Source organism: Jatrophihabitans sp. (assembly GCF_036388195.1).
Lineage (GTDB): Bacteria > Actinomycetota > Actinomycetes > Mycobacteriales > Jatrophihabitantaceae > Jatrophihabitans_A.
Genome location: NZ_DASVSG010000090.1, coordinates 1 through 56,159 on the forward strand (window position 1 = coordinate 1; position 56,159 = coordinate 56,159).

General features: G+C 71.0%; 56 protein-coding genes and 1 pseudogene (1 of these 57 running past the window's edge). 14 read left to right on the forward strand and 43 right to left on the reverse strand.

The window, feature by feature from the left end; genetic code table 11:
- A partial coding sequence (locus VF612_RS09555; RefSeq protein ID WP_408659623.1) for a condensation domain-containing protein occupies positions 1–1,557 on the forward strand: 1,557 nt, incomplete at its 5' end.
- A gap of 281 nt (positions 1,558–1,838) precedes the next feature.
- Here the strand turns inward: VF612_RS09555 and VF612_RS09560 are convergent.
- The 5 genes from VF612_RS09560 to VF612_RS09580 are packed head-to-tail and all read right to left on the reverse strand — an operon-like array spanning position 1,839 to position 8,856.
- Complete coding sequence (locus VF612_RS09560; RefSeq protein WP_408659624.1) at positions 1,839–3,386, reverse strand: 4-hydroxyphenylacetate 3-hydroxylase family protein; 1,548 nt, start codon at positions 3,384–3,386, stop codon at positions 1,839–1,841.
- A 17-nt stretch (positions 3,387–3,403) separates the two neighbouring features.
- Positions 3,404–4,201 (reverse strand): thioesterase II family protein, encoded by a 798-nt coding sequence (locus VF612_RS09565; RefSeq protein WP_408659625.1) that lies wholly within the window; start codon positions 4,199–4,201, stop codon positions 3,404–3,406.
- 2 nt (positions 4,202–4,203) lie between these two features.
- Entirely contained in the window at positions 4,204–5,115 is a 912-nt protein-coding gene (locus VF612_RS09570) for a PhzF family phenazine biosynthesis protein (RefSeq protein WP_408659626.1), read from the reverse strand.
- A 6-nt stretch (positions 5,116–5,121) separates the two neighbouring features.
- Positions 5,122–5,634 (reverse strand): PhzA/PhzB family protein, encoded by a 513-nt coding sequence (locus VF612_RS09575; RefSeq protein ID WP_408659627.1) that lies wholly within the window; start codon positions 5,632–5,634, stop codon positions 5,122–5,124.
- Between the two features lie 45 nt (positions 5,635–5,679).
- Positions 5,680–8,856, reverse strand: a complete 3,177-nt coding sequence (locus VF612_RS09580) for an AMP-binding protein (protein WP_408659628.1) — start codon at positions 8,854–8,856, stop codon at positions 5,680–5,682.
- A 168-nt stretch (positions 8,857–9,024) separates the two neighbouring features.
- Between VF612_RS09580 and VF612_RS09585 the strand changes: the two genes are divergently transcribed.
- Complete coding sequence (locus tag VF612_RS09585) at positions 9,025–9,465, forward strand: chorismate mutase (protein ID WP_408659629.1); 441 nt, start codon at positions 9,025–9,027, stop codon at positions 9,463–9,465.
- Positions 9,466–9,496: 31 nt separating this feature from the next.
- Here VF612_RS09585 and rlmB read toward each other — a convergent pair whose 3' ends face one another.
- Both rlmB and VF612_RS09595 read right to left on the reverse strand, forming a co-directional pair.
- Complete coding sequence (gene rlmB, locus VF612_RS09590) at positions 9,497–10,462, reverse strand: 23S rRNA (guanosine(2251)-2'-O)-methyltransferase RlmB (protein WP_408659630.1); 966 nt, start codon at positions 10,460–10,462, stop codon at positions 9,497–9,499.
- A gap of 77 nt (positions 10,463–10,539) precedes the next feature.
- Entirely contained in the window at positions 10,540–10,929 is a 390-nt protein-coding gene (locus VF612_RS09595; RefSeq protein ID WP_408659631.1) for a PPOX class F420-dependent oxidoreductase, read from the reverse strand.
- A 105-nt stretch (positions 10,930–11,034) separates the two neighbouring features.
- Between VF612_RS09595 and VF612_RS09600 the strand changes: the two genes are divergently transcribed.
- Complete coding sequence (locus VF612_RS09600; protein WP_408659632.1) at positions 11,035–12,141, forward strand: trans-sulfuration enzyme family protein; 1,107 nt, start codon at positions 11,035–11,037, stop codon at positions 12,139–12,141.
- A gap of 135 nt (positions 12,142–12,276) precedes the next feature.
- On the opposite strand, the gene ispF is transcribed toward VF612_RS09600, so the two are convergent.
- From ispF to VF612_RS09615, 3 genes are read right to left on the reverse strand one after another with little or no spacing between them, the layout of a single operon-like run.
- Entirely contained in the window at positions 12,277–12,747 is a 471-nt protein-coding gene (ispF, locus tag VF612_RS09605) for a 2-C-methyl-D-erythritol 2,4-cyclodiphosphate synthase (RefSeq protein ID WP_408659633.1), read from the reverse strand.
- Complete coding sequence (gene ispD / locus VF612_RS09610) at positions 12,744–13,553, reverse strand: 2-C-methyl-D-erythritol 4-phosphate cytidylyltransferase (RefSeq protein WP_408659634.1); 810 nt, start codon at positions 13,551–13,553, stop codon at positions 12,744–12,746. Before ispD ends, ispF begins: the two co-directional genes overlap by 4 nt.
- A 38-nt stretch (positions 13,554–13,591) precedes the next feature.
- Complete coding sequence (locus VF612_RS09615) at positions 13,592–14,083, reverse strand: CarD family transcriptional regulator (RefSeq protein WP_408659635.1); 492 nt, start codon at positions 14,081–14,083, stop codon at positions 13,592–13,594.
- A 234-nt stretch (positions 14,084–14,317) separates the two neighbouring features.
- Here VF612_RS09615 and VF612_RS09620 point away from each other — a divergent pair, with 234 nt between their 5' ends.
- The 4 genes from VF612_RS09620 to VF612_RS09635 all read left to right on the forward strand — a co-directional run bounded on the left by VF612_RS09620 (position 14,318) and on the right by VF612_RS09635 (position 18,583).
- Positions 14,318–15,043 carry a hypothetical protein gene (locus tag VF612_RS09620; RefSeq protein WP_408659636.1) on the forward strand — a complete coding sequence of 242 codons (726 nt, stop codon included), beginning with the start codon at positions 14,318–14,320 and terminating at the stop codon, positions 15,041–15,043.
- 65 nt (positions 15,044–15,108) lie between these two features.
- Positions 15,109–16,512 (forward strand): DNA repair protein RadA, encoded by a 1,404-nt coding sequence (gene radA, locus VF612_RS09625; protein ID WP_408659637.1) that lies wholly within the window; start codon positions 15,109–15,111, stop codon positions 16,510–16,512.
- A 93-nt stretch (positions 16,513–16,605) separates the two neighbouring features.
- Positions 16,606–17,685: a DNA integrity scanning diadenylate cyclase DisA gene (gene disA, locus VF612_RS09630; protein WP_408659638.1), complete on the forward strand. Its 1,080-nt coding sequence runs from the start codon at positions 16,606–16,608 to the stop codon at positions 17,683–17,685.
- Positions 17,657–18,583: an A/G-specific adenine glycosylase gene (locus VF612_RS09635; protein WP_408659639.1), complete on the forward strand. Its 927-nt coding sequence runs from the start codon at positions 17,657–17,659 to the stop codon at positions 18,581–18,583. The genes disA and VF612_RS09635 overlap by 29 nt, the downstream gene beginning before the upstream one ends.
- A gap of 210 nt (positions 18,584–18,793) precedes the next feature.
- Here VF612_RS09635 and VF612_RS09640 read toward each other — a convergent pair whose 3' ends face one another.
- From VF612_RS09640 to lysS, 3 genes are all read right to left on the reverse strand, one after another.
- Positions 18,794–21,304, reverse strand: coding sequence for an ATP-dependent Clp protease ATP-binding subunit (locus VF612_RS09640; RefSeq protein WP_408659640.1), 2,511 nt, complete (start codon positions 21,302–21,304; stop codon positions 18,794–18,796).
- A gap of 456 nt (positions 21,305–21,760) precedes the next feature.
- A complete protein-coding gene (locus tag VF612_RS09645; protein ID WP_408659641.1) occupies positions 21,761–22,108 on the reverse strand; it encodes a histone-like nucleoid-structuring protein Lsr2 in 348 nt (115 codons plus the stop codon).
- A gap of 159 nt (positions 22,109–22,267) precedes the next feature.
- Entirely contained in the window at positions 22,268–23,770 is a 1,503-nt protein-coding gene (gene lysS, locus VF612_RS09650; RefSeq protein WP_408659642.1) for a lysine--tRNA ligase, read from the reverse strand.
- A 116-nt stretch (positions 23,771–23,886) separates the two neighbouring features.
- Between lysS and VF612_RS09655 the strand changes: the two genes are divergently transcribed.
- On the forward strand, positions 23,887–24,699 hold the full coding sequence (locus VF612_RS09655; RefSeq protein ID WP_408659643.1) for a class I SAM-dependent methyltransferase: 813 nt from the start codon (positions 23,887–23,889) through the stop codon (positions 24,697–24,699).
- A gap of 10 nt (positions 24,700–24,709) precedes the next feature.
- On the opposite strand, the gene VF612_RS09660 is transcribed toward VF612_RS09655, so the two are convergent.
- Genes VF612_RS09660 through VF612_RS09680 form a run of 5 tightly spaced genes read right to left on the reverse strand, consistent with a single transcriptional unit; the run spans position 24,710 to position 29,860 of the window.
- Entirely contained in the window at positions 24,710–25,474 is a 765-nt protein-coding gene (locus VF612_RS09660) for a type III pantothenate kinase (RefSeq protein ID WP_408659644.1), read from the reverse strand.
- The gene (gene nadC / locus VF612_RS09665; RefSeq protein ID WP_408659645.1) at positions 25,474–26,400 is read right to left on the reverse strand and encodes a carboxylating nicotinate-nucleotide diphosphorylase; all 927 of its coding nucleotides are present in this window, start codon (positions 26,398–26,400) and stop codon (positions 25,474–25,476) included. The genes VF612_RS09660 and nadC overlap by 1 nt, the downstream gene beginning before the upstream one ends.
- Positions 26,401–26,410: 10 nt before the next feature.
- Positions 26,411–28,108, reverse strand: coding sequence for an L-aspartate oxidase (locus VF612_RS09670; RefSeq protein ID WP_408659646.1), 1,698 nt, complete (start codon positions 28,106–28,108; stop codon positions 26,411–26,413).
- 13 nt (positions 28,109–28,121) lie between these two features.
- The gene (panC, locus tag VF612_RS09675; RefSeq protein WP_408659647.1) at positions 28,122–28,970 is read right to left on the reverse strand and encodes a pantoate--beta-alanine ligase; all 849 of its coding nucleotides are present in this window, start codon (positions 28,968–28,970) and stop codon (positions 28,122–28,124) included.
- A complete protein-coding gene (locus VF612_RS09680; protein WP_408659648.1) occupies positions 28,967–29,860 on the reverse strand; it encodes a Rossmann-like and DUF2520 domain-containing protein in 894 nt (297 codons plus the stop codon). Before VF612_RS09680 ends, panC begins: the two co-directional genes overlap by 4 nt.
- A gap of 85 nt (positions 29,861–29,945) precedes the next feature.
- Between VF612_RS09680 and VF612_RS09685 the strand changes: the two genes are divergently transcribed.
- Entirely contained in the window at positions 29,946–30,278 is a 333-nt protein-coding gene (locus VF612_RS09685; RefSeq protein WP_408659649.1) for a hypothetical protein, read from the forward strand.
- Here VF612_RS09685 and VF612_RS09690 read toward each other — a convergent pair.
- From VF612_RS09690 to dacB, 11 genes are all read right to left on the reverse strand, one after another.
- A complete protein-coding gene (locus tag VF612_RS09690; protein WP_408659650.1) occupies positions 30,275–31,159 on the reverse strand; it encodes a hypothetical protein in 885 nt (294 codons plus the stop codon). The two genes, VF612_RS09685 and VF612_RS09690, sit on opposite strands and share 4 nt — an antisense overlap.
- 86 nt (positions 31,160–31,245) lie before the next feature.
- Positions 31,246–31,695, reverse strand: a complete 450-nt coding sequence (locus tag VF612_RS09695) for a DUF3180 family protein (protein ID WP_408659651.1) — start codon at positions 31,693–31,695, stop codon at positions 31,246–31,248.
- A gap of 7 nt (positions 31,696–31,702) precedes the next feature.
- Complete coding sequence (folK, locus tag VF612_RS09700; RefSeq protein WP_408659652.1) at positions 31,703–32,200, reverse strand: 2-amino-4-hydroxy-6-hydroxymethyldihydropteridine diphosphokinase; 498 nt, start codon at positions 32,198–32,200, stop codon at positions 31,703–31,705.
- Positions 32,197–32,628, reverse strand: coding sequence for a dihydroneopterin aldolase (gene folB / locus VF612_RS09705; protein WP_408659681.1), 432 nt, complete (start codon positions 32,626–32,628; stop codon positions 32,197–32,199). The genes folK and folB overlap by 4 nt, the downstream gene beginning before the upstream one ends.
- Positions 32,629–32,639: 11 nt before the next feature.
- On the reverse strand, positions 32,640–33,482 hold the full coding sequence (gene folP / locus VF612_RS09710; RefSeq protein ID WP_408659653.1) for a dihydropteroate synthase: 843 nt from the start codon (positions 33,480–33,482) through the stop codon (positions 32,640–32,642).
- Entirely contained in the window at positions 33,479–34,051 is a 573-nt protein-coding gene (gene folE / locus VF612_RS09715) for a GTP cyclohydrolase I FolE (protein WP_408659654.1), read from the reverse strand. Before folE ends, folP begins: the two co-directional genes overlap by 4 nt.
- A 21-nt stretch (positions 34,052–34,072) precedes the next feature.
- Positions 34,073–36,373, reverse strand: a complete 2,301-nt coding sequence (gene ftsH, locus VF612_RS09720; RefSeq protein WP_408659655.1) for an ATP-dependent zinc metalloprotease FtsH — start codon at positions 36,371–36,373, stop codon at positions 34,073–34,075.
- A gap of 342 nt (positions 36,374–36,715) precedes the next feature.
- Entirely contained in the window at positions 36,716–37,255 is a 540-nt protein-coding gene (gene hpt / locus VF612_RS09725; RefSeq protein WP_408659682.1) for a hypoxanthine phosphoribosyltransferase, read from the reverse strand.
- Positions 37,256–37,339: 84 nt separating this feature from the next.
- A complete protein-coding gene (gene tilS / locus VF612_RS09730; RefSeq protein WP_408659656.1) occupies positions 37,340–38,326 on the reverse strand; it encodes a tRNA lysidine(34) synthetase TilS in 987 nt (328 codons plus the stop codon).
- Between the two features lie 2 nt (positions 38,327–38,328).
- Positions 38,329–39,375 (reverse strand): zinc-dependent metalloprotease, encoded by a 1,047-nt coding sequence (locus VF612_RS09735; protein ID WP_408659657.1) that lies wholly within the window; start codon positions 39,373–39,375, stop codon positions 38,329–38,331.
- A 24-nt stretch (positions 39,376–39,399) separates the two neighbouring features.
- Complete coding sequence (gene dacB / locus VF612_RS09740; RefSeq protein WP_408659658.1) at positions 39,400–40,815, reverse strand: D-alanyl-D-alanine carboxypeptidase/D-alanyl-D-alanine endopeptidase; 1,416 nt, start codon at positions 40,813–40,815, stop codon at positions 39,400–39,402.
- 84 nt (positions 40,816–40,899) lie between these two features.
- On the opposite strand from dacB, the gene VF612_RS09745 reads away from it, so the two are divergent.
- On the forward strand, positions 40,900–41,403 hold the full coding sequence (locus VF612_RS09745; protein ID WP_408659659.1) for an inorganic diphosphatase: 504 nt from the start codon (positions 40,900–40,902) through the stop codon (positions 41,401–41,403).
- Positions 41,404–41,546: 143 nt separating this feature from the next.
- On the opposite strand, the gene VF612_RS09750 is transcribed toward VF612_RS09745, so the two are convergent.
- From VF612_RS09750 to VF612_RS09780, 7 genes are all read right to left on the reverse strand, one after another.
- A complete protein-coding gene (locus VF612_RS09750; protein ID WP_408659660.1) occupies positions 41,547–43,379 on the reverse strand; it encodes an MDR family MFS transporter in 1,833 nt (610 codons plus the stop codon).
- Positions 43,372–43,821, reverse strand: a complete 450-nt coding sequence (locus VF612_RS09755) for a MarR family winged helix-turn-helix transcriptional regulator (protein WP_408659661.1) — start codon at positions 43,819–43,821, stop codon at positions 43,372–43,374. Before VF612_RS09755 ends, VF612_RS09750 begins: the two co-directional genes overlap by 8 nt.
- Before the next feature lie 140 nt (positions 43,822–43,961).
- Complete coding sequence (locus VF612_RS09760) at positions 43,962–44,663, reverse strand: demethylmenaquinone methyltransferase (RefSeq protein ID WP_408659662.1); 702 nt, start codon at positions 44,661–44,663, stop codon at positions 43,962–43,964.
- A 69-nt stretch (positions 44,664–44,732) separates the two neighbouring features.
- On the reverse strand, positions 44,733–45,920 hold the full coding sequence (gene mqnC / locus VF612_RS09765) for a cyclic dehypoxanthinyl futalosine synthase (RefSeq protein ID WP_408659663.1): 1,188 nt from the start codon (positions 45,918–45,920) through the stop codon (positions 44,733–44,735).
- A 116-nt stretch (positions 45,921–46,036) separates the two neighbouring features.
- A complete protein-coding gene (locus tag VF612_RS09770; RefSeq protein WP_408659664.1) occupies positions 46,037–46,843 on the reverse strand; it encodes a GNAT family N-acetyltransferase in 807 nt (268 codons plus the stop codon).
- Between the two features lie 45 nt (positions 46,844–46,888).
- On the reverse strand, positions 46,889–47,863 hold the full coding sequence (locus VF612_RS09775; protein ID WP_408659665.1) for an alpha/beta hydrolase: 975 nt from the start codon (positions 47,861–47,863) through the stop codon (positions 46,889–46,891).
- Positions 47,864–48,217: 354 nt separating this feature from the next.
- On the reverse strand, positions 48,218–49,057 hold the full coding sequence (locus tag VF612_RS09780) for a menaquinone biosynthetic enzyme MqnA/MqnD family protein (protein WP_408659683.1): 840 nt from the start codon (positions 49,055–49,057) through the stop codon (positions 48,218–48,220).
- 67 nt (positions 49,058–49,124) lie between these two features.
- On the opposite strand from VF612_RS09780, the gene VF612_RS09785 reads away from it, so the two are divergent.
- Positions 49,125–49,889, forward strand: a complete 765-nt coding sequence (locus tag VF612_RS09785; protein WP_408659666.1) for an inositol monophosphatase family protein — start codon at positions 49,125–49,127, stop codon at positions 49,887–49,889.
- Positions 49,890–49,925: 36 nt separating this feature from the next.
- Here the strand turns inward: VF612_RS09785 and VF612_RS09790 are convergent, their stop codons facing one another.
- Positions 49,926–50,210: a DUF4229 domain-containing protein gene (locus tag VF612_RS09790; protein WP_408659667.1), complete on the reverse strand. Its 285-nt coding sequence runs from the start codon at positions 50,208–50,210 to the stop codon at positions 49,926–49,928.
- A gap of 89 nt (positions 50,211–50,299) precedes the next feature.
- Complete coding sequence (gene mqnE / locus VF612_RS09795; protein ID WP_408659668.1) at positions 50,300–51,445, reverse strand: aminofutalosine synthase MqnE; 1,146 nt, start codon at positions 51,443–51,445, stop codon at positions 50,300–50,302.
- Positions 51,446–51,506: 61 nt separating this feature from the next.
- On the opposite strand from mqnE, the gene VF612_RS09800 reads away from it, so the two are divergent.
- The 3 genes from VF612_RS09800 to VF612_RS09810 are packed head-to-tail and all read left to right on the forward strand — an operon-like array spanning position 51,507 to position 52,822.
- Entirely contained in the window at positions 51,507–52,133 is a 627-nt protein-coding gene (locus VF612_RS09800) for an FMN-binding negative transcriptional regulator (RefSeq protein ID WP_408659669.1), read from the forward strand.
- 21 nt (positions 52,134–52,154) lie between these two features.
- Positions 52,155–52,439: a type II toxin-antitoxin system Phd/YefM family antitoxin gene (locus VF612_RS09805; protein WP_408659670.1), complete on the forward strand. Its 285-nt coding sequence runs from the start codon at positions 52,155–52,157 to the stop codon at positions 52,437–52,439.
- Entirely contained in the window at positions 52,436–52,822 is a 387-nt protein-coding gene (locus tag VF612_RS09810) for a type II toxin-antitoxin system VapC family toxin (RefSeq protein ID WP_408659671.1), read from the forward strand. Before VF612_RS09805 ends, VF612_RS09810 begins: the two co-directional genes overlap by 4 nt.
- A 61-nt stretch (positions 52,823–52,883) precedes the next feature.
- Here the strand turns inward: VF612_RS09810 and VF612_RS09815 are convergent, their stop codons facing one another.
- From VF612_RS09815 to VF612_RS09835, 5 genes and pseudogenes are all read right to left on the reverse strand, one after another.
- Complete coding sequence (locus VF612_RS09815) at positions 52,884–53,684, reverse strand: 4'-phosphopantetheinyl transferase family protein (RefSeq protein WP_408659672.1); 801 nt, start codon at positions 53,682–53,684, stop codon at positions 52,884–52,886.
- Between the two features lie 93 nt (positions 53,685–53,777).
- Positions 53,778–54,242, reverse strand: a complete 465-nt coding sequence (locus VF612_RS09820; RefSeq protein WP_408659673.1) for an Lrp/AsnC family transcriptional regulator — start codon at positions 54,240–54,242, stop codon at positions 53,778–53,780.
- Between the two features lie 135 nt (positions 54,243–54,377).
- Positions 54,378–55,055 (reverse strand): annotated as a pseudogene (locus VF612_RS09825) (UbiX family flavin prenyltransferase); the annotation flags it as partial.
- Positions 55,052–55,954 (reverse strand): menaquinone biosynthesis prenyltransferase MqnP, encoded by a 903-nt coding sequence (gene mqnP, locus VF612_RS09830; RefSeq protein ID WP_408659674.1) that lies wholly within the window; start codon positions 55,952–55,954, stop codon positions 55,052–55,054. The pseudogene VF612_RS09825 and the gene mqnP, both read right to left, overlap by 4 nt.
- A 49-nt stretch (positions 55,955–56,003) precedes the next feature.
- Positions 56,004–56,159, reverse strand: partial view of a menaquinone biosynthesis decarboxylase gene (locus tag VF612_RS09835; protein WP_408659675.1) — the end only. It continues 1,299 nt past the right edge of the window; only the last 156 of its 1,455 coding nucleotides appear in the window; its start codon lies beyond the right edge, outside the window; the stop codon is at positions 56,004–56,006.

The window sequence follows — 56,159 nt, forward strand, 5'->3', positions numbered from 1 at the left end:
CTCATCGAGCGGATGCGGGACGCCCTGGGCATCGCGGTGCCACTGCGGATGCTGTTCCGGCACTCAGGCTTCGCGGACTTCACCGAGGCGGTGCGGGTTTCCTATCCGGAGGTCGAGGATGTCGTCCTCGCCCTGAGCCAGCTGTCCGACGACGACGCCGCCGACTTGCTGCGCTCGCTCCCCGCAGAGCTGGCGGGCGAGCTTGCCGACGAGCCCGCGGCTGAGACCGTGGCCCGGCCCACCGGGCCGCGCCGATTCCCACTCACCAGCTCCCAGCTGCAGATCTGGATGGTCGAGTACCTACGCGGCGCACAGCTCACCTACACGATCCCCATGGAGTTCCACATCACCGGCGCTCTGGAGGTCGAGGCGTTGCGCCGGTCGCTGCAGCGCATCGTGCAGCGCCATGATGCGCTGCGCGTGACGGTCGAGGTGACCGACGCCGGCGAGCCGATGCAGATCGTCCACGACTCGATCCCGTTCGAGGTGGAGTTCACCGACCTCACCGACGCCGGCGACGCCTCCGCCGAACAGGAGATCCGCAGGCGGATCGGGTACCACGAGTTCGTGATCGACCAGGGCCCGCTGCTCGCGGCGCACGTCGTGCGGAAGGGACCGGACCAGCACACCCTCTACATCGTCTTCCACCACATGGTGATGGACGAGCGGTCGATGACCCTGTTCATGTCCGAGCTGAGCGAACTCTACGCCGCGGAGCTGGACGGAACCGCGGGCCCGGACCAGCCGCGCTTGCAGATCGGCGACTACGTCCAGTGGGAGCGTGCGCAGCTGCGCGACGACAGCCTGGAGCGGCTGCGCGCGTTCTGGCGCTCGAAGCTGGATGGCGTGTCGGAGCTGGTGCTGCCTACCGACTCGCCGCGTCCGGACACGCCCACGTTCACCGGCGAGTTCCTGCGCCGGCCGCAGGAACGGGCGCTCTTCGACGACCTTGCCGCGCTCGCGGCCAGCCAGCGCGTCACGCCGTTCATCGCCTTCACCGCGGCAACGGCGCTGCTGCTCGGCCGGCTGTCGGGGCAGGACCGATTCATCATCGGCATGCCCAGCGACAGCCGCGCGATGCCCGGTTCGGAGGTGATGCTCGGCTGCTTCATCAACGTCGTGCCGATCCGCGTCGACTGCTCCGGGACACCGACCTTCGCGCAGTTCGCCCAGCGGCTGCGCGACGAGGTCGTTGCCGCGTACGACCACCGCGCGCTGCCGCTGTCGGCGATCGTCGACGCGGTCGGCGCCGCCCGCCCGGCTAACCGGTTGCCGCTGTTCCAGGTGGCCACCGAGCTGCAGGTCGAGGAGTGGATGCCGCTGCAGCTACGCGGCTGCGAGGTGAGCTTCGGGTTCATCGGCCACGGCACCGCGCGGTATGACCTGGCCTTCCACGCCATGGCCAAGCCCGACTCGTTCGACGTGTGCGTCGAGGTCAGCAACGACGTCTACGAGTTCGAGACCGGCTACCGGTGGCTCGACGAGATCTGCTCGCTGATGCGGCAAGCGATCGCGAATCCGCACCTCGGCGTGGCCGAGTACGAGCTGGGCGCCTGACCGCTGGGACGGGGCCGGCGTCACTCCGGACGCCGGCCCACTAGGGCGGCTCGGGCCATTCGGTTCGCGGTGCCACTCGGTGCCCGCAGGCGCCACACCACGGGCCGCCACCCGGAACGCGGCGCGGGCCACTCCGGACGCCGGCGCCACTAGGGCGGCGCGGGCCACTCAGGATGTCGGCCCACTAGAGCGGCGCGGGCCACCCAGGACAGCGGGCTGCTCCACACGGCTCGGGCCGCCCGCGCGACAGCGGGCGGCCCGAGCTGGCGTTCGTCAGGACGTCAGGACGTCCCGAGCCTGCCGTCCGGGTTCTCGGGCCCGTACGTGGACAGGAACGCGTCGACCATTCCCACCGGCTCGCGGTAGTCGTAGTAGCGCATGGACATCATCCGGGCGACGAACGGCGGGCCGGCGTAGAACATCTCGTACTGCACGTGCCGGCTGCCGAACTCCGAACCGATGACATCCCATGCCAGCTTGAGCAACTGCACCCGATCCTCGGCCGTCGCGCCCTTCGAGCGCGCGTACCGGCGCATGTCGTCCCGGGTCTCCTCGTTGAGCATCTCGTGTCGCGACGAGGGCATCTGGATCGGGCCGCCGCCCACGAGCTCGCGGAAGATCTGGATGACCCGGGGGTAGATCTCCGACTGCAGGCCCATCGCGCCATACAGGAAACGACGGTTGGGCACCATCACGCCGTTGGCGTCGAGGGCGGCCATGCTCTCTGCCGCGACGGTCGACGCCTCCACCAGCGCCGCGAACGACGCGAGCTCACCCAGCTTCTCCACGACCGACGGCGTGGTGTCGCTCTGGTGCGCGGCGCACACCTTGCGAGCGACGCCGAGGACGAACTTCAGCTTGGTGACGAGCCGCACCTGGGCCTGGTGATTGCTGAACGCGTGGGCCGGCGTTGCGTAGAACTGCTCCCGGACGCCGTCGACGTCCTGGCAGACGAAGATATTCTCCCGTGGCACGAACACATCGTCGAAGACCAGGACGGCGTCGGACTCGTCGAACCGCGCCGTCAGCGGGTAGTCGTAGCCGTCGTCGCCCGTACGGCTGGCATAGGGGCGACGGCAGTAGAGGCGCAGGCCGGGCGTGTTCACCGGCAGTATGAAGGAGAGCGCGTGCTTCTCGTCGCCGGGCGCCAGCGGCTGGATGCAGCTGACGAACAGCAGGTCTGCCACCGCTGCGCTGGTGGCGAGCATCTGCGCGCCCCGGACGACGATGCCATCCGGCTCGCTGCGGACGACGGCGACCTGCAACGGCTCGTCGCCCTCGTGCGCATCGGGTACCCGGCTGGTCTGCGGCGGGGTGATCGCGTAGGCGACGAACCTGCTCTCGGATGCGATCTTGCGGTACCACGCCACCACGTTGTCCGAGCCGTCGAACCCGTCGCGGCGAAACACCTGCGCGCCGCCGGCGAAGCCGGCGAACAACCCGGCGACGTGATCCGGGCTGCGCCCGACGAAGCCACCGGTGAGCGCGGACCACTTGCCGATCGCCTCGCGGCGGGCGGCGAAATCCTGCGCCGAGCGCGGGATCATGTACGGCTTCAGCGTGGTCCCGCCGGTCTCCGGGTTGGAGAACTGCATGCCGTTGTCGGGGTCGGCGGCGAAGTCGTACATGGCGGCGACGGTGCGGGCGATACCGCGGAACCGCGGATCCTCGACGATGTTCGGCACCCGGCGGCCGTCCACGATCACCGTCCGGCCGTCCTGCAGGTCGCGCAGGTAGTCCGCGCCGCTGCGCACTCCCGGCGAAGCGGGCAGCGGCTCGTCGCGCTCGAGGACGGCCCTGGATCCTGCCGTCACTGACATGTCATTCATCGTCACTCCTCGGTGTGTCAGGACGTGGTCCGCAGTGCTGGCATGGGCTGGGAGACGCCGGCCGCGCAGCTCTGCACGATCGCCTCGATGAGCGCCTCGGGCCCTTCGAGGAACGTGTAGTGATCCCCCGGCAGGACGATGACCTCTACGTCGTCGGCACATTCGGGCCAGGCGTTCATCAACTCTTTGCGCACCTCGACGTCGTTATCCCAGCCCACGGCGAGGATGCGGCACGAGAGCCGCGCGGGCGCGGGCTTGGAGTACTGCTTGTTCGCGTCCAGGTCGGCCACCAGGATCTCGCGGACGATCTCCACGATCTCCTCATGGATGCTGGTGGATCCTGCCCGTCCGAGCAGCGTGCGGATCTCCTGGTCGAGCTCGTCGGTCGTGAGCCCGAGGAAGCGGCCGTGCGGGCCGCGGTGCGGCACGACCTGGGACGAGGCGATCAGGCAGTCCGCCGGGCGCAATCCGAGCTGCTCGGCCCGCAGCGCCGACTCGTAGGCCGGCAGCGCGCCGCCACAATGTCCGAAGAACGCGTAGGGACGGTCGAGCAATGGCGCGATGCCGGGGATGAGCGCGTCCGCGAGCTCCTCGTAGGTACCGAAGTGCGGCTCTCTGGTCCGGTTCTCCCGGTACGGGAACTGCAGGGGCAGGAACTCGACATCGCCGCGGCGGGTCGGCCAGCGGCTGTACATCGACGCGCCGCACCCGGAGTAGGGAAAGCAGAAGACCCGGGCCCGCGCGTCAGGGTCCGGCTCGGTGAGCAACCACGGGGTGGACGACTTCGCGCGCCCCCGTCCTCCTCCGGCAGTCATGGTCATAGCGTCCTTCCGCTCGTGCCTGCGAGCTCGTCCTCGTATCGCTGGGCTGCCTGATCGGGCAGCCGGAACTCTCCCTGCGCGACCTGCACCCCGGAGCCCCATACCTCGACCCGGTCGATGCGTTCGGCCCCGCCGGTGATGCGTGCCGACATCAGTGACGGCCGTCCCATCTCCACGCCCTGGCGTATCTCAAGCGCCTCGCCGAAGCGGGCCAGCCCGTGCAGCCCGAGATGGATGGCCAGAGGCCCGGCCGCCGACCCGGTCGCGGCGTCCTCGGCGACGCCGTACGCCGGCGAGAACATCCGGTTGCGCCACTGCCTGCCGTCGGCGGCGAAGCAGTGCGCGGCCATGTCGGGCAGCTCGGCGAGCATCCGCTGATCGGGGGAGATGGCAGACAGCCGGTCGAGCGTGGTGCCGACGAGCACGTGCCGTGGGCCGTTGCGGAATGCCAACACCGGGATGATCGGCTCGTCGACGCCCAGCGCGCGGAGCAGGAATTCCTCGTGTTCGTAGGGCTCCCAGGTCGGAACGGGCTGGTCCATGTGCGCCTCGATGGCGCCGCCGGGCGTCGCGATGGTGAACGGCACCAGGCCGCGCTCGGTCTCCAGGAGGAACTCGGTGCGTCCGGTCCTGATGTTGAGGGCGATGGCCGTGCCGAGCAGCGGGTGCCCGGCGAACGGAAGCTCGTTGACGGGGGTGAAGATCCGGATCCGCCAGTCGGCGCCAGGCAACCGGGGCGGCAACACGAACGTCGTCTCGGAGAGGTTGAGTTCGCGGGCAAGCGCTGCCATCAGCTCCGCGGGCAGGCCGTCGGCATCGAGGAAGACCGCGACCGGATTCCCCCCGAGCGGCGTCGCGGTGAACGCATCGACGATCACGTACGGCAGCACGCGATCAGCGCCGTCCATCACCAGTCAGTCCGCTTGATCGAGTTTGTCGTCGGACGGGATGTCGCCCCGGTCGACCTCCGGCACCGGCAGCCCGAGCGCCTGCAACTGCCGGACGGGATTCATGAACTCCCGCTGCTCGACGATCAGCCCGTCCCTCAACCGGAAGAAGTGGATGAAGTGGTTCTCGTACCACCGCTTGCCGTAGCGCGGGAAGATGATGTGGCCGCGACCGTCGCATTCGACCCAGAACCGGTTCGGATCCTGGGTCTCGAAGATCTCGACGTTGTACCACTCCCAGTCCGGCAGGCACTTCAGCGACCAGGCGCCGTGCTTCTCCAGCCGGTCCATCCCCGTCATGATCACCGGCTTGCCGGTGTCGGTCGTGACGAGCCCGGCGCTGCCGTCCTCGGTGAAGAGCCGGTGCCGGCGCAGCCTGCGCTCCCCTGCGATGTCCTCCATGTACTCGACGACGGTGGCGCGGTTGCGGCTGCGCAGCTCGGCCTCGTCCGCGGTGGTCGCCGGGAAGGTGGTCGTCATGTTCGTTCTCCTCGCATCATGCGTGCTATCGGGTAGTGCTCGCCGTCATGCGTCGACCGGCCGGCGTGACCGCCCGGCCAGCACCGGCGGCAGCGGGGTGCGACGCTGGACGTGCTGCTGCGTGATCAGCGCCGCCAGCGCGGCGGGGGTCGATGCCTCGAAGATCTGCCGGATGTTCAGGTCGACGCCGAGCTGCTCGAGGATGCGCACCTGGACCCGTCCGACGTGCAGCGAGCTGCCGCCCATGTCGAGCAGGTCGTCGTCCACGCCGACCTGCACGTCTTCGAGGACCTCGCCCCAGATCCGGGTGAGAGCCACTTCCTCGGGAGTGCTGGGGGCACGGTACGGAGCGCGCGGACGGAATTCCCGCCAGTTCGGCGGCGGCAGCTGCTTGCGGTCGACCTTGTTCAACACGCCGGTCGGCAATTCATCCATCAATACATAGGCGATCGGCACCATGTAGCTCGGCGCGTGCGCCGTCATGTAGTCGCGCAGGACCTCCGGCGCCACCGGGGTCTCGGCCACGATGCACGCGACGAGCTGGTTGTGCCCGGCGGCGTCCGCGACGGGCACCACAGCGGCGCGGCGCACCTCCGGGTGCTCGCTCAGGATCGCCTCGACGAGCGCAGGTTCGACCCGGTACCCCCGCACCTTCACCATGTCGTCGAGCCGGCCGATCAGCTCCACCATGCCATCGGGCCGGATCAGGCCGATGTCGCTGGTCAGGAACAGCCGTGAGCCGGGCGGGCCGAACGGGTTGGGGCGGACCCGGCGGGCGGTCTCGGCCGACTCACCGAGGTAGCCGAGCATCAACTCCGGGGTGTCGACGCACACCTCGCCGACGACACCCGGCGGCAGCAGCTGCAGGTCGTCGTCGACGACGTAGAGGTGCACGCCAGGCAGCGGGCGCCCGACCGGTGGCGGCTGCCGGCGTTCGTCCTCGGTTGCGGTGCGGGCAGTCACGCGCTGGTCCCAGGGGAAGAGCATGCTCGTCACCAGGAAGGCCTCGTTGCTGCCGTAGGCCACCACCGTCTCGAACGGCGGAGCAGCCGACGGCCAGCGTCGTACCTTCTCCCCGCCGATCTCCAGCACTTGCAGGGCGCCGTCCGCCGGCCACTCGACCGCGGTCAGCGGCTCGGCGACCTGGGTGGTGACGAAGGTGTGCGTGAGGCCATTGCTGACATGCCAGTCGCGCAGCCGGGTCGGCGACACGAGCACGTCATCCTCTGCGATGCAGAGCGTCGCGCCCGAGGCCAGCGGCCGCCAGATCAGCGAGATGGAGATCCCCGCCGCCGCGTCGACGAGCCAGGACGTGCGCGACCCGACGCCGATCCGCATGACCGCGGCGACCTCGAGGGAGAGGTGGGCGTGCGCGCGGTGCAGCCCGAACACTGCTCGCGGACGGCCCGTCGAGCCGGAGGTCTGCACGATGTAGGCCAGGTCGTCGAGCCCGACGGGCACGTCGGGGTTCGTGCTCGGCTGCCCGGCGACGGCGTCGGAGTCGACCTCGACACGGACCACGTCGAGATCGGCGAGGGCTTCGGCACGCGAGGACGCGGACAGGGCGATGATCGCACGCGGCGGCGCGGCAGCGGTTGCCGCCTCGATGCGCGACCGCGGCGCCCGCGGGTCGAGCGCCATGGGGATCGCGCCGATCTTGTACGCGGCCAGGTAGCCGACGACCCATTCGACCGAGCGCGACAGGTAAAGGCCGACGACGTCCGCCTTGGCCACGCCACCGGAGCTCAGCGCGTGCGCGACCCGGTTCGCCCATGCGTTGAGCTCGGCGTAGGAGTAGGTCACGCCCCGATCCACCACGGCGGCCGCGTCCGGCTGTCGCGCGGCGATCCGCTCGAACACCTTGGGAAGCGCCTCGGTGACGGGCACCGGGTCGGCGACGCCGTTCCAGCGTTCGAGGAGCAACTGGCGGTCGGAGGCATCGATGATGTCGAGTTCGCTGAGCAGGCTGGTCGGTGAGGCCACGGCTGAGCGCAGCAGTTGCCTGATGCTGCGGGCGACCGTCGACACCGACCAGTCCGGGAGCACCGCCTGGTCGTACCGGAAATCAGCGGTGCACCCGTCGGGGCCGTCATGGACGACCAGGCTCAGGTCGAACTCGGTGGCCGGTTGGTCCGCGGCTTGGCACGTCCAGGTCCCGCCCGCCACCGGGATGGACCGGTCAGCGGACCGGCTGCCGAAGCAGACGCGTCCCAGCCCGGGCGCGCCGGCCAGGTCGTGCTGCAAGCGCCGCGCGAGGTCGGTGAGAGCAACGGCCGGCGCATCGCGCTGCTCGTCCAGCGCGCCCGCGGTCTCGGCGACGAGGCGGGTGAAGTCCAGCTCCTGGGTGGCCGGCAGCACCAGCGGCGCCAGATCGGTCCAGCATCCGGGCTCCCCCGCTGCGGGACGGCGGTCGAGCTCGGCCATCACCAGGGTGGCGTCCTGGCGGGCGAAACGGTTCAGCAACGCCCGGAACGCGGACAGGTAGACGATGTCCGGCGTGGTGCCCAGTTCCTGGGCCAGTGCCCGAACGCGGCCGCTGAGCTCGGTGCCGAAGTCGAGCTGATGGCAGCCGTAGCGGTACTCCGGCTTCGCGGTGCGCGGACGCAGGCCGGGTAGCGGGACGTCCAGCGGCACGTCCCGCAGCCGGGCGTAGAGCTCCTCGGCGCGGGCGCCGTCGTCCGGCTTCAGCGCGACATCGCCTGCCTGGAACGGTTGCATGGGCGCATCCGCGCCGCCGCCCGTCGTGTGGAGCTCATAGCGCTGCGCGAGCAGGTCGACCAGCGCCGCCAGGGACGGCGGGTCGCACACGAGGTGGTGGGTCACGAGCGTCAGGACGCTGCGCCCGGGCATCGTCACGAGCAGCGCGGACAGCAGCGGCCCGGAGGCGAGGTCGAGCGGGGTGGCGAGGTGTTCGTTCTGGACGGCTGCCAGCTCCGTGGCGTCGGCGACGGCGGCCTCGCGTACCACCACCGGACGCGTCTCGGCGACGACTTCTGCCCCCGACAGCAGGAGCCGGCCGGACAGCGGAGGGTGCCACTCCACGATGTCGGCCAGCGCGCGGTCGAGAATGGCCCGGTCGAGCGCGCAGTCACAGTCGATCGTCATCGCCACCTGGTGCGCGACGCGAGCGTGCTCGGGCGCGCACTCGAGAAAGTGCCAGTACCTCGCCTGCAACGGGTTGACCCACCTGTCAGGCCTGTGCTCATGCTTCGCCTGCGTCATCTCGGCACTCCGCCCCTCCGGTCTACGGGGTCTGCAATCTACAGCGCATAGTCTGCAACTGGATGCAGTATCTTATTGCTGAGCCCTTGAAAATTCTGGTAAAGCCTGTCACTGTCGGCATTCCGACACGTCACTGACTACACCATACAACAAATAACACTACATCCAATGGTCTATGGGCTGCAGTTCTGGTATGCACCGTGCCTCACACGACACGATCAGCCAGGACCGAAGGACGTCGCTGAACCGGAGCGATCGCAGCGTCCGCCGGACGAGACCGTCGCTGCCGGATCGACTGCAGAGGAATCGATGAGCATCAACACCCGAGCCGAGACCTCACCCCCGTATGAAGAGCTGGAGCCCGAGGCTGAGGCAGAGACGATCACCAGCCTGCGGGAGCAGATCGACGCCTTTGACGCTGCCATGGCCGAGATGATGGTGGCGCGGAGCCAGCTGTCCCGTCGCATCCAGGCGATGCGCATGAGGGCTGGCGGCCCACGGGTCCTGCTGAGCCGGGAACGGGCCATCCGCGCGCACTATCGCGACGTCATGGGAGCCGACGGAGTGGTGATCGCCGATGCGGTGCTCCGGGTGTGCCGAGGCGAGTGACGGCGTACCCGCCTGGAAACGGGCCGGCAGCTCAGTGGGCGAGCCGGCGCTGCCGGGCGACCTCGGCCATCGTGACCGCGGCAGCCACCGAGGCGTTCAACGACTCGGCCTGGCCGGTCATCGGGATGGACACGGTCACGTCGCAGGTCTCACCGACCAGCCGGGACAGCCCCCGGCCCTCCGACCCCACCACGATCACCAGCGGGTCGACGGCGTTCGGCAGCTCGTCCAGGGTGGTGTCGCCGTCGGCGTCCAGGCCGACGACCTGCAGGCCGGCCTTCTGGCAGTCCCGCAGCGCCCGTACCAGGTTGGTCACCTGGGCCACCGGAATGCGCGCCGCGGTGCCCGCCGAGGTGCGCCAGGCGGTCGCGGTGACCCCTGCCGAGCGCCGGGTCGGCACGATCACGCCCTGCGCGCCGAAGGCGACCGCGGACCGGATGATGGCGCCGAGGTTGCGGGGGTCGGTGACCCCGTCCAGGGCCACCAGCAACGGGGTGGTGGTCGCCGAGCTGACCAGCTCGAGCAGGTCGGGCAGCTCGTCGTAGGAGAACGCCGGCACCTGCAGGGCGATGCCCTGATGCAGGATGCCGCCGGTCCGCCGGTCGATCTCGGCCTTGCTGACCTCGAGGATGGGCAGGCCCCGGTCGGCGGCCAGGTGGATCGCCTCGGTCACCCGCTCGTCGGCATCGAGCCCGATGGCGACGTACAGCGCATTGGCCGGAATCGCCGCCCGCAGCGCCTCGGCGACCGGGTTGCGGCCGACCAGCAGCTCGGGAGCGTCGGAGTTCTTGCCGGCGGTGCCGCGCCTGCGCGGCGTCCCCTCGGACCGGCGCTCGGCGGCTGCGGCCCGGCGGGCCGCCGGATGGCCCTTGCGCTCGGTGGCCTTCGGCGTGGGGCCCTTGCCAGCCAGGCCCCGGGCGCGGTTGCCGCCGGAACCGACGGTGGCGCCCTTCTTGCCCTTGCGCACGGCGCCCTTGCGGGCGGAGTTACCTGCCATCGTTCTTCAGCCTGAGCGTCACCGGTCAATCCTACGGACATCGGGCCGGCGCGATGACCAGCCCGGTCCCGGCTGGGTCAGTACTCCACCACGCGGGTCGGCTGCACCCGTACGACCACCCGGACGTGGTCGGTGCCCTCGTCGCCGGTGTAGCTCTTCCCGGTGTAGGTCTGCGACAGCCGCTCGATCAGCTGCGGGCCGCCCTCGGTGCTCATGCTCACCGTGCCGCGCACCTCGACGTAGCGGTAGGGGTCCTCCCGGTCCAGGATCAGCACGCTGACCCGCGGGTCCTTGAGCCAGTTGGTCTCCTTCTTGCGACCCTGGACGGTGGACAGCAACAGCTCATCGCCCTCGTAGGTGGCCCACAAGACCGACGTCTGCGGCGAGCCGTCGGTGTTGCTGGTCGCCACCACCACGAAGTTGGCGTCATCGAGCAGCTTCTTGGCCAGTTCCGGCAATGCAGTCATGCCTGAAGTCTATGGGTATGCCCAGAGAGGCTTCTCGGCACGGCGGTGGTTCCGGTTGCCCGAGCTCGCTGCCGGCCCGGGCCGCTATGGCGCTAGGTTTGTCCCATGCATCCAGAGCCGCTCCGCAGGGAATCGCTGTTGGTCGCTGCCGGCCGCCCGCCCCGCATCCCGGCCGGGCCGGTCAACCAGCCGATCAGCCTGACCTCGACCTTCCATGCCGGTGGCCAGCGGGTGTACGGCCGCGACGGCAACGACAGCGTCGAGGCGTTCGAAACCGCGCTCGGTGCGGTCGAGGGCGGCCAGGTCACGGCGTTCTCCTCGGGCATGGCTGCCTGCGCCGCGCTGATCGAGGGCTTGCCGGTCGGCTCGGTGGTGGTGCTGCCGACCACCTTCTACAACTTCAACCGGATCCTGCTCGACAAGCAGGTCGAACTCGGCCGGCTGACGCTGCGAACGGTCGACGTCACCGACACCGACGCGGCGCTGGATGCGCTGCCGGGGGCCACCTTGCTCTGGCTGGAGGTGCCGACCAATCCGATGCTGGTGGTGCCGGACCTTCCGGCGCTGGCCGAGGCGGCCCGCCAGCACGGCGTGCTCAGCGTCGTCGATGCCACCCTGGCGACCCCGCTCGGCATCCGGCCGCTGGAGCACGGCGCGGACGTGGTCATGCACTCGGCGACCAAGTGGATCGCCGGTCACAGCGATCTGGTGATGGGGACGCTGGCCACCGCCGACGGAGCCCTGGACGAGCAGCTGAAGGCCCGCCGCACCCTCACCGGCGCGCTGCCCGGAGCGCTGGAGTCCTTCCTCGCGCTGCGCGGCCTGCGGACGCTCTCGGTACGCCTGGAGCGGGCGTGCGCCACTGCCGCCGAGCTCGCCCAGCGGCTGAGCCGGCACCCGTCGGTCCGGGTGGTGCGCTATCTGGGGCTGCCCGACCACCCGCACGCCGACCGGATCGCCAAGCTGATGGACAACCACGGCGGCCTGCTCTCCTTCGAGCCGGACTCGCTGGAGCGCGCCGAGCAGGTGTGTGCCCGGATCCAGCTGATCACCCACGCCACCAGCCTGGGTGGGGTCGAGTCCTTGCTGGAACGGCGCGGCAGCTACCCGGGCGAGAGCCGGCAGCAGACCCCGCCCGAGCTGATCCGGCTGTCGGTGGGGTTGGAGCATGTCGAGGACCTGTGGGACGACCTGGAGCAGGCGCTGGCCTGAGGTTGGGTCAGCCCTGGCAGCGGGCGATCGGTTCGGGATCGGTTCGGGATCGGTTCGGTTCGGTTCGGTTCGGTTGACGATGGGGTCCGGGATCGGCTCGGGTCAGCGGGCGGATCGGGTCAAGATCGGTTGGGGTCAGCGGGCGATCAGGGCGGTGGCCACGGCGGCCAGGCCCTCGCCACGACCGGTGAGCCCCAGACCGTCGGTGGTGGTGGCCGACAGGGTCACCGGGGCGCCGAGAACGTCACTGAGCAACGCCTCGGCGTCCATTCTGCGTGGTCCCAGTTTCGGCCGGTCGCCGATCAACTGGACGGCGACGTTGCCGATCCGCCAGCTTGCCGCATCCAGCCGCCGGACCACCTCGCTGAGCAACTCGATGCCCGACGCCCCCGCCCACTGCGGGTCCGCGGTGCCGAACACCGCCCCGAGATCGCCGAGCCCGGCCGCCGACAGCAACGCGTCGCAGGCGGCATGGCAGACCACATCCCCGTCGGAGTGACCGGCGCAGCCGTCGACGTTGGGCCAGAACAGGCCCGCCAGCCAGCACTCGCGGCCGGCCTCGATCGGATGCACATCGACGCCGATCCCGACCCGGGGCAGCGTCATGCCGGCCGTCCCGACTCGGACAGGACGGCGGGTTCGGGGACGGCCTGGTCGGCGGGGTTCGTGGGGGCGTCCAGATCAGCAGGGTCGGGCGCGGTCCTGCCAGCGGGGTCGGGCACCGGTACCCCGTCCGGCTCTGGCGCGACTCGATGCGCCAGCCACAGGTCGTACGGCGTGGTGATCTTGAGGCAGCTCTCGGCGCCGGGAACCGTCTGCACCGCTACTCCGAGCGCTTCGAGCAGGCCGGCGTCATCGGTCACCTCGGTGAGGGAGCGTTGCTCGGCGGCCCGATGGGCGGCGAGCAGGACCGCTCGGGAGAAGCCCTGCGGGGTTTGGACCGCCCGCAACTCGGTTCGGTCGACGGTGGCGACCACCCGGCCGGCAGGATCCACCCGCTTCACCGTGTCCGTCACCGGCAGCACCGGGATGACCGCCTGATCGCCCTGTCGCAGCCGCGCCACCACGGCGGAGATCACCGGGGCCTCGACCAGCGGACGGGCAGCGTCATGCACCAGCACCAGCTCGACGTCAGGTTCCACCGCAGCCAGGCCGAAGTCGACCGATCGCTGCCGGCTGGCGCCACCGGCCACCACCCTGGCCCGGTGGCCCACCCGGGCGCGGACGGCAGGCACCGCGTCAGCCGGCGCTACCACGACCACAGTGTCGATGTCGGGGTGGCCGGTGAAGGCGTCGAGAGCCCAATCCAGCAAGGGACGGCCGTGCAGGGACACCAGAGCTTTCGGCATGCCGGCACCGAGGCGCTCGCCAGAGCCGGCGGCAACGATCACCGCCGCTACCCTGCCGGCCACCTCGGCTGGCGGAGAATCCGGACTGTCCGAGCCCTGGCTCAGGCGACGGCCTCGGCCAGCACCTCGTCGAGCACCAGCTCGGCCTTGTCCTCGTTGGTGCCCTCAGCCAGCGCCAGCTCGCTCACCAGGATCTGGCGGGCCTTGGCCAGCATTCGCTTCTCGCCTGCGGACAGGCCGCGGTCCTTCTCGCGGCGCCACAGGTCACGCACGACCTCGGCGACCTTGTTGACGTCGCCAGAGGCCAGCTTCTCGCCGTTGGCCTTGTAGCGACGCGACCAGTTCGTCGGCTCCTCGGTGTGTGGGGCGCGCAGCACCTCGAAGACCCGGTCCAGGCCCTCCTGGCCGACCACGTCGCGCACACCCACGATCTCGGCGTTGTCGGCAGGCACACGAACGGTCAGATCACCCTGCTGGACCTTGAGCACGAGGTACATGCGCTCCACGCCCTTGATGATCCGACTCTCGATTGCCTCGATTTTGGCCGCGCCATGGTGCGGATAAACTACGGTCTCGCCGACCTCAAAAGTCATTAAGGCAACCCCCTCCGGTGGAGTCAAGGGTAACACGTGGGGACGACACGCCCAGAGCCTTCCTGGCTCTACCTACCTGCCGAGAGCGCACCGCTCCCGGCAGGCACGACGCGTGAGGCGACCTATCGGTGAGCCCGCTCCCGGCAATCGCTAGGCTGAGCCCGATGTCCCACTCCGGCTCAACAGTCGACCCGGCAGGGGAGGTACGCACCGCACGAGTTGTAGGGAGTCGCCGTGGGAAACCAGACCGCTGACCGCGCGGGCCTGCTTCGCCGGCTGGGCACGACAGTCGCGTCCGGGGCCGCCGGCATCCTGCTGGTGACCGGCTGCGCCGCGGGCCAGCAGGCCCAGACCGTCCAGCAGACGCCCTCGATCGACGGCGTCCAGGCCGAGGCGGGCAACATCGCGATCCGGGCCGCGGGGATCGCCGCTCCCGAATCCGGCGCCAGCTACCCCAAGGGCTCGGACGCGCCGCTGCGGATGGTGATCATCAACCGGGGCGCCGCCCCTGACAAGCTGGTGTCGGTGACCTCCACGGCGGCCGGCGGAGCCACGTTCAGCGCCGGTTCGGGCTCCTCGCCGGGCGCATCCGGAGCCTCCAGCTCGGCCAGCGACACCGCGAGCGCTTCGCCGTCGGCGTCGGCCAGCAGCTCCGCGCCGGCCAGCAGCTCCTCGCCGGCTGCCACACCCAGCGGCTCGGCCACCAGCTCGTCGGGCGCCGCGCAGAACACCCCCATCGAGGTGGGTGGCCGCCAGGCGGTGCAGATCGGGATCGGCTCGGGCGGCCCCACCGTGACGCTCACCGGCCTGACCACCGAGCTGTTCCCGGCCCAGCCGGTGCCGGTCACCTTCACCTTCGCCAGCGGCGCCAGCGCGACGGTCGTGGTGGCCGTCCAGCTCACCAGCGAGGTGCCCAGCGCGCCGACCGTGAGCGAGGCGGTCGGGCACGGCGGCGAGTAACTCCACCTTGCCGGCGCCCGCTCGGCGAGCCATTTCTGTCGGAGGCCGCCGGTAACCTCCGCCGGGTGAGCAACCCACCGGGCGCCATCACCGCCAAGCCACCCAAGCGTGCCGCCACCAGCTACGCGTGCACCGAGTGCGGCACGGTGTCGATCCGCTGGGTCGGGCGGTGTCCGGAGTGCCAGGCCTGGGGCACCATGACCGAAGAGGGCGCCCGGGCAGCCGCGCTGACCCTGCCGGCCCCGGTCACCCCGCGCAACGCCGCCCAGCCGATCAGCCGGCAGGACTCCGCGGTGGCCCGGGCGCTGCCCACCGGCATCGGTGAGCTCGACCGGGTGCTGGGCGGCGGACTGGTGCCGGGCGCGGTGCTGCTGCTGGCAGGCGAGCCGGGCGTCGGCAAGTCCACCCTGCTGCTGGAGGTCGGCCAGAAGTACGCCGCGGTCAGCGGCTCGCCGGCGCTGATCGTGACCGGCGAGGAGTCGACGTCCCAGGTCCGCGCCCGGGCCGAGCGGACGCACACCATGCACTCCCAGCTGTTCCTGGCCGCCGAGAACGACCTGGGCGCGGTGCTGGCCCACCTGGACGAGGTGAAGCCGGGGCTGCTGATCCTGGATTCGGTGCAGACCATCGCGTCCTCGACCGTGGACGGGGTGATGGGCGGCGTCCCGCAGATCCGCGCCGTCACCGCCGCCATCAGCTCGGTCGCCAAGGAGCGCGGCATCGCCACGGTGCTGGTCGGCCACGTCACCAAGGACGGCTCGATCGCCGGCCCGCGGGCGCTGGAGCACCTGGTCGATGTGGTGCTGTACTTCGAAGGGGACCGGCACAGCTCGCTGCGGATGCTGCGCGCGATCAAGAACCGGTACGGCGCCACCGACGAGGTCGGTTGCTTCGAGATGCACGAGGAGGGCATCGACGAGCTGACCGACCCGTCCGGCTTGTTCGTCAGCACCCGTGACATCGCGGTGCCGGGCACCTGCGTCACGGTCACGGTGACCGGTCGCCGGCCGCTGCTGTCCGAGGTGCAGTCGCTGGTGGCCGCCGCCTACGGCAACGGCGGGTCTGCGCGGCGCTCGGTGACCGACCTGGATGCCTCCCGGGTGAACATGCTGCTGGCGGTGCTCGGCCGGCATGCCGGCGTGCAGCTGAGCGAGCGCGACGTCTACGCGGCCAGCGTCGGCGGCATCAAGATCACCGAGCCGTCGGTCGACCTGGCGATCCTGCTCGCCATCGCCTCCGCCGCCAGCGACATCGCGCTGCCCAGCACGCTCTGCGCGATCGGGGAGGTGTCGCTGTCCGGCGACATCCGCCGGGTCAGCAGCGTGCAACGCCGGCTCAGCGAGGCCAGCCGGCTGGGCTTTCGCCGGGCGCTGGTGCCGCACGGCTCGGACTGGTCGCAGCTGGCCGGCATGAAGGTCATCGAGGTGCCCACGGTGGCCAGGGCCTGGGACTTCGTGGCCCAGTTGTGACTGGCTCGTAAGCTGCTGGCAGCTGCCGCCAGCCCCAAACCTCCTAGACTGTCTCCTAAGTTCAAGATCATGTGAAACAGCAGGAGTGCGTACGTGGCCATCAGTGATCGCGACGAGGTGCTGCGATCGGTGCTCGCCTCGCTCGCGCCGGGAACCGCCATCCGGGACGGGCTGGAGCGGATCCTGCGTGGCAACACCGGCGCGCTCATCGTGCTGGGCCATGACAAGGTCGTCGAGTCGCTGTGCACCGGCGGCTTTCCGCTGGACATCGAGTTCGCCGCGACCCGGCTCCGCGAGCTGGCGAAGATGGACGGCGCGGTCGTGCTCAGCACCGACAGCACCCGGATCCTGCGAGCGGCCACCCACCTGATGCCCGATCCGGCCATCCCGACCGAGGAGTCCGGCACCCGGCACCGGACCGCCCAGCGGGTGGCGCAGCAGACCGGCTTCCCGGTGATCTCGGTCTCGCAGTCGATGAAGATCATCAGCCTGTACCTCGGCGCTCGCCGGCACGTGCTGGAGAACTCCACCTCGCTGCTGTCGCGAGCCAACCAGGCGGTCCAGACGCTGGAGCGGTACAAGGCCCGGCTCGACGAGGTGTCCCAGACCCTGGCAGCGCTGGAGATCGAGGACCTGGTCACCGTCCGCGACGCCACCTCGGTGTCCCAGCGGCTGGAGATGGTGAGCCGGATCGCCGACGAGATCTCCGGCTACGGGGCCGAGCTGGGCACCGACGGCCGGCTGCTGTCGCTGCAACTGGAAGAGCTGATGGCCGGCGTGCACAGCGACCGGGAGCTGATCGCCCGGGACTACCTGCCGTCCGGGCGCAAGAACCGGACGGTCGAGCAAGCTCTGGAGGACCTGGCGCAGCTGTCGGCCGCGGAGTTGCTCGACCTCACCAACGTCGCCAAGGCGCTGGGCTACCCGGCCGCGCCCGAGACCCTGGACGCGGTGGTGAGCCCGCGCGGGTACCGGCTGCTGTCCCGGGTGCCGAGGCTGCCGCCTCTGGTGCTGACCCGGATAGTCGAGCACTTCGGCGGCCTGCAGAAGGTGCTGGCAGCGACCGTGGACGAGCTGCAGGACGTCGAGGGTGTCGGCGATGCCCGGGCCCGCTCGATCCGGGAGGCGCTGTCGCGGCTGGCCGATGCCTCGATCATCGAGCGCTACAGCTGAGGACCCTCCCCTGCTGAGCCTGCCTGCCGAGGCCTTCGCCGCCGAGGTGAACGCCTGGTTCACCGAGTGCGCCCGGGACCTGCCATGGCGGCGCCCGGGCACCCCGGCGTGGTCGGTGCTGGTCAGCGAGGTGATGCTGCAGCAGACGCCGGTCGCCAGGGTGCTGCCGGTCTACCGCAGCTGGCTCGAACGCTGGCCGGGCCCGGCAGACCTGGCCGCGGATTCACCCGGCGAGGCCGTCCGGATGTGGGGCAAGCTCGGCTACCCCCGGCGGGCGCTGCGGCTGCACGGCTGCGCATCGGTGATCGTGCAGCGACACGGCGGCCAGGTGCCGGCGGGCCTGGCCGACCTGCTGGCGCTGCCCGGAGTCGGTGAGTACACCGCCCGGGCCGTGCAGGCCTTCGCGTTCGGCAAGCGCGCCGCCGTGGTGGACATCAATGTGCGCCGGGTGCTGGCCCGTGCGGTCGCCGGCCAGGGGCAGCCCGCGGCGCCGTCGACGACGCGTGATCTGGCGGCGATGCAGGCCGTGTTGCCGCAGGAGGATCGTCCGGCCGCGTTGTTCTGCGGCGCGATGATGGAGCTCGGCGCGGTGTTGTGCACCTCGGGCTCGCCGAACTGCTCGCCGTGCCCGGTCCGGGAGCGCTGCGCCTGGCGGCTGGCCGGCTACCCGCCCTACCAGGGGCCCACAGCCCGCCCGCAGCGGTTCGCCGGCACCGACCGGCAGGTGCGCGGGCTGCTGCTGGACGTGCTGCGCGGGTGCGCCGATCCGGTGCCGGCAGCCGCGCTGGACGGCGTGGTGTGGCCCGACGTGGAGCAGCGCCGGCGCGCGCTGGACACCCTCATCGCCGACGGCCTGGTGGACCCGCTGCCGGACGGCCGGTTCGCCCTCCCGTCCTGACGTGCTGGGCGTCCTGACCGTGCTGGGCGTCCTCACCCGCCCAGCCGCCGGACCCGCCCAGCCGCCGACCCACGGCGGAAAGCAGGACCGGTATCGAACGACCGGCCCCGTCCGGGCAGCAAGAATCGCTACCGGTCGGTCGGCACACGCGGAGAGGCCCCGGTCCGACTGGACCGGGGCCTCCCTGCATACGCAGTGCCAGCGAGCGCCTTACTCGACGGTGCCGACCGTCTCGGTGGGCGGGACGTCCGGAACCACCATCTCGGCCTTGGACTCGCCGCGGAAGGTGAACTGCTCCTTGCCGTCGGAGTCGAGCGCGGTGTCGACCACCACGATCTGGCCGCTGCCCAGCTCGCCGAACAGGATCTTCTCGGACAGGCTGTCCTCGATCTCGCGCTGGATCGTCCGACGCAACGGACGGGCGCCCAGCACCGGGTCGTAACCCCGCTTGGCCAGCAGCGCCTTGGCCGACGCGGTCAGCTCCAGCGCCATGTCCTTGTTGCGCAGCTGGGTGTCCACCCGGGCCGCCATCAGGTCGACGATCTCGACGATCTCCTGCTCGGTCAGCTGGTGGAAGACCACGATGTCGTCGATCCGGTTGAGGAACTCAGGCCGGAAGTGCTGCTTGAGCTCGTCGTTGACCTTCTGCTTCATCCGGTCGTAGTTCGACACCGTGTCGTTGGCCCCGGCGAAGCCCAGGCCACCGACGGACTTCGACGCATCCCGGGTGCCGAGGTTGGTGGTCAGGATCAGGACGGTGTTCTTGAAGTCCACGATCCGGCCCTGGCCATCGGTCAACCGGCCGTCCTCGAGCACCTGCAGCAGCGTGTTGAAGACATCCGGGTGAGCCTTCTCGACCTCGTCGAAGAGGACCACCGAGAACGGCTTGCGGCGGACCTTCTCGGTCAGCTGGCCGCCCTCGTCGTAGCCGACGTACCCGGGAGGCGCGCCGACCAGGCGCGACACCGTGTAGCGGTCGTGGAACTCCGACATGTCGAGCTGGATCAGGGCGTCGTCGTCACCGAACAGGAACTCGGCGAGCGTCTTGGCGAGCTCGGTCTTACCGACACCGGACGGGCCGGCGAAGATGAACGAGCCACCGGGACGCTTCGGGTCCTTCAGACCCGCGCGGGTCCGCCGGATCGCCTGCGAGACCGCCTTGATGGCCTGCTGCTGGCCGATGACCCGCCGGTGCAGCTCGTCTTCCATCCGCAGCAGCCGAGCGGTCTCCTCCTCGGTCAGCTTGAACACCGGGATGCCGGTCCAGTTGGCCAGCACCTCGGCGATCTGCTCGTCGTCGACCTCGGCGACCACATCGAGGTCACCGGCCTTCCACTCCCGCTCGCGCTGGGCCTTGTCGTTGAGCAGGTTCTTCTCCTTGTCGCGCAAGGAGGCCGCCTTCTCGAAGTCCTGGGCGTCGATCGCGGACTCCTTGTCGCGCCGGACGTTGGCGATCCGGTCGTCGAACTCGCGCAGGTCCGGCGGCGCCGTCATCCGGCGGATACGCATCCGGGAGCCGGCCTCGTCGATCAGGTCGATGGCCTTGTCCGGCAGGAACCGGTCGGAGATGTAGCGGTCGGCCAGCCCGGCCGCGGCCACCAGCGCGCTGTCGGTGATCGAGACCCGGTGGTGGGCCTCGTAGCGGTCCCGCAGCCCCTTGAGGATCTCGATGGTGTGCGCGACCGACGGCTCGCCGACCTGCACCGGCTGGAACCGCCGCTCCAGGGCGGCGTCCTTCTCCAGGTGCTTGCGGTACTCGTCCAGCGTGGTGGCGCCGATGGTCTGCAGCTCGCCCCGGGCCAGCATCGGCTTGAGGATGGAGGCCGCGTCGATCGCGCCCTCGGCTGCGCCGGCGCCGACCAGGGTGTGGATCTCGTCGATGAACATGATGATGTCGCCGCGGGTGCGGATCTCCTTGAGCACCTTCTTCAGACGCTCCTCGAAGTCACCGCGGTAGCGCGAGCCGGCCACCAGGGAGCCCAGATCGAGGGTGTAGAGCTGCTTGTCCTTCAGCGTCTCGGGCACCTCGCCGCGGACGATGGCCTGTGCCAGGCCCTCGACGACCGCGGTCTTGCCGACGCCGGGCTCACCGATCAGCACCGGGTTGTTCTTGGTGCGCCGGGACAGCACCTGCATCAGCCGCTCGATCTCCTTCTCGCGGCCGATGACCGGATCGAGCTTGCCCTCGCGAGCGCCCTGGGTGAGGTTGCGGCCGAACTGGTCGAGCACCAGGGAGGTCGACGGGGCGCCTTCCTGGGTGGTGCTGCCGGCCGGCTCCTTGGACTGGTAGCCGTTGAGCAGCTGGATGACCTGCTGGCGAACCCGGTTGAGGTCGGCGCCCAGCTTGACCAGGACCTGCGCGGCGACGCCTTCGCCCTCACGGATCAGGCCGAGCAGGATGTGCTCGGTGCCGATGTAGTTGTGGCCGAGCTGCAGGGCCTCGCGGAGCGAGAGCTCCAGGACCTTCTTCGCCCGGGGGGTGAACGGAATGTGTCCGGACGGCGCCTGCTGGCCCTGTCCGATGATCTCTTCGACCTGCTGGCGGACAGCTTCCAGGGAGATGCCGAGCGACTCCATGGCCTTCGCCGCGACGCCCTCGCCCTCGTGGATCAGTCCCAGCAGGATGTGCTCGGTGCCGATGTAGTTGTGGTTGAGCATCCGAGCCTCTTCTTGGGCTAGGACGACCACCCGACGGGCTCGGTCGGTGAACCGTTCAAACATGTCGCTCTTCTCCTTACCGCTCGGCGGGGTCGCTGGCTGAAACCGCCGTGCAGGCCTTCGATCCTAGTCGTCACTGGTGACCAGGGTGGCGCTTCGATCCCCGCGTCTGCTCTCAGCGAACGCTCTCTAAGCGTACGCCGACTTAACAAAACCGCCGGATGAACGGGTAGACAACGTCAGGGTCGCATTCGCGGGGTTGTCATAACAGCGTCGGAGGCAGGTTTATGCCACAAAGCGCAGAAGGGGAGGACGGAGGACGGAGGACGCTGGAGCGGCACAGTTCAGCCGGGGGAGCAGTCATCCGGCGGCAGCATCCGGCCGCACGGATCCAGCCGCGGAAATCGGCCGGGAAGCATCCCCGGCCGCGGAAACCACGACGCCCGCCGAGCCGTGCCGGCTCGGCGGTGCAGTCGCGAAACTCCGCCCGAGAGCGGATCGATCCAGAAAGCGGATCGATCAGTGAGAGGAGTTGTAAGCCTCGAAGATGCTGGCCGGGATACGGCCGCGCTCGGACACCTTGTGACCGTTCTTGCGCGCCCACTCCCGAATGGCCTGCGTTTGTTCGCGGTCGATACGAGCTCCGCTGCGCGCCGGCCGGCCGGGCGTTCCCTGCCTCGCCGCGGTGACGCGGGACGCACGGCGGGCGTGGCCTACAAATGGGGCCAGCACCTCACGCAATTTATCGGCATTCTCGGCAGAGAGATCGATCTCGTACCCAGAACCGTCGAGGCCGAAAGCGACCGTCTCGGTGGCGGTTCCGCCATCTAGGTCATCGACGAGTAGTACCTGGATCTTCTGGGCCATCGGACTTCCAATCTGAGGAGAGACGTTTGAAGGATTAGCTGGGTGCCCTCGACCATTAAAGCACTGGAAGGCCGAGGATGAGATATCGAAACGCCATGGTGTGGACAACATCCGACGATCCGGCGACCCTCGCAGCACTATCGAACGTCTACAGACTGGCTACAGGGGCTTGAGAAGCGGGAATAGGATGGTTTCCCTAATTCCCTTGCCTGTCAGCATAGCGATCAAACGATCCACACCGAGGCCCATTCCGCCACTCGGTGGCATGCCGTATTCGAGCGCCTGCAAGAAGTCCTCGTCCAGTTCCATAGCATCCGGATCCCCGGCGGCGGCAGCCAGTGATTGCTCCACCAGCAGCCGGCGTTGCTCGACGGGGTCTGCCAATTCAGAGTACGCCGGCGCCATCTCCACGCCACCGATGACCAGATCCCATGCTTCGGCAAGCCGGGGATCGGACCGGTGCGGGCGCGCCAGCGGCCGGACCGACCGGGGATAGTCGCAGACGAAGGTCGGTTGAATTAGCGTATGTTCCACCAACTTCTCATATAACTCCAGAACTATCTCCCCGGCATCCCACTCGGGCTTGAGAGCGACATTTCGCCGGGCGGCGAGCTCGGCCAACCGGCACTTGTCGGAGTCCGGGGTAACGGATTCGTCAACCGCGGCGGACACTAGATCATAGATTGAGGCCCACCGCCACTCCGTAACGAGATCGATATCAGCGCCATCGCCGGTCCGGGGCGTTTCGACGCCGACCGCGCTAGCCGCATCCAGAATGATGGCGCGCGTCCAGTGGGCCATCGAGTTGTAATCGCCGTAGGCCTCATAGGCCTCGAGCATGGTGAATTCAGCCGAATGGGTGGAGTCGATGCCTTCGTTCCGGAACGTCTTGCCGATTTCGAAAACACGATCGATTCCGCCCACCAGCACCCGCTTGAGATATAACTCCAGCGCGATTCGCAGCGACATGGGCTGGTCGAATGCATTGAGGTGGGTCTGGAATGGACGGGCTGCAGCCCCGCCGTGGATGGACTGCAGAATCGGCGTCTCCACCTCGACAAATCCGTGCCGGTTGAGCGTGCTCCGGATCGAGGCGAGCACCTCGGCCCGCATCAGAACCATGCGGCGGGCGTCCGGGCGCACGATCAGGTCGACATAGCGTTGCCGGACCCGGGTCTCCTCACTCATCGGCTTGTGCGCCACCGGCAGCGGGCGCAGCGCCTTCGCCGTCATCCGCCAGGCATCGGCCAGCACCGACAGCTCACCCCGGCGCGAGGAGATGACCTCGCCGGTCACGAAGACCTGATCGCCGAGGTCGACATCTGCCTTCCAGGCAGCCAGCGCCTGCTCACCGATCCGGTCGGCCGAGAGCATCACCTGCAGCTCGACGCCGCCCTCGCGCAGGGTCGCGAAGCACAGCTTGCCGGTATTGCGGACGAAGATGACCCGCCCGGTCACCCCGACCTGCTCGCCGGTCTCGGCCCCGGCGGCCAGATCCGGGTACGCCTGCCGGACCTGGGCCAGCGTGTGGGTGCGTGGCACCGTCACCGGAAACGGCGCCCGCTCCGGGTCTGCCATCAACCGGTCGTACTTCGCACGCCGGATCCTGACCTGTTCGGGGAGGTCGTCGTTGGCTTCGGCGGCGGTGCTGGGATCGGTCACCGTTTCACCCTATCTGCGCCCGAAACCGGCTCGGCGCTGCCACCGCGCGGACGTGGTCCAGCCGGGCCGCCACTAACCGGCACCCGCTCCGCAGCGTCGCGGTTAGGGTCGCAGGCATGACCGAACCGCGGCCGGGCCCGGACCCGCAGCCGATGCCCCACCAGCAGGGCAGGCGCCATGACCTGCCCGCCTCGCCGTTCGCCCGGTCCTTCGGGTCGCAGGCCGACCGCTACGACCGGGCCCGGCCGTCCTACCCCGCCGCGGCGCTGGACCTGGCGCTGGCCCGGCCGGCCGGCGCCGGGAAGGCCGGCCGGATCCTCGACATCGGCGCCGGCACCGGCAAGCTGACCGCCACGCTGCTCGGCCGGGGCGCGGAGGTGGTGGCCGTCGAGCCCGATCCGCAGATGCTGGCGGTGCTCGCCGACCGGCTGCCACAGGTCCGGGCACTGGCAGGCTCCGCCGAGCGCATCCCGCTGCCGGACCGCTCGGTCGACGCCATCGTGGCCGGCCAGGCCTTCCACTGGTTCACCCGTCCGGACGCCGACCGCGAGTTCGCCCGGGTGCTGCGCCCGGGCGGCGTGGTGGGCCTGATCTGGAACTTCCCCGACCGCAGCCGGGAATGGGTGTCGAAGCTGTACCAGCTCACCAAGCAGCCCGAGGTGCCCTGGGCGGACAACTTCGATCCCCTGGACCCGGCCCTGTTCGGGCCCGCCGAGCAGGCCACGCTGCCCTTCGAACACCGGCTCGCGGGCCCGGAGGGGCTGCGGGACCTGGTGCACACCTGGAGCTGGGTGATCACCCGCTCCCAGGCCGACCAGGCCGTCATCGATGACCGGCTGCGGATCCTGATCAGCCAGTACGCCGAGTTGCAGGCGCCGGTGGTGGTGCTGCCACAGCACACCACGGTCGTCCGGCAAGCGCTGCGCTGAGCCGTACCGCTCAGGTGTTGCGTTCGAAGATCAGCCGGAGCCCGAGCAGCGTCAGATCCGGCTCGTGCCGGCGGACCGTCTCGGCGTGCTCGACCACCAGCGAGGCCAGCCCGCCGGTGGCGATCACCTCGACCGAGCCGGGCGCCTCGGGCACCAGGGTGGCCGCGATCCGCCGGACCAGGCCGTCCACCTGGCCGGCGAAGCCGTAGAGGATGCCCGACTGCAGCGCCTCGACGGTGTTCTTGCCGATCGGGGACCGGGGCGCGATCAGCTCCACCTTGCGCAGCTGGGCGGCTCGGGCCGCCAGGGCGTCCAGGGAGATCTCGATGCCGGGCGCCAGCGCGCCGCCGAGGAACTCGCCCTTGCCGCTGACCACGTCGAAGTTGGTGGACGTGCCGAAGTCGACCACGATGGCCGGGCCGTTGACCAGGTGGAAGGCCGCCAGGGTGTTGACGATCCGGTCGGCGCCGACCTCCTTGGGGTTGTCGAACAGCAACGCCACCCCGGTCTTGATCCCCGGCTCCACCAGCACGGTGGGCACCCCCGGCCAGTACCGGCTCAGCATCGCCCGCAGCTCCCGCAAGGCCGCCGGCACCGTCGAGCAGCCCGAGATCCCGGTCACCGGGACGTCCTGCAGCAGCCCGGTGAAGGTCAGCATCAGCTCGTCGGCGGTGTTGCGGGCATCGGTCTTCACCCGCCACGAGTGCATCAGCTGGTCGCCCTCGAAGATGCCCAGCACGGTGTTGGTGTTGCCGATGTCGATGGCCAGCAGCATCAGCCGTCAGCCCCTGCGTGCGTCGCGCCGAGGTAGGTCAGGTCCAGCCCGATGTCGAGCACCGGCGCCGAATGGGTCAGCGAGCCGACCGCGAGGTAGTCGACCCCGGTGCCGGCTACCGCGGCCGCGATCTGCAGGCTCAGCCCGCCGGAGGCCTCCAGCTTGACCCGGCCACCGGTCGCGGCCGCCAGCGCCACGCAGCTGCGCAGCTCGGCGAGGTTCATGTTGTCGAGCAGGATCAGCTCCGCCCCTGCCCCGATCGCCTCCTCGCACTGGGCGACCGTGTCGACCTCCACCTCCACCGGGAGCTCCGGAGCGGCGGCGCGGACCAGCTCGAACGCCTTGCTGACCGAGCCCGCGGCGGCGACGTGGTTGTCCTTGATCAGCGCCGCGTCCGACAGCGACATCCGATGGTTGACGCCGCCACCGCAGCGCACCGCGTACTTCTCCAGCGCCCGCAGGCCGGGCAGGGTCTTGCGGGTGTCCCTGACGCTGGCGCCCGAGCCGCGGACGGCGTCGGTCCAGATCCGGGTCAGGGTCGCCACCCCGGACAGGTGGGTGAGCAGGTTCAGCGCCGTCCGCTCGGCGGTGAGCAGGTCCCGGACCGGCCCCGACGCGCTCAACAGCACCTCGCCCGGACGCACGATGGCGCCGTCCGTGGCCATCAGCCGTACCCGCACCCGGCCCTGGCCGACCACCGCGAAGACGTAGCCGGCCACCGCCAGTCCCGCCAGCACCCCGGCCTCCCGGGGCACCGCGTCGACCTGACCCTCCTGGTCCGCTGCGATGGTGGCCGCGGTGGTCACATCCGGGCCGTCGGCCAGGTCCTCGGCCAGCGCCCGGTCCACCACGTCGGCGACCATCGCCGGGCTCAGACCCCCGGCCTGCAGGGCGTCCAGTATCGCGGGATCGATCGAGCCGCTCATGCCGCAGTCCTCATGGATGCAGTCCTCCCGGATGTAGTCCTTCTGCAGGTAGCTGGTGCGATGACGGGATGTAGTCGGTAGAGATGGTGCCGTCCGGTCCGAGCCGCAGATCCAGGTGCCCGCACCAGCGCTGGTCGTCGCGATCGGGATGGTCCTCGCGCCAGTGCGAGCCGCGGGTCTCGGCGCGGCGGCTGGCCGCGGCCACCAGCGCGCTGGCCACCGTGAGCAGGTTGGTGGCCTCCCACGACTCGGTGCGCGGCTCGCTGCTGCGCTGGGCGGCGAGCTTCTGCAGGCCGGCCGCTGCCCGGGCCAGGCCGGCGGCGTCGCGGATCACCCCGGCATCGGCCGACATCTGCTGCTGCAGCGAGCGCCGGATGCCGGCCGCGGCGATGCCCTTGCCGCGGACGTCGATCCCCAGGTCCAGCAGCGGCGAGCCGGCCGGCACGGTGCTCAGCACGTCCGCGGCGATCCGCCGGCCGAAGACCAGCCCCTCCAGCAGCGAGTTGGACGCCAGCCGGTTGGCGCCGTGCACCCCGGTGCAGGCCGCCTCTCCGCAGGCATACAGCCCGGCCACCGAGGTGCGGCCGGACAGGTCGGTGGCGATGCCCCCGGAGGCGTAATGGCAGGCCGGCGCGACCGGGATCAGGTCGCTCACCGGATCCAGCCCGAGCGAGGTCAGGGTCGCCAGGATGGTAGGGAACCGGACCCGCCACTTCTCGGCGCCGAAGTGCCGGGCGTCCAGCCACATGTGCTCGGCGCCGGTCTCGCGCATCCGGCGCAGGATGGCCTTGGCCACCACGTCCCGGGGAGCCAGGTCGGCCAGCTCGTGCTGGCCCTGCATAAACCTGACCCCCTGGCCGTCCAGCAGCACCGCGCCCTCGCCGCGGACCGCCTCGCTGACCAGCGGCTGCTGCCCTGCCGCGCTGCCGCCGAGCCACAGGACGGTCGGGTGGAACTGCACGAACTCCAGGTCGCGTACCACCGCCCCGGCCCGCAACGCCGCGGCCACCCCGTCCCCGGTGGAGACCGGCGGGTTGGTGGTGGCGGCGTAGATCTGGCCGATGCCGCCGGTGGCCAGCACGAAGGCCCGGGCCCGCACCGCGCCGACGCCGTCCAGCTGCCCCTCTCCCATCACGTGCAGGGTGACCGCGCCGACTCCGCCGCCGGTGGTCGGAAGCAGGTCCAGCACCAGGGCGTGCTCGATCACCTCGATGCCGGGGGTGGCCAGCACCGCCGCCACCAGCGCCCGCTCGATCTCGGCTCCGGTGGCGTCGCCGCCGGCGTGCGCGATCCGGTCGGCGTGGTGCCCGCCCTCCCGGGTCAGCGACAGCTCGCCGGTGCTGGAGCGGTCGAACCGGGTACCGAGCTCGATCAGCTCCCGGACGGCCTGCGGGCCCTCGTCCACCAGCACCCGGACGGCGTCGACGTCGCAGATCCCGACGCCGGCCACCAGGGTGTCCTGCAGGTGCGCCTCGGCGCTGTCATCGGGCCCGAGCGCCGCCGCGATGCCGCCCTGGGCCCACCGGGTGGAACCGGCTGCCAGCACGTCCTTGGTCACGACCAGCACCCGCAGGCCCGAGCCCTCCGGGCCGCCGGCGGCGATCCGCAGGGCGGTGGTGAGCCCGGCGATCCCGGAGCCCACCACCACCACGTCGGTCTCGACGATCCAGCCCGGCGGCGGGGCGAGCAGCCGCTGCGGAAGGTTCATCGGCGCAGCTCCCTCATGGGCACAGCTCCACGGCGACATTGTCGATCAGCCGGACGGAGCCCACCCGGGCGGCGATGAGCAGCCGGGCAGGACCGGCCGCCGGCGCCGGGCCGAGCTCCGGATCGCGCAGCTCCAGGTAGTCCACGTCCACTCCGTCGGCGCCGGTGAGCACCTCGCGGGCGGCAGCAAGCACCGCCGCAGCGGACCCGGCGGCGGCGCGGCCGGCAAGCAACGCGGCGCTGAGGTACCGGGCGCGGGCCCGCTCGGACGGCGAGAGCAGCAGGTTGCGGCTCGACAGCGCCAGCCCGTCCGGCTCCCGGACGGTCGGCGCCGACACCACCTCCACCCCCTGGCCCAGGTCCTGCACCATCCGGCGGATCAGGATCAGCTGCTGGTAGTCCTTCTCGCCGAAGAAGGCCCGGTCGGGCCGGACGGCGGCGAACAGCTTGGTCACCACGGTCAGCACGCCGTCGAAGTGGCCTGGCCGGTTCGGGCCCTCCAGCTGAGCGGCCAGCTCACCGGCGGTGACCCAGACCTGCGCCGGGCCGCCCGGGTAGATCTCCTCGACCGTCGGCACCCACACCAGATCCACCCCGTGCTGCTCGCACAGCGCCAGGTCCTGCTCCAGCGGGCGCGGGTAGCGCTCCAGGTCACCCGGTTGGGAGAACTGCATGGGATTGACGAAGATGCTGGCCACCACCACGTCGCACCCGGTCCGGGCGGCGTCCAACAGCGCCAGGTGGCCGGCGTGCAGGGCGCCCATCGTCGGCACCATGCCCACCGTCGCGTCCGGCCCGACCTGCTCGACCAACCGCGCCCGGGCGGCGGCGAGCTCGTCCCGAGTCCGGACCAGCCGGGTCACCGGCTGTCGCCTTCGGCCTGCTCGATGCCTTCGAGCAGGTCGGCGCACTGCAGCCGGGTCAGCCGCCCCGCCGCGTGCGCGCGCTGCATGGTGCGCAGCGCCATCGCCAGGTACGGCTGCAGGTACGCGGTGCCCCGCAGGGCCCGGATGTGGGCCTCCAGGGTGCCGCGGTCCCCCCGCGAGACCGGGCCGGTCAGCGCCTCGTCGGCCAGCCGCAGCGCGTTGTCCAGCGATGCCCCCAGCAGCGGCGCCAGCAACCGGGTCGGGTCCTCGACCCCGGCCGCGGCCAGGACGTCGCGGGAGTCGTTGACCAGCGTGACCAGGTGGTTGGAGCCCATCGACAGCGCGGCGTGATAGCCGGGCCGGGCGGATTCGGGTACCCAGACCGGCTCGCCACCGAGCTCCAGCACCAGCGTCTCGGCCACGGGACGGAACTCCTCGGGCGCGGTCACCCCGAAGGCGGCGCCGTCCAGGCGTTGCAGGTCCTCGGGGCGTCCGGCGAAGGTCATCACCGGGTGCAGCGCCATGCCGACCACGCCGGTGCTGATCACCGGGTCGAAGATCGCGACGCCGTTGGCGCCGGAGGTGTGGACCGCCAGCTGGCCGACCTGCCAGGCGCCGGTCGCGGCCAGTCCCTGGATCAACCCGGCCAGCTCGGTGTCGGGCACCGTCAGCAACACCAGGTCGGCCCGCGCGACCGCCTCGTCGGCGGGGATCAGCGGCACGCCGGGCAGCAACCGCTCAGCCCGCCGCTGGGAGTCGGCGCTGACGCCGGTGCCGGCGACCACCTGGTGCCCGACCCGGCCGAGCGCCGCGCCCAGCACCGATCCGACCCGGCCGACCCCGATGACGGCAACCCGCAACCGCGGGGCGTCACCGGATTGGATCACGGCGTTGAGCCTAGTAGGCCGCCTCGCCCGGTTGGTGGCCGCGTCAACACGCGGATCTGCCCTGCTTGGGCTAGGTTCAGCGGCTGTGAACGACCTGCAGTCCGCCGTCGCCAGAGCCGCTGACCAAGCCGGTTCGCACAGCACCGCTCCGGCGCTGCTGCTGCAGGCTGCTGCCGCGCTGGGCAAGCTGGCCGAGCTGGCCAATGCCGCGACCGAGGGAGGCCGGCGGCCGTTCCGCATCCCGCCTAACTGGGAACCGGAGCTGGCCGAGCTCGCCTACCTGGTGTATCTGCTGGCCGATCAGACGGCGGTCGACATCGACGCGACGGTGCGGGCGCTGGCCGGCCGGGTCAGCGATGCGGCTGTCGACCTGCGGGCGCAGGCTGTCGACGGACGCGACAGCGGCTGGTTGAGCTAGCGCTCGGCCTGGACGAACCGGCCGGCCGGATCGCTGTCGGCTCGGCGCCTGCCCTGATAGCGGGCCTCCCCCTGGTCGGGATCGGGGGCGTGGCGTCGGCCCGCCTGCTCCTCGGCAGCGGCCCGGGCATTGTCGGCCGCGGCCCGGGCATCCGGTGGTTCGGCGGTCGGCGGCGGGAACTCGACCAGCTCGGCATCGACGATCTCGGCGGGCCGCCGCGGGAAGTCCTGCGCCGTCCTGGCGAGAACTGTCTGGGCAGGCGCGGCGATGCCCTCCTGGGTGGCGGCGGCGAGCCGGCGGATCTCGTGCTGCAGCGCCTCCAGGTCCGAGCCGATCACCCGGGTGGTCTCGATCCGCTCCAGGCGCAGCTGCCCACCCAGCTTGTCGAACACCTCGGCACGCAGCGCAGCGACCTCCTCGCGCAGCGAACCCAGCTGTTCGACCAGCACCTGCTCGAGCTCGCGACGCAGCGAGCTCTCCAGCGCCAGCTCCGATTCCCGCCGCGCCTGGGCCTCGCGCGCCAACTGGAGCTCATCGAACTGGCGCAGCTGGATCTCCTGGGAGAAGGAGGCCTGCCTGGCCGCCTCGAGCTGCTCCTGCTGCTCGGCGAACACCTTGAGCTGGGCCTCGTGCAGCTCCGCGGCCCGGGACCGGACCTCGGCGAGCTCGGCCTCGGCCGTCTGGCCGTACTGGCCGCCGGAGGGCCCGAAGACCAGGCAGGCGGCGATCAGGGCCGACCACAACCCGAGCAGCACGCCGAGCTGCAGCGGCTTCTGGCTGGAGCCGAACACGACCAGGCAGACAGCCGCGGCGCCAAGGGCGGCCGATGCCACGCCAGCCGCTCTGCGCGGGATGCCCCCGGACGGGGCGACACGCTGCATATCGGGGAGTGTAGGCCAGCACCCGGGGACCGCAATCGCAACTTCGACGTTGCCCGGCGTGCCGTCCGGCGGCCGCTCGAACCGGGTCAGCGGCGGTCGTGCTGTGGGTCGATGCCAGCCCGTTCCAGCAGCAGACCGGCCACCAGCAACCCGGCGGTGACCAGCATCAGCAGGTAGCCGACCAGCAGGTCGTGCCCGGCCGTGTTGGCCTCCCCGGACGACGGCAGCAGCCTCAGCACCAGCGCAGCGGCAGCCCCGGCTACCACCGCCGCGACCAGGGCGGTGGCCTTGCCCAGGGCGACGGCGCGGGCAACCGCCAGCGCGGTCATCGGCTTGGCCTGGGGCTGGTGCCGCACCGCCGCGCGCACCCGGCGGGCGATGACCAGCTCGGCGATGGCCAGGGCCGCGATCGGCAGCACGATGAACCACTGGAACGGCGGCAGCGACTCGTAGCCGATCCGCAGCAGGGCGTAGATCAGGCCGGCGGCCAGGACGAAGGGGATCAGCAGGTCGGCTAGCCCGGTCCGGCGCATCATGGCCGCATCATGGCCGCAGCTCGGTTGCCGGCAGCAGCTGGACCGCCGCCACCTCGTCCGCGGGCAAGGCCTGCATCAGCTCCAGCACCGAGCCCCGTCCGGGTAGCTGGGCCTCCGGGTCCACCGACCACCACGGCACCAGGACGAAGGCCCGTTCGGCGGCCCGGGGATGCGGCAAGGTCAGCTCCGGGTCCTCGCTGACCACGTCATCGACGGTGATCACGTCCACGTCCAGGGTGCGCGGTCCCCAGCGCTGCTCGCGGACCCGGCCGGCCGCCTGCTCACAGGCCTGCGCGCGGGCCAGCCAGTCCGCCGGACCTGCCGCGGGATCGGTGACCAGCAGCACGGCGTTGAGGAACGGCTGCTGTTGCACCGGCCCCCAGGGCGGGGTCTGGAAGACCGGCGAGGCAGCCGTCAGGTACGGCTCCAGCGCGGTGACCGCCGAGCGCAGCTGAGCGAGCCGGTCCCCGATGTTGGACCCGATCGACAGCACCGCGCTGCTCATCGGGCCGGCTCCCCGGCGCGCTCGCTCCGGGTCCGCCGGATGGTCACCGAGACGTCGGCGAAGCTCAGCGGGATGGGTGCCTGCGGCTTGTGGACGGTGACGGTCGCGGCGGCCACCCGGGCATCGGACAGGCACACCCGGCACAACCGGTCGGCCAGCCGCTCCAGCAGGTTCACCGGCTCTCCGCCGATCACGGCGGCCAGCGCCTCGGCCAGCTCGCCGTAGTGGACCGTGTCGGCCAGCTCATCACTGGCCGCCGCCGCCGTGGTGTCCACCTCGAGCTCGACGTCCACCACGAAGTCCTGCCCGTCGGCGCGCTCGAAGTCGAACACCCCGTGGTGGCCGCGGACCCGCAGCCCGGTGAGGGTGATCCGGTCGGCCGGCTCGCCGTCGGCCGGCTCACGACCGCCCTGCTCGCGGCCGGTCACAGCGCGGCCGGTCACAGCGCGGCCCGGAGCGCGGCGGCCACCAACGCCGCGTCGACATTGGGCGCCACCTCGTGCACCCGCACTCCCCAGGCCCCGTTGAGCGCGGCGAACATGGTGAGCGCGGTGGTGGCGGCTTCACGTCCGGAGGTCGGCCGAGGGCCCTGCGAGTCGGCCAGCAGCGTGCCGAGGAAGGACTTGCGCGACGAGCCCACCAGCACCGGCAGCCCGGTGCCGGTCAAGGCCTCCAGCTGGGCCAGCAACGCCCAGTTGTGGGCGGCCTGCTTGGCGAATCCGAGTCCGGGATCGAGCACCAGCTGGCCGGGGTCGACGCCGGCGGCCACGGCCTCGTCCACCCGGGCCATCAGCTCGGCCCGCACCTCGGCGACCACATCGTCGTAGCGCGCCAGCTCAGCCATGTTGGCCGAATGGCCACGCCAGTGCATCAGCACCCAGGGGCAGCCGGCATCGCGCACCACCCGGGCCATGTCGCGATCTCCGAGCCCGCCGGAGACGTCGTTGACGATCCGAGCCCCGGCCGCGATCGCCTGCTCGGCGACGGCCGCCCGGTAGGTGTCGACGCTGACCGTCAGGCCCGCCGCGGCCAGCTCCCCGATCACCGGCAGCACCCGGCGGGCCTCCTCGGCCGCGGCCACCCGGAGCGCGCCAGGGCGGGTGGACTCGCCGCCGACATCGATCAGGTCGGCGCCCTCGTCGGTCATCCGCTGCGCGTGCGCCACCGCGCTGTCGAGGTCGGCGTAGCGGCCGCCGTCGGAGAACGAGTCCGGGGTCACGTTCAGCACGCCCATCACGATCAGCCGGTCGGTGCGTACCGGCAGGCCGGACGGATGGGTCATCGCCCGAGAATGAGGCTCATCGCCTCGGCCCGGGTGCGCAGGTCGCTCTTGAAGATCCCCCGGACGGCCGAGGTCACGGTGCGGGTGCCGGGTTTGCGGACGCCGCGCATCGCCATGCACAGGTGCTCGGCCTCCACCACCACGATCACGCCGCGCGGCTCCAGCTTGCGCATCACGGCGTCGGCCACCTGGGCGGTCAGCCGTTCCTGCACCTGCGGGCGCTTGGCGTAGAGGTCCACCAGCCGGGCCAGCTTGGACAGCCCGGTCAGCCGGCCGTCCACGCCCGGGACGTAGCCGACCGCCGCGGTCCCGTGCCAGGGCACCAGGTGATGCTCGCAGATGGAGTACAGCGGGATCTGCTTGACCAGCACCAGCTCGTCGTGGTTCTCGTCGAACGCGGCGTGCAGCACCTCGTCGGGGTCGACGTGCAGCCCGGCGAAGATCTCGCTGTAGGAGCGCGCCACCCTGGCGGGGGTGTCACGCAGGCCTTCCCGGTCCGGATCCTCCCCGATGGCCAGCAGCAACTCGCGAACGGCGGCCTCAGCCCGAGCCAGATCGACCTGGGTCATCCAGCGAACCGGCCGGACGGCTCAGCGGTGATCATCGCCCTGCCCGAAGGGCCAGTGAGAGCGGCTGGACTGCCCGGGATCGACGGTGGGCAGCTGCTGGGTGTCCTGGTCGTCCGACCCGTGCCGGGAGCCGTTGCCCGAGCCGTTGTCCGAGGACGCCGAGGCGCCTGAGGGCGGGTATGCCGAGGCGCCCGAGGACGGGTAACCGGCATCCAGCGGCGGGTAGCTCTGCGGCGGCGGGTAGCCCGGTGACTGCGGGTAGCCCGGCGCCGGCGGGTAGTTGACCGACTGCGGGCGGGGGTCGGCGACGGCCTCCTGGGGCTGCGGGTAAGCGCCGCTCGGGTAGCCGCCGGCCGGCTGCGGCTCGACCTGGGGCGCTCCGTGCTTGGCCAGGCCGTTGGACGAGCCGTTGGACCGGGTGGTCGAGGGGATGTCGATCGGCGGGCGGTCGGACGGGGTCCGCTTGCCGAAGCCGGCGAAGGCGCTGTGCGGCGGCCGCTTGTGCACCGGGGCCAGGATCCGCTCGAGGTCCTCCTTGTTCAGCGTCTCCCGCTCGGCCAGCTCCAGCACCAGCTGGTCCAGGACGTCGCGGTACTGCACCAGGATCTCCCACGCCTCGTCGTGCGCGGCCTCGATCAGGGCCCGGACCTCCTCATCGATCCAGGCGGCGATCTCCTCGGAGTAGTCCCGTTGGTGGCCGTAGTCGCGGCCCATGAACGGCTCGGCGTCGGACGTGCCGTACTTCACCGCGCCGAGCTTGGCGCTCATGCCGTACTCGGTGACCATCGAGCGGGCCAGCGCGGTGGCCTTCTCGATGTCGTTGGACGCGCCGGTGGTGGGCTCGTGGAACACCAGCTCCTCAGCGGCCCGGCCACCGAGGGCGTAGACCAGCTGGTCCAGGATTTCGGCCCGGGTCTGGGTGTAGCGGTCCTCCAGCGGCAGCACCAGGGTGTGGCCGAGCGAGCGGCCACGCGGCAGGATCGTGACCTTGTGCACCGGGTCGAGGTTGGGCATCGCCCAGGCGGCCAGCGCATGGCCGCCCTCGTGGTAGGCGGTGACCCGCTTCTCCTTGTCGCTCATCGCGCGGGTCTTGCGCTCCGGCCCGGCGATGACCCGGTCGATGGCCTCTTCCAGCGCCTCGGTGGTGATCAGCCGGCCGTTCTGGCGGGCGGTGAGCAGCGCGGCCTCGTTGATGACGTTGGCGAGGTCGGCGCCGGTGAAGCCCGGGGTGCGCCGGGCGATGGTGTCGAGGTCGACGTCCGGGGCGAACGGCTTGCCCTTGGCGTGCACCTCGAGCACCGCCTTGCGGCCGAGCACGTCGGGCGGCGCGACCGCGATCTGGCGGTCGAAGCGGCCCGGGCGCAGCAGCGCGGGGTCCAGGATGTCCGGACGGTTGGTGGCCGCGATCAGGATCACGGTGCCCTTGACGTCGAAGCCGTCCATCTCGACCAGCAGCTGGTTGAGGGTCTGCTCGCGCTCGTCGTGGCCGCCGCCCATGCCGGCGCCGCGGTGCCGGCCGACGGCGTCGATCTCGTCGACGAACACGATTGCCGGCGCGTTGGACTTGGCCTGCTCGAACAGGTCACGCACCCGGGAGGCGCCGACGCCGACGAACATCTCGACGAAGTCGGAGCCGGAGATGGAGTAGAACGGCACGCCGGCCTCACCGGCCACCGCGCGGGCCAGCAGCGTCTTGCCGGTTCCGGGCGGGCCGTAGAGCAGCACGCCCTTCGGGATCTTCGCCCCGATCGCCTGGTAGCGGGCCGGGTTGGACAGGAAGTCCTTGATCTCTTCCAGTTCCTCGATCGCCTCGTCGGCGCCGGCGACATCGGCGAAGGTGGTCTTCGGGGTGTCCTTGCTGACCAGCTTGGCCTTGCTGCGGCCGAAGCTCATCACCTTCGAGCCGCCGCCCTGCAGGTTGGACATCACGAAGAAGAGCACGAAGGCGATCAGCAGGATCGGCAGCAGCGACAGCAGGATGCTGACGAGCGCGTTCTGCTTGCTGATCTTGGTGGCCAGGCCCTCCTCGCCCACCTTGGCGCGCACCTCGTTGAAGATGGTCAGGCTCGCGTCGCTGGGGTAGGACGCGTTGATCTTGGTCTTGCCGTCGAAGGGCGACTTCAGATCCAGGTCGATGGTCTGTTCTTTGTCGTGGATCGTCGCCGTCTTGACGTTGCCCGAGGAGATCTGGGCGAGCGCTTCGGAGGTCTTGACGGACTTGTACGAGCTTCCGCCGGACAGCATCTGCGGCAGGGCGAAGAGCAGGATGACTGCGACAGCGATCCACAGTATCGGTGAGCGAGCGAGGCGCTTACGATCCATTTTGCGTCCGCCCGGTTCATTGACAACCGGGCGAGTCCTCCTGATCAAGGGCCGGGAAATGCTGGTTCGGACGGTACACGCAGGTATTTGGGCCTGCAGTAATCGAACGCTGCGCGGAGCGAGGGAGTTCCTCCACTACCACAATATGTGAGCTAGGCCTATCAGCACCCTTCGGCCTGCCGTGGCTTCGCCGGCAGCTTTGCTAGCCGCCGCAGCGCAAAGACATGATCTCCGGAGCGGGCGACTCCGTCACCCGCCGTAGCGCAAAGACATGATCTCCGGAGCGGGCGACTCCATCACCCGCCGTAGCGCAAGACATGATCTCCGGAGCGGGCGACTCCGTCACCCGCCGTAGATGGAAGGCTTGAGGCGTCCGATGTAGGGCAGGTCGCGGTAGCGCTCGGCGTAGTCCAAGCCGTACCCGACGACGAACTCGTTCGGGATGTCGAAACCGACATAACGCACCGGAACCGGCACCTTGGCCGCGTCCGGCTTGCGCAGCAGCGCCACCACCTCCACCGAGGCGGGGTTGCGGGCCTGCAGGTTCTTCAGCAGCCAGGACAAGGTCAGGCCCGAGTCGATGATGTCCTCGACGATCAGGATGTCGCGGCCGGTGACGTCGCGGTCGAGGTCCTTCAGGATCCGGACCACCCCCGAGGAGGTGGTGGACGAGCCGTAGGAGCTGCAGGCCATGAACTCCATGGTCGAGGGCCGGCTGAGCCCGCGCGCCAGGTCGGACATGAACATCACCGCGCCCTTGAGCACGCCGACCAGCAACGGCTCGCGGTCGGCGTAGTCGGCGTCGATCTGCCGGGCCAGCTCGGTGATCTTGGCCCGGATGTCCTCGGCGGAGACCACCACGGCCTCGATGTCGTCGTCCAGGACGGACACTCTCACTCCTCGATGGACTCAGGGGGCATGGAACCCAGAGATGGACTCAGGGGGATGGACTCAGCAGGAACGGATTCAGCGGGGGTGGGACTCGGCGGGCGCCGTACCCGGCGCGATGAGCCATAGCGTGCCAGACGCCCGTCGCGCCCCGTAACCGCCCGGCAGGTCGATCGGCCCCTGGCCCCGCCAGTCCCGCACCAGCCGCCACAGCTCGAGCACGTGCCCGGCGGTCAGCGGCCCGGCGCCGGCGCGTTCGGCCCAGGACTTGAGCACCCGGCTCAGGATGCCGTCCGGGTGCCTGCCGAGCAGCTCGACGCTCAGGCCACCGGCCGGGACGGCGGCTGCCGCCAGGGCGAGATCGGCCAGCTGGTCCAGGGTGTCGAGGTCTGCCTGCAGCTGCTCCGCGGTGCGCGCCAGCGCCTCGGTCACCCCGCCGGCGAGCACGTCCTCCAGCAGCGGCAGCACCTCCTTGCGCAAGCGGGTGCGCCGGAACCGGAAATCGGCGTTGTGCGGGTCATGCCAGACCGGCAGGCCGAGCGCCCGGCAGGCGGCCTCGGTCTGCGAGCGCCGCAGCACCAGCAGCGGCCGCAGGTAACCGTCCTGCTCCGGGCGCATGCCGGCGATCGAGCGCGGGCCCGAGCCCCGTCCCAACCCCAGCAGGACGGTTTCGGCCTGGTCATCGGCGGTGTGCCCGAGCAGCACCAGCCCCTGGTCGAGGAACGGCCGCAGCGCGGCGTACCGGGCGGTCCGGGCGGCGCCCTCCGGACCGCCGGCCCGGCCGACCTCGACCCGCAACACGTGCACCGGGTCCAGCCCGAGCTCGTAGCCGAGCGCGCCGACCCGGCCGGTCTGCTCGGCCGAGCCCGGCTGCAGGCCGTGATCGATGCACACCAACCCGGCCGGACGTCCCGAGTGGGCGCTGTCGAAGGCCAGCGCGGCCGCCAGGGCGAGGGAGTCCGCACCACCGGAGCAGGCCACGAAGGCGGGCGTGGCCACCGGATGGCCGGCCAGCGCCCGGCGTACCGCGAGCCGGACGGCGGCCACCGCCGGATGCGGCCCCATCGCTAGCCGTGCACCCGTTTCACCCAGTCCGCCGGGACGGCTATCTCGGCCTTGGTGGGCAGCGTGTCCTTCGACGTCCAGACCGCGTTGAAGCCGTCCAGGCCGATCTGATCCACCACCGACCGGACGAACTGCGAGCCCTGGGTGTACTGGCGGGTCTTGGCGTCCATGCCGAGCAGGCTGCGCAGCAACCGGTCCAGCGGATTGGCGCCCCGGCGGCGGCGGGCGGCGAACTTGCGCTCGATATCGCCCTGGGACGGGATCACCGAGGGCGGCACGGCGTTCATGACGTACTCGGCGTGGCCCTCGACCAGCGACATGAAGCCGGTGACCCGGTCCATCACCTCGCGGGTCTCCGGTGAGGCCAGCGCGGTCAGCAGGCCGTTGCCGTTCCCGCCGCCGCGGGCCGCCTTCGCCAGCTCGGAGACCAGGCTCTTGACCCGCTCGCCGAGCGCCTCGGGATCGAGGTCCAGGGCGTCGGTCAGCGCGTGGATCTCGGTCAGCATGTGCTCGCGCATCCACGGCACGGCGGTGAACTGCACCCGGTGGGTCACCTCGTGCAGGCAGACCCACAGCCGGAAGTCGCTGGGGTCGACCTTCAGCGCCCGCTCGACCGCGACGATGTTCGGCGCCACCAGCAGCAGCTGGCCGTTGTGCGCCGAGAAGAACTCGTACTGGCCGAGCACCTTGCCCGACAGGAAGGCCAGCACCGCCCCTGCCTGGGCCCCGGTCACCCGGCCGCCGACGGCGGTGGCCAGCTTGCCCGGGCGCTTGTCGGCGATCAGCTTCTCGGTGAGCGGGTCCATCACCGCGGACATGCTGGCCACGTTGGCCGTGATCCAGCCCGGCCGGTCCACCACCACGGTGGCCGAGGTGACCGCGGGCTCGGTCAGCCGGGTCAGCTCGGCGACCTGGGCGGCCGCCCGCTCGGTGGCCTCCCGGAGCTCCCGCACGGTGGCCTGCGCCTGGCCGGCGGTGACCTCCGGCGGCTGGGGCGCCAGGGCCCGAGCGCTGCGTTCGGCAACCGACCAATCGACCAAGGACGTCATGGTCCTCACGGTACCGGCGCGGTATCAGCGGCAACCGCACCGGACCAGGGCCGCGACCAGGTTGTCGACCGCGCCGCGGCTGGAGCTGTCGAAGGCGGCCGGCGCCTGGTCGGCGACGAAGCTGAACACCAGCAGCCGGCCGTCGGCGTCGGTGAGCAGGCCGGCCATCCCGGAGACCCCGGTCAGGGTGCCGGTCTTGGCCCGGACGGAGCCGGCCGCGATGGCCGCCGGCCCGCTGAACCGGTGCTCGTCCAGCAGGGTGCCGTCCCAGCCGGCGATCGACAGCCCGCTCAGCAGCGGCCGCAGCCGGCTCTGCTTGCCGTTCACCGCCGCCAGCAGGGTGGCCGACAGCGCCGCCGCCGGGATCCGGTCCAGCACCGACAGGCCGCTGCCGTCGACCATCCCGTCGCCGATCTTGATGCCGGCCGAGGCCAGGGTGGCGCTGACCGCGGCGGCCGCGCCCTCGAAGCTGGCCGGCCGGGAGGTGGCGATCGCGACCTGCCGGGCCAGCACCTCGGCGATCACGTTGTCCGAGGCCCGCATCATCTGCTCGACGAGGACGCTGACCGGGGCGGAGCGGATCTGCCCCAGCACCTTGGCGCCGGCCGGCGCGCTGCCCCGGCTGACCGCAGCCCCGCCGAGCGCGGCGGCCAGGGCATTGCCGGCTGCCAGATCCGGCTCCGCCGACCGGATCTCGTCGTCCGGGGCGTCCCGGCCGGCGTCGACCATGGTGGCCGTGATCAGGCTCGCGTAGGCGGACGGGGTGTCCTCGGTGCCCCAGCCCGGCGCGGTGGCCGGGCCGGTGAAGGCGGAGTCGTCCACGAGCACCTGATCGACCCGGGCTCCGGCCAGGCTGGCCCGCACCCTGGCCGCCAGGTCGGTGATCCGGGCCGCTTCGGCGTACCGGGTGGGCTTGCCGGGTCCGGCCGCCGACAGCGTCGGGTCACCGCCGCCGACCAGCACCACCACACCGGGCTGGTCGCCTGCCACCACCCGGGTGCTGAACCGGTCGGTGGGCTGGCGCACGGCCAGCACCGCGGCGGCGGTCAGCAGCTTGGCGGTCGAGGCCGGGGCCACCTGCTCGGCGGACCGCTGGTCGAACAGCAGCGTCCCGGTGCCGGCGTCGAAGACCTGGCCGGCCACCGACGGGCCGAGCTCCGGGTCGGTCAGCTCGTCGGCCAGCGCCGCGGCGACGCCGGCCGGCGTCGGAGCCGGGGCGTCCGGACGGGCGGCGGCGGCAGCCGGCGGGCCAGACGCCGACGACAGCAGCGAGGCCACTCCGGGCGGCGCGGCGGTGGGCGCCGGAACCCGGATCGGGGTGAAGGCCCGATCGGCCAGGAACTGCCGTCCCGCGCCGACGCCGAGGTAGCCGGTGACAGCCAACAACAGCGCCAGGACCAGCAGCACCAGCCTGGCCGGCGTCGTTCTTGGGCGTGCCACGGTAGGCCACAATAAAGGCATCCGTCGCGCGAGCGAAGGCGGCGCGTTCCGCAGCAGCCGGAACGCCCGTGAAAGGGGCCCGCAATGCAAGAGTTCGACGTGCTGATCGAGATCCCGAAGGGCAGCCGCAACAAGTATGAGGTGGACCACGCGACCGGCCGCATCCGGCTGGACCGGACGCTGTTCACCTCCACCCAGTACCCCGCCGACTACGGCTACATCGAGAACACCCTCGGCGAGGACGGCGACCCGCTGGACGCGCTGGTGCTGCTGCAGGGCGACCCGCTGTTTCCCGGGGTGCTGGTGCTGTGCCGGGCCATCGGCATGTTCCGGATGACCGATGAGAAGGGCGGCGACGACAAGGTGCTGTGCGTGCCTGCCAACGATCCCCGGCTGGAGCACCTGCGCGACATCCACCACCTCGGCGAGTTCGACCGGCTGGAGATCCAGCACTTCTTCGAGGTCTACAAGGACCTGGAGCCGGGCAAGAGCGTCGAGGGCGCGTCCTGGGTGGGCCGGGCGGAGGCCGAGGCCGAGATCGACGCCAGCCGCGCGCGGCTGGCCGAGAACCCCGACGCGGTGCACTGACAGCGGTGGGATTGCCCCGGCCGATGCCCTCAAGCTGGGCGCTCAGCCGCCGATAGATGCGGTACTGACCCCTCCAAGGCAGCCGAACGCCGGCCCGTCACCCCAGTGACCAGGCCGGCGTTCGCACGTCCGGGCCCTGCCGGTCAGCGGCCCCCGCCGTCGCCCGCGCCGAGCTGCGCCGCGGGCCGGTCGTTTCCGGTTCCCGTCCCGAGTGGCGCCGCGGGGCGGGAGTCGGTTTGCGCGCCGGGCCGGTCGTTTCCGGTTCCGGTCCCGAGCTGGGCTGCGGTCCGCTCGTCGACCTGCGGAGCGGGGTTGCCGGCCACCGCCGCGGCCGCGGCAGCGCGCTCGGCGGCCTGGGCCTCCAGCCCGGACTCCATCCGCAGCTTCACTTCCTTGAGGAAGAAGCTCAGCAGGAACGCCGGCAGCACCACGAACGCCGCGACCAGGAACACCGTGTCCATCGCCTGGGCGAAGCCGGTCAGGAACGGCTCGCGCAGCACCCGGGCGCCGCTGTTGAGGAAGCTGGTGTCGTTGAGCTGGTCGGTCGAGCCGCCGGAGATCGCCCGCAGCGCCCGGGCGATCACGCCGTTGGCCGGGTCGCGCAGGGCCTCCTGGAACTGCGGCGTCTGCGCGGCGGCCCCGACGTTGTCGCCGACGTGCCGGGCGGCGCCGGAGAAGAAGATGGTCAGGAAGATCGCGGTTCCGAACGTGCCGCCCATCGACCGGAAGAAGGCCGCCGAGGCGGTGGCCACTCCCACCTGCGAGGCCGGCACCGCGTTCTGGGTGGCCAGCACCAGGGTCTGCATGCAAGCGCCGAGGCCCGCGCCCAGCAGCATCATCAGCGGCGCGAGCTCCAGGTAGCTGGTCTCGGCGCTGATCCGGGACAGGCCCAGCAGCGCCACGAGCAGCAGCCCGGTGCCGATGATCGGGAAGATCTTGTACCGGCCGGTCCGGGACGTGATGATGCCGCTGGCCATCGAGACCGACATGATCCCGACCATCATCGGCAGCAGCGACAGCCCGGACTCGGTGGGGCTGAAGCCCTTGACGATCTGCATGTACAGCGGCAGGCAGATGATGCCGCCGAACATGCCCATGCCCAGGATGAAGTTCATCAGCGACGCCACGTTGAAGACCGGCGAGCGGAACATCTTCAGCGGCAGGATCGCCTCGTCGCCGACCCGGCGCTCGATCACCACGAATGCCACCAGCAGCGCCGCGCCGATGACGTAGTACGCCATCGCCTGGCCGGAGCCCCAGCCCCAGGTGCGGCCCTGCTCGGCGACCAGCAGCAGCGAGGTCACGCCCAGCACCAGGCTGGCGGCGCCGAGGTAGTCGATCTTGTGCTCGGTGCGCACGTGCGGGATGTTGAGGTACCGGCTGACCACCGCGAGCGCGATGATGCCGATCGGCAGGTTGACGTAGAACACCCACCGCCAGCCGTCGAAGCCGAGCAGCCGGTCCTGGCCGGCCAGCAGGCCGCCGAGCACCGGGCCAGCGACCGAGGAGATCCCGAAGACCGCCATGAAGTAGCCCTGGTAGCGGGCCCGCTCGCGCGGCGGGAGGATGTCGGCGATGATCGCGAAGGCCAGCGCCATCAGGCCACCGGCGCCCAGGCCCTGGACGGCGCGGAAGGCGGCCAGCCCCTCCATCGAGTTGGCCATGCCGCTGAGCATCGAGCCGACCAGGAAGATCGAGATGGCGAACAGGTAGAACCTCTTGCGGCCGTACATGTCGCTCAACTTGCCGTACAGCGGGGTGGACACCGTCGAGGTGACCAGGTAGGCGGTGGTCGCCCAGGCCTGGTTGGTCTGGCCGTTGAGCCGGTCGGCGATGGTGCGCATCGCGGCCGAGACGATGGTCTGGTCCAGGGCCGCGAGGAACATGCCCAGCAGCAGCCCGGAGAGGATCAGCATGATCTGCCGGTGGGTGAGGCGGCCGGAGCTGTCGAGTTCGGCGACGCGGGGTTCAGCCATTATTGAGTTCCTGTTCCAGTTCGAATGCGTTCTGATCGCCGTACTTCTCGGTGGCCTCGTTGAGCTGCGCCAGCAGCCTGCCGAAGGTGACGATGTCCTCGGGCTGCCAGTCCGACAGCAGCCGCTCGACCCGCCGGCGGCGGCCGCGGGACAGCCGGTCCAGCAGCTGCTGGCCCTCGGTGGTGGCTTCGAGGAGGATGGCGCGGCGGTCCTCCGGGTCGGTGTCGCGGGCCAGCAGGCCCGCCTTCTCCAGGTCCGCGACCTGACGCGAGACGGTGGAGGGGTCCAGGCCGGTCCGCTCGGCGACGGTGGTGAGCCGGGACGGGCCGCAGTGGGCCAGGGTGCCCAGCACCATCAGGGCCATCCGGTCGATCCGGTTGCCGTTGATCTGATGCTTGTACCGGGTCATGTGCATCATCAGGGTGCCGAATTCCCGCTCCACCGTGGAGATGGGATCGGGGGTGTGTGCGCCTGCGTGCGGGGTGGCCGGGCAATTAGATGTTTGTTGCACACATCTAAATTAGCTGCAACGTGCAACTAAGTCAAACCCGCCCGGTGGCCGTTCGGGCGACGAGGAATGGGTCAGTTCGGGCGACGAGCCCAGTGCAGCGCCACCACCCCGCCGGTCAGGTTGCGGTAGTGCACCTCCTGCCAGCCCGCCGCGGCGATCGTCCAGGCCAGCTGCTGCTGGTCCGGCCAGCTGCGGATCGACTCGGCGAGGTAGACGTAGGCCTCGGGGTTGCTGGACACCTTCCTGGCCACCCAGGGCAGCGCCCGCATCAGGTAGTTCAGGTAGAGCTGGCGGAACCCCGGGATCACCGGGGTGGAGAACTCGGCGACCACCAGCCGGCCGCCCGGCTTGGTGACCCGGGCGAACTCGGTCAGCGCGCCGGACACGTCGGCGATGTTGCGCAGGCCGAAGGAGATGGTGACCGCGTCGAAGGCCTCGTCGGCGAACGGCAGCCGCAGCGCGTCGGCGGCCACGAACGGGAGCTGGCGTCGGCCGGCCCGCCGGACGCCGGCTCGCAGCATGCCGAGCGAGAAGTCGCTGGCCACCGCCTGGGCGCCTGAGCGGGCCAGCTCGGCGGTGGAGACGCCGGTGCCGGCGGCCACGTCGAGCACCCGCTCCCCCGGCCGCAGGGCCAGCGCATCCCGGGTGGCGCGGCGCCAGCGCCGGTCCTGGGCGAAGGACAGCACCGTATTGGTCAGGTCGTAGCGTTTGGCCACCCCGTCGAACATCCTGGCGACGTCGTGAGGTTCCTTGTCCAGCGTTGCGCGCGTCATGAGGCTTCCATTGTCACCGATACCCCAGCCCCCGCCGCGACCGGCCGTCGACCGGCGGCGAGGGTCGGCTCAGCTGACGGGGGCGCCGGCCGTCGGCAGCAGCGTCAGCGCGGTGGACGCGAAGTGCGAGTGCACCCGGTCGTCCACCGGGTCATCGGCCGGGTCGGCGTGCACCACCAGGTGCCGGTAGAGGGTGTCGCGCTGCGCCGGGATCCGGCCGGCCGAGCGGATCAGCTCGATCAGCTCGGTGCGGTTGGACCGGTGCCTGGCCCCGGCCGAGGACACCACGTTCTCCTCCAGCATCACCGAGCCGAGGTCGTCGGCCCCGTAGTGCAGGGTCAGCTGGCCGATGTCCTTGCCGGTGGTCAGCCACGAGCCCTGCAGGTGGTTGACGTTGTCGAAGAACAGCCGGGCCAGCGCGATCATCCGCAGGTATTCCAGCGACGTCGCCTGGGTGCGTCCCTTGAGGTGGTTGTTCTCGGGCTGGTACGTCCACGGGATGAACGAGCGGAAGCCGCCGGTGCGGTCCTGCACGTCGCGCACCATCCGCAGGTGCTCGATCCGCTCGGCGTTGGTCTCCCCGGTGCCCATCATGAAGGTGGCGGTGGACTCCACCCCGAGCCGATGCGCGGTCTCCATGACCTCCAGCCACACCTCCCCGGACTCCTTCAGCGGCGCGATCGCCGTACGCGGCCGGCGGACCAGGATCTCCGCGCCGGCGCCGGCGAAGGAGTCCAGCCCGGCGGCGTGCAACCGGGTGATCACCTCGGCGTGCTCCAGCCCGGAGACCCTGCCGATGTGCACCACCTCGGACGCGCCGAGCGAGTGCAGGGTCAGCGACGGGTGCTCACCCTTGATGGCGGCGAAGATCCGCTCGTAGAACTCGATGCCCAGCTCCGGGGAGTGCCCGCCCTGCAACATGATCTGGGTGGCGCCCAGCTCCACCGCCTCGGCGCAACGGCGCAGGATCTCCTCGTCCGTGTGGGTCCAGCCCTCGCGGTGCCCGGGCGCGCGGTAGAACGCGCAGAACTTGCACGCGGTCAGGCAGACGTTGGTGTAGTTGATGTTGCGGTCGATGATGTAGGTCGCGACGTTGTCGGGATAGCGCCGCCGGCGGACGGTGTCGGCGGCCTCGCCGAGCGCGTGCAGCGGAGCCTCGGTGTAGAGCAGCAGCGCCTGCTCCGGAGAAATCCGGCCACCGTCAGCGGCATGCTGCAGCAGGTTCGCGATCTCGACAGGGTCAGCGCGCAGGGTCACCCGCTCAGGGTAGACGGACGGCCGGGCGGCGGCGTGGCCTGCTCAGATAGATGGCTGGTCCGGCGGCGGCGTGGCCTGCTCAGATAGACGGCTGGTCCGGCGGCGGCGTGGCCTGCTCAGGCAGTCGGACGGCCGGGCGGCGTCCACAGGTAGGGCGTGGTGGTGGCGACCGCGGTGAAGCCCAGCCGTTGCAGGATCGGGGCGCTGTCGGCGGAGGCGTCGACCTGCAGGTACCGGTTGCCCACCTGGACGGCGTACTGGGCCCGCCGCGCCACCAGCGCCCGGTAGATGCCCTTGCCACGCCATTCCGCCAGGGTCGCGCCGCCCCACAGGGTGGCGAAGTCGGTGCCGGGGCTGCGCACCAGCCAGGCCGCGCTGACCAGCCGCGAGTCCGCCTCGGCCACGAAGATGGCGAGGTCGTCGGGGTCCGCGGCCTGCCGGTCGGCGAGGTCGCCGGCCAGCCAGTGCCAGTCCTCGTTCCAGATCTCGGTCTGCAGCGCCCCGATGCGATCGAAGTCCACCTGGTCGCTGACCCGGCGGATGCGGACTTCCGCGGGCAGCTCAGGCTCCTCGGTCAGCTGCTCGGCCGGGCCGATCACCACGGTCTCGACCTCACCGGCCACGAACCCGGCGGCCAGGAGCCGGTCGGGCAGGTCGGCCGGCTCATCGTAGGAATGGGTCTTCCACTCGAAGGTCTCGCCGTGGCTGGCGTAGAACCGGCAGGTCCGCTCGATCAGCTCGTCCAGCGCCTGGCCGGTCAGTCCCGCCAGGTCGCGGTAGTCGACCCAGCCGTAATGCTTGCCCCCGGTCACCCGCAGCAGCGGGCCGTCCCGATCCACCCGCATGCTCTCGGGCCGCCTGGCGGGCAGCACGCCCCGGACCTGCTGGTGGTAGGCGGCGCGGAGCTCGGCTGCGCTGGTCACCGGGCTAGTGTGTGGCACGAGCCAGGGGCGGCGGAGGTCCGCCCGCTAATCGGAGCCGCCGGCCAGCAGGTTGCGCAGGTCCTCCGCCGCCTGGGCCGCGGCGCTGTCGGCCACCGCCGACACCCCGCCGAAGCCGAAGTACGAGTGGTTCAGGGTGGGCCACTCACGGCTGATCACCCGGACGCCGGCCTTGCGCAGCGCGTCGCCATAGAAGTTCCCCTCGGTGCGCAGCAGGTCCAGCGTGGCGGTATGGATCACGGCCGGCGCGACACCGCTGAGGTCCGGCGCGCGCATCGGCGAGACCCGCCAGTCGTAGGAGGACTCCTCGTCGACGTAGTTGGTCGCGAAGTTCACCATGCCCTGCAACGTCAGGCCGTAGTTGCTGCCGGTGGTGCGCCGCGACATGTAATGGGCGTTGATCTGCGGATCGGAGTACCGGCCGGCGACATCGGTCACCGGGTAGAGCAGCAGCTGCGCCGAGACCGGCTGGCCGGCATCCCGCCGGGCGATCGCCACCGACGCGGCCAGCTGGCCGCCGGCGCTGTCACCGGCCAGGACCAGCGTGCCGTCGTCCCCACCGAACTCGGCGGTCCGCTGGGCGATCCACTCGGTGGCCAGCAGGGCGTCCTCGAACGCGGCCGGGAACGGATGCTCGGGCGCCAGCCGGTACCCGACCGACACCACCACCATGTCGGCCTGGGTGCAGATCCGGCGGGCGTGGCCGAGGTGGGTGTCGATGGTGCCGGAGATCCAGCCGCCGCCGTGGAAGTAGACCACCGTCGGCTTGGCCTCGGTCCCGGCCGGACGCAGCACCCGGATGGGCAGCGGGCCATGCGGGCTGTCGATCTCCTGATCGGTCTCCGAGGCCGGGATCAGCGCCGGGTTCATCTTCTGCTGGGCCAGCAGGTGAGCCCTGCCCGCGACCTCCCGGGACTCTTCGATGGTGGCTTCCTCGGGCGCCTCGACGGGCGTGCTGGCCAGCCACTCCGCCAGCTCCGCGTCCATGGTGGGTTCTGTCACGAGTGGCCTTTCGAGTTCGACCGTGCGCCGGTGGTGCTGTCGCGTTCGGGGGGTTGCCCACCCCTCGTGCGCCCGCCTTTCATTGAAGCAGCCGCCAGGTTCAGGGCGGGGTCCCGGGGTTTGCGTTGCCTCGGAGTGACCCGTGAGGGATTTATGTGAGAATGGCTACCGAATCGTGGTCAGAGCACTACGCTAAGTTCACGGCAAGTTAGACCTTCGGGACAAACCAGGCTGGGGGATGCGGAGCTAGTCCCGTCTTGCTCCACCCTCATGAGGGTGGCGGAGTTTCGCCTGCCCGCGCACGAAACTCCGTCACTCTCGCCCGTGGTACCCCCGTTGCCCTGTGCCAAGGGGCTAGACCTGCGCGAACTCCGGTGTCACCGGGCCGGCGACGGCGCCGACCGCCGCGACGCGCCGCGCGAACTCCGTCAAGCCGGCCAGCTGGCGGTCAGCGAGGGAGAAGTCGAGCGTCCGGAAGTAGTTGGCCAGCGTCGGGGCGTCGAAGACCTCCCACCGAGCGGCCTGGGACGCCACCTCCTCCACATGCGCCAAGGCCTCGTCCCGGCTGCTGACGAAGGCGGCATGCACGTCCTTGACCAGGCCGGGGTGCTCGGCGGCGAAGTCCCGGCGGACCGCCCACACCGCGAAGACCATCGGCAGGCCGGTCCACGATCGCCAGGCTTCCCCCAGGTCGTGCACGTCCAGGCCCTTGCTCGCGCCCTCGTACGTCGCCCGCAGCGCCACGTCGCCGATCACCACCGCGGCGTCGGCCTCGAGCATCATCGCCGTCAGGTCCGGTGGGCAGCTGAAGTACTCCGGCTCCACCCGGTGCACCTCGCGCAGCCACAGCTGGGCCAGCAACACCGAGGTCCGCGACGTCGAGCCCAGCGCGACCGGCCGGCCGCCGAGCTCGGCCAGCGGACGCTGCGACACCAGGTCCACCGACAGCACCGGGCCGTCGGAGCCGACCGCGATGTCGGGCAGCAACAGCAGGTCATCGGCATGCCGCAGGTACTCCACCAGCGAGATCGGCCCGATGTCGAGCGCGCCCTCGACCAGCAGCTGATTGAGGTTGTCGGGGGTGTCCTTGGTGAGCTCCAGGTCGAGCAGGGCGCCCGAGCGCACCAGGCCCCAGTAGATCGGCAGGCAGTTCAGGAACTGGATATGGCCGACCCGCGGCCTGGCATTGGGCAGTTCCGTCACCCTCTGAGGTTACCCGGGGATAACTGGCCGGGGGGCCGATCCGGCTAGGCTCGCGAGCGTGACCGACGACCTGCGGCTGGCCGGCGAACTGGTACGGCAGGCCGGTCGGTTGGCGGCCTGGATGTTGCGCGAGGGCCTGGACACCCACCACAAGAGCTCGGTGTCCGACGTCGTCTCCGACGCAGACCATGCCGCCGAGGAGCTGATCGTGGCGGCGCTGCGGTCCGCGCGCCCCGATGACGGCCTGGTCGGCGAGGAGGGCGCCAACCAGCCGGCCGTCGGCGGCCGGACCTGGTACATCGACCCGGTCGACGGCACCTACAACTTCCTGTCCGGGTTGCCGTACTGGTGTTCGGCGCTCGCGCTGGCCCCGGCGTGCGGAGCTGGCGAGCCGGTGCTGGGCGCGGTCTATCACCCGTCCGCCGACGAGCTGTGGCTCGGTGGGGTGGACCAGCCGACCAGCTGCAACGGCGTGCCGGTTCGGCAACTGCCCGACGTCCCGCTGGCGCGATTGTCGCTGGCCAGTTACCTGCACCCGGCGACGCTGCCCGACGACGGCGCCCGCGAGCCGCTGCTCGCCGTTATGCGCGGCGCGGCGACGGTCCGGATGCTGGGCTCGGGATCGCTGGAGCTCGCGGCGGTGGCCGGCGGCCGGCTGGGGGTCTGGGCGCAGCTGGACACCCTGGACTGGGACTGGCTGCCCGGGGCCGCGCTGGTGCGAGCCGCCGGCGGGGTCACCGAGGTGGTGCATCATCGCGGGCATCGCTGGCACCTGGCGGGCAACCGGCAGGCCGTCGGCGAGATCCGCGCGTTGCTGGGCTGACCCGCGTCGTCCTACTGCTGGGCTGCCCGCGTCGTCCTACTGCTGGGCTGCCCGCCCGGTGCCCTGCTCCTCCTCGGGCTCGCCTTCGAGCTGGACGGCGAGGGTGTGCCGTTGTGACTGCCGGGCCGTCACCCTGGCTTCGAGGTTGGCCGCCAGCCGGGCACGCTGCTTGCGCAGCAGGATGTAGGACAGCGGGATCGACAGCACCACCGCGATCATCCCGGCCAGCAGCCCCGGCACCCGGGCAACCCAGAGCAGCCCCCACAGCGCCAGGAAGAGGGCGAACCGCAGCACGGTGTAGAGCCACATCGCGCCCAGCATCTGCCCAGGGGACGGCGCACCAGAAACCGGCGCTCCCGGGGACGGTGTTCCGCGCTCGCTGCGATCCTCAGGTCCGGACTGCGTCATCGTCAGGCCCAGACTGCTTGCGGTTCGGCGCGACGCTGCGCCAGCGGGACCGGCGGCTCGTACTCGCGGATCACCTCGTAGCGGGTGTTGCGCTCCTTCGGCTGGAAGCCGGCGTCGCGGATCAGCTCCAGCAGGTTCTCCCGTGTCAGCTTGTCCGGCGTGCCGAAGCCGTCCGCGTCGTGGGTGATCTTGTACTCGACGACCGAGCCGTCCATGTCGTCGGCGCCGTAGTTCAGGGCCAGCTGCGAGGTGGACAGGCCGTGCATCACCCAGAACACCTTGACGTGCGGAAAGTTGTCCAGCATCAGCCGGGACACCGCGAAGGTCTTGAGCACATCGGCGGGCTGGGCCATCCGGAGGTGTGAGAGCCGGTTGTTGTCGTTGTGGAACCGCAGCGGGATGAAGACCTGAAAGCCACCGGTCTCGTCCTGCAGCTCGCGCAGCCGCAGCACGTGGTCGACCCGGTGCCGGGGCTCCTCGATGTGGCCGTACAGCATGGTGGCCGGCGTCCTGAGCCCCTTGGAGTGGGCCAGCCGGTGGATCCGCGACCAGTCCTCCCAGTGGGTGTCGTGGTCGACGATCTGCTTGCGGACCTCCCAGTCGAAGATCTCGGCGCCGCCGCCGGTGAGCGACTCCAGCCCGGCGTCGATCAGCTCGTCCAGGATGTCGCTGGCCGGCAGCCCGGAGATCTCCTCGAAGTAGTGCACCTCGGTGGCCGTGAACGCCTTGAGCGCGACCCCGGGAAGCACCGCCTTGAGCTCCCGCAGCACCCGCGGGTAGTACTTCCACGGCAGGGTCGGGTGCAGGCCGTTGACGATGTGCAGCTCGGTGAGGCCGTCGTCCTTCATGGCCAGCGCCAGCTCGACGGCCTCCTCGACCCGCATGGTGTAGGCGTCCTTGGCGCCGGGCTTGCGCTCGAAGGAGCAGTAGGCGCAGGAGGCCCGGCAGACGTTGGTCAGGTTGAGGTGGCGGTTGACGTTGAAGTACACCGCGTCGCCGTTCTTGGCGGTCCGCACCGCGTGCGCCTGGGCGCCGAGCCAGGCCAGGTCATCGCAGTCGTAGAGATCCTCGCCATCGGAGCGGGTCAGCCGCTCGCCCGCGGCGATCTTCTCGGTCAGTTCGGCCTTGCGGACCGCGTTCCATGCCATGGGCTCAGCCTACGTTCCGGCGCTGTTCCCGCTGCGCGAAACCAGCTGCCATGCTGGTCACATGTACGTCCCCGCGCACTTCGCGATGTCACCGGACGAGGTGGCCGAGCTGCTGTCGGCCATCACCGCGGTGGACCTGGTCAGCACCACCCCGGACGGCCTGACGGCGACCTTCCTGCCGATGCTCTTCGACCCGCAGGCCGGCACGCTGCAGGGCCATGTCGCCCGCAACAACCCGCACTGGCGGGCCGCAGCCAGCGGTACGTCCCTGGTGATCGCGCACGGCCCGGATGCCTACGTGTCGCCGTCCTGGTATGCCAGCAAGGCAGAACACGGCCGGGTGGTGCCGACCTGGAACTACGTCACCGCGCACGTGTACGGGCAGCTCGTGGTGCATGACGACGTGGAGTGGCTGCGGTCGCTGGTCAGCCGGCTGACCGCCCGGCACGAGCAGGCCCAGCCCGAGCCGTGGGCGATGACGGACGGGCCTGTCGACTACATGGAAGGGCAGCTGCGCGCGATCGTCGGCGTGGAGCTGGTGATCGAGCGGATCGAGGCCAAGGCCAAGCTCAGCCAGAACCGATCGGTGGCCGACCGGGAGGGCGTGCGCGCCGCCCTGGCAGCTGCCGGCGGCGCGAGCGGGCAGGCGGTCGCCGAGCAGATGGCCGCACGTCGCGCCCGCGCCTGAGATTGTGCTACTCTGTGCTACATGACGGAGAAGGACAAGCAGGTAGGCGTTCGTGAGCTGCGCCAGAACGCCAGCGCGCTGCTGGACCGGGTTGCCAAGGGTGTGACGATCCAGATCACCAACCACGGCCATCCGGTCGCGCAGCTGGCTCCGCTCGACGGTCAGCGGCACGGCCGCGCCGACCTGATCGCCAGCGGCGAGCTGCAGCCCGGACGCGGGAACGTGCTCGACGTCGAACCGGTCCAGCCGCCGCCCGGCGCGCCCACCACCGATGAGCTGCTCGCCGGCCTGCGCGAGGACCGGTGATCTACGCCGACACCTCCGCCCTGGCCAAGCTGCTGATCGCCGAGGCCGAGACGCCTGCCCTGCGCGACTGGATCTCCCAGCAGGATGCCCGGCTGGTGACCAACTCCGTCGGCGTCGTGGAATTGCGCAGGCTGGCCGCCCGGGTCAGCCAGCAGGCACTGGGAGCGGCCACCGTGCTGCTCGGCCGGATCGACCGGCTGGCCCTGACCCCGGCGGCGCTGGCGTTGGCCGGTGAGTTGCCACCTCCGGAGGTCCGCACCCTGGACGCCCTGCACATCGCCTCGGCGGCAGAGTTGCCCGAGCTGCAGGTCTTGGTGACCTATGACCGTCGGATGGCTGAGGCAGCGACGCGTTACGGCCTGCCGGTCGAATCTCCGGCGTAAGCCGGTCGGGTTCCGGTCCAGCGGGTCAGTCGGGTCAGCCGGCGGGTCAGTCGAAGGCCGGTCAGTCGAAGGCGGCGGCGTCTCCCTCGATGACCGCCGGGGGCAGGTCCAGCACCCGGGCGTCGGATGTCGGGCCCGCCACCGCGACCGCGCCGGCGTACCCGGCAGGGACCGGCACGTCCAGCACGTTCCAGCCGTCCGGCAACGGCGCCAGCCCGGCAGCGCCCAGGTAGTCGGTGCCCAGGCCCCGGGACAGGCCGGTGCCGATCCCCTTCAGGTAGGCCTCCTTGCGCGTCCACACCCTGGCGAAGGCCACCTCGGGACGTCCCGCCGCGGCGATCTCGCGCTGCTCGGCCGGGTGCAGGCGGGCGCTGAGGTCCGCCGCGACCTGCGCGTCGGGCACCTCCTCGACATCGACCCCGACCGGCGCCGCGGCCACGCCGACCAGCACCAGATCCCCGCCGTGGGACAGCGAGAACTGCACCGGCTGCTCGGTCCCCGCCAGCGCGGGCCGGCCGTGCGGCGCGCTGCAGTTCGGGCAGGACTGCCGCAGGAACGTCACCTCGCCCGGCGGCAGGCCGAGCTGCCGGCCGAGGACGTAGCGCAGCGCGATGTGCGCGGCCAGGTAGCTGTGCCGGTCGCGGTCCCGGACGAACTTCGCCGCCCGCTGCCGCTCGCGGTCATCCAGCACCGACACGTCTGCCCGCTCGACGCGCACGCCGGACACCGACAACACGTAGACATCCAGGAAACTGCTGCGAGGACGGGCCGCGACGGCGGCGCCTGCCGACTCGCGCGGGTAACCGGCGCCAGGCAATCCGGTCTCCTCCCCGACCTCGTGACTGGACGAGCGCGACACCATGCCCGGCTGCGGTGGGCATGTTATGAAATCGACATCAATGTAGTACCCGCAGGCCGTCGTGGTCGGCCTATTCGGCGCGCCGGCTGGGATCGATCAGCTACCGGGCTGCGGATGCCCCGCCGCCTGGACCCGTCCCTCGAACCTGGTGGACAGCACCACCGTGGACCGGGTCCGGGCCACCCCCCGGATCTTGGACAGCGCCCGGATGGCGATCTCGAGCCCACCGACGTCGGGCACCCGGACCTTCACCACGAAGGACTCCTCGCCCGCGACGAACCAGCAGTCCTCGACCGCGGCCAGCGCCGCGAGCTCGTCGGCCACCAGGTCCTCATCGGCCGTGTCGGACAGGAAGATCCCGACCAGCGCGCTCATCGAGTAGCCGAGCGATTCGGGCGCCACCGCCGCGTGGTAGCCGGTGATCACGTTCTGGGCCTCGAGCTTGTTGACCCGCTCATGCACGGCCGGCGCCGACAGGCCGACCTCGCGGGCCAGCTCGGCGTAGGTCGCGCGGGCGTTGGCCCGCAGGGCATCCAGAATCGCGCGGTCAACGGCGTCCATGGCTGGAGTCTGTCAGGCCGTCGTGGCCGCCGGGCCGGATTGGGCCGCCACGCCTGGTTCGGCCGCTGCCACGCCGGGTTCGGCCGCCGCTCCGGCTGGTTCGGCCGCCGCTCCGGCTGGTTCAGCCGCCCGGCCGGCGCCGAGCTCCCCGGTCCACCGGGTGATCAGCGAGTGCGGGACCCCGAGCACGTCGAGCACCTTGGCGGCCACGAAATCGACGAGTTGCTGGACCGATCCGGCGCCGGCGTAGAAGGCCGGGCTGGCCGGCAGCACCACCGCGCCCGCGTCGTACAGCTCGATCAGGTGGGTGAGGGTGGCCCGGGTGTAGGGCGTCTCCCGCGGCACCACCACCAGCGGCCGGCGCTCCTTGAGGGTGACGTCGGCGGCTCGCTGCAGCAGGTCCTTCGACAGCCCCAGCGCGATCCCGGCGACCGCCGCGGTGGAGGCCGGCACGACTGCCATGCCCCGCGCCGGGTACGACCCGCTGGCCGGGCCGGCGCTCAGATCGGTCGCCGTCCAGTACCGCAGGTCGCCGCCTGCCTCACCGGCGGCGTCCAAGCCGAGCCAGGACGCGGCGTCCTCGGCCCAGTGGTTGTCCCGGAAGGCGATGCCGGTCTCGTCCAGGATGGTCAGCCGGGCCGCCCGGGACACGATGAGGTCCACCGGGTGCCCGGCCTGCAACAGCGCCCTGATCACCGCCTTGGCGTACGGGGTTCCCGACGCCCCGGACACCCCGATGATCCAGGGCACCCGCCCGGTCACGCCGTCAATCGCTCCGCTCCTCGCTCGTTCCTCGCTGCGATGCTCACTCATGGCCGCAGGCCCTGCACGATCAGGTCAGCCAGGGCGAAGACGAACAGCTGGATGCCGACGAAGCCGTTGGCGGTGAAGAACGCCCGGTTCACCCGGGACAGGTCATCGGCCCGGACGATCAGGTGCTCGTAGACCAGCACCGCGGCGGTGATCGCCAGGCCCAGCCACCACAGCCAGCCCAGCCCCGCGGCCAGGCCGAACCAGGCGTAGCAGGCGACGGTCACCACATGGGTGATGCTCGACCAGCGCAGCGCGGCCGCGACGCCGAACCGGGCCGGGAACGACCGGGAGCCGATCACCCGGTCGATCTCGGCGTCCTGGCAGGAGTAGATCAGGTCGAAGCCGCCGATCCAGGTGCCGACCGCGAGCCCCAGCGCGGTGGCCGGCCACGCGAAGCCGCCGGTCACGCCCATCCAGGCCCCGATCGGCGCCACCGCCTGAGCCAGCGCCAGCAGGACCTGCGGAAAGTCGGTGAACCGCTTGCCGTAGGAGTAGAGGATCAGCAGCCCGACCGCGACCGGCGACAGCAGCAGCGGCAGCGGGCCCAGCGCGGCCGCGCAGGCCAGGAAGATCACCAGCGCGACGGCGAAGCCACGCCAGGCCACCGCCACCGACAGCGCACCGGTGACCAGCTCACGCTGCGCGGTACGGGGGTTCAGGGCGTCGAAGCCGCGGTCCAGGATCCGGTTGCCGGCCATCGCCACCGTCCGGGCCGACACCATCGCGACGACGATCAGCAGCAGCTGCCACCAGTGCACCGAGCGCGACTCGTCCCACATCGCCGTGAAGGCGGCGATCAGCGCGAACGGCAGCGCGAACACCGAGTGCTCGATCATCACCAGCCGCAGGAACGCCCGGGTCCTGCCGGGTCGCACCTTGGTGAGGGGGGCGGCTGACACGCCCTTGAGTCTGCCAGCCGCCGCGAGGCGAGGTGCGGCTACGGCAGAGTCAGCTGATCCCGTACTCGCGCCAGCGGCGCTGGACCAGCTCCACCGTCGACTGGTCCAGCACGCAGGCCTCGGGCCAGCCGCCCTCTCGCCGGTAACCCTCGGTCGGCAGCTTGGCGGTGGCGTCGATGCCCAGCTTGCCGCCGTAGAACTGCTC

Coding starts and splice junctions, on each gene's coding strand:
- VF612_RS09690 (WP_408659650.1), bottom strand. CDS start 31,159: ATGCAGCGTGTCGCCCCGTCCGGGGGCATCCCGCGCAGAGCGGCTGGC.
- VF612_RS09595 (WP_408659631.1), bottom strand. CDS start 10,929: ATGACTGCATTGCCGGAACTGGCCAAGAAGCTGCTCGATGACGCCAAC.
- VF612_RS09790 (WP_408659667.1), bottom strand. CDS start 50,210: ATGCTGGGCGCGATGTGGCTCTACACCGTGCTGCGGTTCGCCCTCTTC.
- nadC (WP_408659645.1), bottom strand. CDS start 26,400: ATGAGCGGCTCGATCGATCCCGCGATACTGGACGCCCTGCAGGCCGGG.
- ftsH (WP_408659655.1), bottom strand. CDS start 36,373: ATGGATCGTAAGCGCCTCGCTCGCTCACCGATACTGTGGATCGCTGTC.
- VF612_RS09560 (WP_408659624.1), bottom strand. CDS start 3,386: ATGAATGACATGTCAGTGACGGCAGGATCCAGGGCCGTCCTCGAGCGC.
- VF612_RS09815 (WP_408659672.1), bottom strand. CDS start 53,684: ATGGTGTCGCGCTCGTCCAGTCACGAGGTCGGGGAGGAGACCGGATTG.
- rlmB (WP_408659630.1), bottom strand. CDS start 10,462: ATGGCAGGTAACTCCGCCCGCAAGGGCGCCGTGCGCAAGGGCAAGAAG.
- folP (WP_408659653.1), bottom strand. CDS start 33,482: ATGACCCATCCGTCCGGCCTGCCGGTACGCACCGACCGGCTGATCGTG.
- VF612_RS09820 (WP_408659673.1), bottom strand. CDS start 54,242: ATGGACGCCGTTGACCGCGCGATTCTGGATGCCCTGCGGGCCAACGCC.
- VF612_RS09580 (WP_408659628.1), bottom strand. CDS start 8,856: ATGACGCAGGCGAAGCATGAGCACAGGCCTGACAGGTGGGTCAACCCG.
- VF612_RS09655 (WP_408659643.1), top strand. CDS start 23,887: ATGACCGAACCGCGGCCGGGCCCGGACCCGCAGCCGATGCCCCACCAG.
- VF612_RS09635 (WP_408659639.1), top strand. CDS start 17,657: ATGCCTCGATCATCGAGCGCTACAGCTGAGGACCCTCCCCTGCTGAGC.
- VF612_RS09570 (WP_408659626.1), bottom strand. CDS start 5,115: ATGGACGGCGCTGATCGCGTGCTGCCGTACGTGATCGTCGATGCGTTC.
- tilS (WP_408659656.1), bottom strand. CDS start 38,326: ATGGGGCCGCATCCGGCGGTGGCCGCCGTCCGGCTCGCGGTACGCCGG.
- folK (WP_408659652.1), bottom strand. CDS start 32,200: ATGAGCAGCGCGGTGCTGTCGATCGGGTCCAACATCGGGGACCGGCTC.
- VF612_RS09660 (WP_408659644.1), bottom strand. CDS start 25,474: ATGCTGCTGGCCATCGACATCGGCAACACCAACACCGTGCTGGGCATC.
- VF612_RS09575 (WP_408659627.1), bottom strand. CDS start 5,634: ATGACGACCACCTTCCCGGCGACCACCGCGGACGAGGCCGAGCTGCGC.
- mqnE (WP_408659668.1), bottom strand. CDS start 51,445: ATGGCATGGAACGCGGTCCGCAAGGCCGAACTGACCGAGAAGATCGCC.
- VF612_RS09760 (WP_408659662.1), bottom strand. CDS start 44,663: ATGACGCGCGCAACGCTGGACAAGGAACCTCACGACGTCGCCAGGATG.
- VF612_RS09735 (WP_408659657.1), bottom strand. CDS start 39,375: ATGACGTCCTTGGTCGATTGGTCGGTTGCCGAACGCAGCGCTCGGGCC.
- VF612_RS09670 (WP_408659646.1), bottom strand. CDS start 28,108: ATGAACCTTCCGCAGCGGCTGCTCGCCCCGCCGCCGGGCTGGATCGTC.
- VF612_RS09745 (WP_408659659.1), top strand. CDS start 40,900: ATGCAAGAGTTCGACGTGCTGATCGAGATCCCGAAGGGCAGCCGCAAC.
- VF612_RS09585 (WP_408659629.1), top strand. CDS start 9,025: ATGGTCTATGGGCTGCAGTTCTGGTATGCACCGTGCCTCACACGACAC.
- VF612_RS09640 (WP_408659640.1), bottom strand. CDS start 21,304: ATGTTTGAACGGTTCACCGACCGAGCCCGTCGGGTGGTCGTCCTAGCC.
- VF612_RS09645 (WP_408659641.1), bottom strand. CDS start 22,108: ATGGCCCAGAAGATCCAGGTACTACTCGTCGATGACCTAGATGGCGGA.
- VF612_RS09565 (WP_408659625.1), bottom strand. CDS start 4,201: ATGACTGCCGGAGGAGGACGGGGGCGCGCGAAGTCGTCCACCCCGTGG.
- folE (WP_408659654.1), bottom strand. CDS start 34,051: ATGACCCAGGTCGATCTGGCTCGGGCTGAGGCCGCCGTTCGCGAGTTG.
- VF612_RS09805 (WP_408659670.1), top strand. CDS start 52,155: ATGACGGAGAAGGACAAGCAGGTAGGCGTTCGTGAGCTGCGCCAGAAC.
- VF612_RS09615 (WP_408659635.1), bottom strand. CDS start 14,083: ATGACTTTTGAGGTCGGCGAGACCGTAGTTTATCCGCACCATGGCGCG.
- ispF (WP_408659633.1), bottom strand. CDS start 12,747: ATGACGCTGCCCCGGGTCGGGATCGGCGTCGATGTGCATCCGATCGAG.
- VF612_RS09695 (WP_408659651.1), bottom strand. CDS start 31,695: ATGATGCGCCGGACCGGGCTAGCCGACCTGCTGATCCCCTTCGTCCTG.
- VF612_RS09600 (WP_408659632.1), top strand. CDS start 11,035: ATGCATCCAGAGCCGCTCCGCAGGGAATCGCTGTTGGTCGCTGCCGGC.
- VF612_RS09750 (WP_408659660.1), bottom strand. CDS start 43,379: ATGGCTGAACCCCGCGTCGCCGAACTCGACAGCTCCGGCCGCCTCACC.
- VF612_RS09800 (WP_408659669.1), top strand. CDS start 51,507: ATGTACGTCCCCGCGCACTTCGCGATGTCACCGGACGAGGTGGCCGAG.